61 protein-coding genes, 1 tRNA gene and 2 pseudogenes (2 of these 64 running past the window's edge) are annotated in these 57671 nt (G+C 41.5%); 24 read left to right on the top strand and 40 right to left on the bottom strand.

From position 1 onward, the window contains the following. A protein-coding gene (locus RMY00_RS13325; protein WP_322648002.1) for a M23 family metallopeptidase crosses the window boundary here: on the top strand, positions 1-236 show its final stretch. Its footprint begins 1333 nt before the window's first position; the window shows 236 of its 1569 coding nt (coding positions 1334-1569); its start codon lies off the left edge, out of view; its stop codon occupies positions 234-236. Between the two features lie 169 nt (positions 237-405). Here the strand turns inward: RMY00_RS13325 and RMY00_RS13320 are convergent, their stop codons facing one another. Then, positions 406-1083 carry a riboflavin synthase gene (locus RMY00_RS13320; RefSeq protein WP_322648001.1) on the bottom strand — a complete coding sequence of 226 codons (678 nt, stop codon included), beginning with the start codon at positions 1081-1083 and terminating at the stop codon, positions 406-408. A 340-nt stretch (positions 1084-1423) separates the two neighbouring features. Between RMY00_RS13320 and RMY00_RS13315 the strand changes: the two genes are divergently transcribed. Further along, positions 1424-1921 (top strand): bifunctional nuclease family protein, encoded by a 498-nt coding sequence (locus RMY00_RS13315; RefSeq protein ID WP_322648000.1) that lies wholly within the window; start codon positions 1424-1426, stop codon positions 1919-1921. A gap of 313 nt (positions 1922-2234) precedes the next feature. Continuing rightward, positions 2235-3365 carry an aldo/keto reductase gene (locus tag RMY00_RS13310; protein WP_322647999.1) on the top strand — a complete coding sequence of 377 codons (1131 nt, stop codon included), beginning with the start codon at positions 2235-2237 and terminating at the stop codon, positions 3363-3365. 302 nt (positions 3366-3667) lie between these two features. Here RMY00_RS13310 and RMY00_RS13305 read toward each other — a convergent pair whose 3' ends face one another. Together RMY00_RS13305 and RMY00_RS13300 are read right to left on the bottom strand one after the other, a co-directional pair. Next, positions 3668-3844: a hypothetical protein gene (locus RMY00_RS13305; protein ID WP_322647998.1), complete on the bottom strand. Its 177-nt coding sequence runs from the start codon at positions 3842-3844 to the stop codon at positions 3668-3670. A 95-nt stretch (positions 3845-3939) separates the two neighbouring features. Then, positions 3940-4113: a hypothetical protein gene (locus RMY00_RS13300; RefSeq protein WP_322647997.1), complete on the bottom strand. Its 174-nt coding sequence runs from the start codon at positions 4111-4113 to the stop codon at positions 3940-3942. 29 nt (positions 4114-4142) lie between these two features. Here RMY00_RS13300 and RMY00_RS13295 point away from each other — a divergent pair, with 29 nt between their 5' ends. Beyond that, a complete protein-coding gene (locus tag RMY00_RS13295; protein WP_322647996.1) occupies positions 4143-4406 on the top strand; it encodes a helix-turn-helix transcriptional regulator in 264 nt (87 codons plus the stop codon). Here the strand turns inward: RMY00_RS13295 and RMY00_RS13290 are convergent. Beyond that, entirely contained in the window at positions 4354-4755 is a 402-nt protein-coding gene (locus tag RMY00_RS13290; RefSeq protein WP_322647995.1) for a hypothetical protein, read from the bottom strand. The two genes, RMY00_RS13295 and RMY00_RS13290, sit on opposite strands and share 53 nt — an antisense overlap. 149 nt (positions 4756-4904) lie before the next feature. Next, positions 4905-6074, bottom strand: a complete 1170-nt coding sequence (locus RMY00_RS13285; RefSeq protein WP_322647994.1) for a cysteine desulfurase family protein — start codon at positions 6072-6074, stop codon at positions 4905-4907. Between the two features lie 210 nt (positions 6075-6284). On the opposite strand from RMY00_RS13285, the pseudogene RMY00_RS13280 reads away from it, so the two are divergent. Next, positions 6285-7913: pseudogene (locus RMY00_RS13280) on the top strand (phospholipase D-like domain-containing protein). A 45-nt stretch (positions 7914-7958) separates the two neighbouring features. On the opposite strand, the gene RMY00_RS13275 reads toward RMY00_RS13280, so the two are convergent. Further along, positions 7959-9044 (bottom strand): glycosyltransferase family 4 protein, encoded by a 1086-nt coding sequence (locus tag RMY00_RS13275; RefSeq protein WP_322647993.1) that lies wholly within the window; start codon positions 9042-9044, stop codon positions 7959-7961. Positions 9045-9645: 601 nt separating this feature from the next. Between RMY00_RS13275 and RMY00_RS13270 the strand changes: the two genes are divergently transcribed. From RMY00_RS13270 to RMY00_RS13260, 3 genes are all read left to right on the top strand, one after another. Then, positions 9646-10455 (top strand): ABC transporter permease, encoded by an 810-nt coding sequence (locus RMY00_RS13270; protein WP_322647992.1) that lies wholly within the window; start codon positions 9646-9648, stop codon positions 10453-10455. A gap of 871 nt (positions 10456-11326) precedes the next feature. After that, positions 11327-13726: a hypothetical protein gene (locus RMY00_RS13265; RefSeq protein WP_322647991.1), complete on the top strand. Its 2400-nt coding sequence runs from the start codon at positions 11327-11329 to the stop codon at positions 13724-13726. Between the two features lie 692 nt (positions 13727-14418). Then, a complete protein-coding gene (locus RMY00_RS13260; RefSeq protein ID WP_322647990.1) occupies positions 14419-16257 on the top strand; it encodes a bifunctional serine/threonine-protein kinase/formylglycine-generating enzyme family protein in 1839 nt (612 codons plus the stop codon). A 296-nt stretch (positions 16258-16553) separates the two neighbouring features. On the opposite strand, the gene dnaN is transcribed toward RMY00_RS13260, so the two are convergent. Beyond that, a complete protein-coding gene (gene dnaN / locus RMY00_RS13255) occupies positions 16554-17717 on the bottom strand; it encodes a DNA polymerase III subunit beta (protein WP_322647989.1) in 1164 nt (387 codons plus the stop codon). Positions 17718-17944: 227 nt separating this feature from the next. On the opposite strand from dnaN, the gene RMY00_RS13250 reads away from it, so the two are divergent. After that, positions 17945-19588: a metallophosphoesterase family protein gene (locus RMY00_RS13250; RefSeq protein WP_322647988.1), complete on the top strand. Its 1644-nt coding sequence runs from the start codon at positions 17945-17947 to the stop codon at positions 19586-19588. Between the two features lie 36 nt (positions 19589-19624). Here the strand turns inward: RMY00_RS13250 and RMY00_RS13245 are convergent, their stop codons facing one another. Continuing rightward, positions 19625-19996, bottom strand: coding sequence for a hypothetical protein (locus RMY00_RS13245; protein ID WP_322647987.1), 372 nt, complete (start codon positions 19994-19996; stop codon positions 19625-19627). Positions 19997-20015: 19 nt separating this feature from the next. After that, the gene (locus RMY00_RS13240; protein WP_322647986.1) at positions 20016-20948 is read right to left on the bottom strand and encodes a serine hydrolase; all 933 of its coding nucleotides are present in this window, start codon (positions 20946-20948) and stop codon (positions 20016-20018) included. Positions 20949-20957: 9 nt separating this feature from the next. On the opposite strand from RMY00_RS13240, the gene RMY00_RS13235 reads away from it, so the two are divergent. The 3 genes from RMY00_RS13235 to RMY00_RS13225 all read left to right on the top strand — a co-directional run bounded on the left by RMY00_RS13235 (position 20958) and on the right by RMY00_RS13225 (position 24076). Next, a complete protein-coding gene (locus tag RMY00_RS13235; RefSeq protein WP_322647985.1) occupies positions 20958-21680 on the top strand; it encodes a C40 family peptidase in 723 nt (240 codons plus the stop codon). After that, positions 21677-22690 (top strand): glycosyltransferase family 2 protein, encoded by a 1014-nt coding sequence (locus tag RMY00_RS13230; protein WP_322647984.1) that lies wholly within the window; start codon positions 21677-21679, stop codon positions 22688-22690. The genes RMY00_RS13235 and RMY00_RS13230 overlap by 4 nt, the downstream gene beginning before the upstream one ends. Before the next feature lie 132 nt (positions 22691-22822). After that, on the top strand, positions 22823-24076 hold the full coding sequence (locus tag RMY00_RS13225) for an MFS transporter (protein WP_322647983.1): 1254 nt from the start codon (positions 22823-22825) through the stop codon (positions 24074-24076). 31 nt (positions 24077-24107) lie between these two features. Here the strand turns inward: RMY00_RS13225 and RMY00_RS13220 are convergent. Next, positions 24108-24181: transfer RNA gene (locus tag RMY00_RS13220), tRNA-Arg, on the bottom strand. Between the two features lie 34 nt (positions 24182-24215). Here RMY00_RS13220 and moaC point away from each other — a divergent pair. Beyond that, on the top strand, positions 24216-24722 hold the full coding sequence (gene moaC, locus RMY00_RS13215) for a cyclic pyranopterin monophosphate synthase MoaC (protein ID WP_322647982.1): 507 nt from the start codon (positions 24216-24218) through the stop codon (positions 24720-24722). Between the two features lie 33 nt (positions 24723-24755). Here moaC and RMY00_RS13210 read toward each other — a convergent pair whose 3' ends face one another. Then, positions 24756-25427, bottom strand: coding sequence for a Uma2 family endonuclease (locus tag RMY00_RS13210; protein WP_322648108.1), 672 nt, complete (start codon positions 25425-25427; stop codon positions 24756-24758). A gap of 124 nt (positions 25428-25551) precedes the next feature. Between RMY00_RS13210 and RMY00_RS13205 the strand changes: the two genes are divergently transcribed. The 3 genes from RMY00_RS13205 to RMY00_RS13195 all read left to right on the top strand — a co-directional run bounded on the left by RMY00_RS13205 (position 25552) and on the right by RMY00_RS13195 (position 26734). After that, entirely contained in the window at positions 25552-25809 is a 258-nt protein-coding gene (locus RMY00_RS13205) for a 2TM domain-containing protein (RefSeq protein ID WP_322647981.1), read from the top strand. Between the two features lie 119 nt (positions 25810-25928). After that, on the top strand, positions 25929-26237 hold the full coding sequence (locus tag RMY00_RS13200; RefSeq protein ID WP_190728677.1) for a DUF3181 family protein: 309 nt from the start codon (positions 25929-25931) through the stop codon (positions 26235-26237). Positions 26238-26518: 281 nt separating this feature from the next. Then, a complete protein-coding gene (locus RMY00_RS13195) occupies positions 26519-26734 on the top strand; it encodes an acetyltransferase (RefSeq protein WP_322647980.1) in 216 nt (71 codons plus the stop codon). Between the two features lie 50 nt (positions 26735-26784). On the opposite strand, the gene RMY00_RS13190 is transcribed toward RMY00_RS13195, so the two are convergent. The 8 genes from RMY00_RS13190 to RMY00_RS13155 all read right to left on the bottom strand — a co-directional run bounded on the left by RMY00_RS13190 (position 26785) and on the right by RMY00_RS13155 (position 35668). Next, entirely contained in the window at positions 26785-27252 is a 468-nt protein-coding gene (locus RMY00_RS13190) for an ABA4-like family protein (protein WP_322647979.1), read from the bottom strand. A 121-nt stretch (positions 27253-27373) separates the two neighbouring features. Then, positions 27374-28414, bottom strand: coding sequence for a cobalamin biosynthesis protein CobW (cobW, locus tag RMY00_RS13185; RefSeq protein ID WP_322647978.1), 1041 nt, complete (start codon positions 28412-28414; stop codon positions 27374-27376). Between the two features lie 245 nt (positions 28415-28659). Next, the gene (locus RMY00_RS13180; protein ID WP_322647977.1) at positions 28660-31110 is read right to left on the bottom strand and encodes a hypothetical protein; all 2451 of its coding nucleotides are present in this window, start codon (positions 31108-31110) and stop codon (positions 28660-28662) included. Between the two features lie 259 nt (positions 31111-31369). Further along, on the bottom strand, positions 31370-32206 hold the full coding sequence (fghA, locus tag RMY00_RS13175) for an S-formylglutathione hydrolase (RefSeq protein ID WP_322647976.1): 837 nt from the start codon (positions 32204-32206) through the stop codon (positions 31370-31372). 74 nt (positions 32207-32280) lie between these two features. Then, positions 32281-32844: a hypothetical protein gene (locus RMY00_RS13170; RefSeq protein WP_322647975.1), complete on the bottom strand. Its 564-nt coding sequence runs from the start codon at positions 32842-32844 to the stop codon at positions 32281-32283. Next, positions 32835-33668, bottom strand: coding sequence for a DUF692 domain-containing protein (locus RMY00_RS13165; protein WP_322647974.1), 834 nt, complete (start codon positions 33666-33668; stop codon positions 32835-32837). The genes RMY00_RS13170 and RMY00_RS13165 overlap by 10 nt, the downstream gene beginning before the upstream one ends. 5 nt (positions 33669-33673) lie before the next feature. Next, entirely contained in the window at positions 33674-34708 is a 1035-nt protein-coding gene (locus RMY00_RS13160) for a TIGR04222 domain-containing membrane protein (RefSeq protein WP_322647973.1), read from the bottom strand. A 159-nt stretch (positions 34709-34867) separates the two neighbouring features. Further along, entirely contained in the window at positions 34868-35668 is an 801-nt protein-coding gene (locus tag RMY00_RS13155; RefSeq protein WP_322647972.1) for an ion transporter, read from the bottom strand. 87 nt (positions 35669-35755) lie between these two features. On the opposite strand from RMY00_RS13155, the gene RMY00_RS13150 reads away from it, so the two are divergent. Beyond that, positions 35756-36181, top strand: coding sequence for a nucleoside deaminase (locus RMY00_RS13150; RefSeq protein ID WP_322648107.1), 426 nt, complete (start codon positions 35756-35758; stop codon positions 36179-36181). 21 nt (positions 36182-36202) lie between these two features. On the opposite strand, the gene RMY00_RS13145 is transcribed toward RMY00_RS13150, so the two are convergent. Next, on the bottom strand, positions 36203-36865 hold the full coding sequence (locus RMY00_RS13145) for a response regulator transcription factor (RefSeq protein ID WP_322647971.1): 663 nt from the start codon (positions 36863-36865) through the stop codon (positions 36203-36205). Next, positions 36865-38130 carry a sensor histidine kinase gene (locus RMY00_RS13140; RefSeq protein ID WP_322647970.1) on the bottom strand — a complete coding sequence of 422 codons (1266 nt, stop codon included), beginning with the start codon at positions 38128-38130 and terminating at the stop codon, positions 36865-36867. The genes RMY00_RS13145 and RMY00_RS13140 overlap by 1 nt, the downstream gene beginning before the upstream one ends. A 371-nt stretch (positions 38131-38501) precedes the next feature. On the opposite strand from RMY00_RS13140, the gene RMY00_RS13135 reads away from it, so the two are divergent. The 4 genes from RMY00_RS13135 to RMY00_RS13120 all read left to right on the top strand — a co-directional run bounded on the left by RMY00_RS13135 (position 38502) and on the right by RMY00_RS13120 (position 40303). Beyond that, complete coding sequence (locus RMY00_RS13135) at positions 38502-39014, top strand: P pilus assembly/Cpx signaling pathway, periplasmic inhibitor/zinc-resistance associated protein (protein WP_322648106.1); 513 nt, start codon at positions 38502-38504, stop codon at positions 39012-39014. A 218-nt stretch (positions 39015-39232) separates the two neighbouring features. Beyond that, a complete protein-coding gene (sipA, locus tag RMY00_RS13130) occupies positions 39233-39475 on the top strand; it encodes a regulatory protein SipA (protein ID WP_322647969.1) in 243 nt (80 codons plus the stop codon). Between the two features lie 57 nt (positions 39476-39532). Continuing rightward, complete coding sequence (locus RMY00_RS13125; RefSeq protein ID WP_322647968.1) at positions 39533-40090, top strand: peroxiredoxin; 558 nt, start codon at positions 39533-39535, stop codon at positions 40088-40090. A gap of 15 nt (positions 40091-40105) precedes the next feature. Next, positions 40106-40303, top strand: a complete 198-nt coding sequence (locus tag RMY00_RS13120) for a hypothetical protein (protein WP_322647967.1) — start codon at positions 40106-40108, stop codon at positions 40301-40303. 28 nt (positions 40304-40331) lie between these two features. Here RMY00_RS13120 and RMY00_RS13115 read toward each other — a convergent pair whose 3' ends face one another. The 10 genes and pseudogenes from RMY00_RS13115 to RMY00_RS13075 form a co-directional block, all read right to left on the bottom strand. Continuing rightward, entirely contained in the window at positions 40332-40970 is a 639-nt protein-coding gene (locus RMY00_RS13115) for a nucleotidyltransferase family protein (protein ID WP_322647966.1), read from the bottom strand. A gap of 190 nt (positions 40971-41160) precedes the next feature. Next, positions 41161-42318 (bottom strand): XdhC family protein, encoded by a 1158-nt coding sequence (locus RMY00_RS13110; RefSeq protein WP_322647965.1) that lies wholly within the window; start codon positions 42316-42318, stop codon positions 41161-41163. A gap of 16 nt (positions 42319-42334) precedes the next feature. Beyond that, positions 42335-43402, bottom strand: coding sequence for an aldo/keto reductase (locus tag RMY00_RS13105; RefSeq protein ID WP_322647964.1), 1068 nt, complete (start codon positions 43400-43402; stop codon positions 42335-42337). 230 nt (positions 43403-43632) lie between these two features. Then, positions 43633-44538 (bottom strand): aromatic alcohol reductase, encoded by a 906-nt coding sequence (locus RMY00_RS13100; protein ID WP_322647963.1) that lies wholly within the window; start codon positions 44536-44538, stop codon positions 43633-43635. Beyond that, positions 44483-44722: a hypothetical protein gene (locus RMY00_RS13095; protein ID WP_322647962.1), complete on the bottom strand. Its 240-nt coding sequence runs from the start codon at positions 44720-44722 to the stop codon at positions 44483-44485. The genes RMY00_RS13100 and RMY00_RS13095 overlap by 56 nt, the downstream gene beginning before the upstream one ends. Before the next feature lie 9 nt (positions 44723-44731). Beyond that, a complete protein-coding gene (locus RMY00_RS13090; protein ID WP_322647961.1) occupies positions 44732-44884 on the bottom strand; it encodes a hypothetical protein in 153 nt (50 codons plus the stop codon). Positions 44885-44920: 36 nt separating this feature from the next. Then, on the bottom strand, positions 44921-45934 hold the full coding sequence (locus RMY00_RS13085; RefSeq protein WP_322647960.1) for an NAD(P)-dependent alcohol dehydrogenase: 1014 nt from the start codon (positions 45932-45934) through the stop codon (positions 44921-44923). Positions 45935-46021: 87 nt separating this feature from the next. Next, positions 46022-46315: a hypothetical protein gene (locus tag RMY00_RS13080; RefSeq protein WP_322647959.1), complete on the bottom strand. Its 294-nt coding sequence runs from the start codon at positions 46313-46315 to the stop codon at positions 46022-46024. Positions 46316-46336: 21 nt separating this feature from the next. After that, positions 46337-46495 (bottom strand): annotated as a pseudogene (locus tag RMY00_RS36160) (NmrA family NAD(P)-binding protein); the annotation flags it as partial. A 133-nt stretch (positions 46496-46628) separates the two neighbouring features. After that, on the bottom strand, positions 46629-47333 hold the full coding sequence (locus RMY00_RS13075) for an SDR family oxidoreductase (protein ID WP_322648105.1): 705 nt from the start codon (positions 47331-47333) through the stop codon (positions 46629-46631). On the opposite strand from RMY00_RS13075, the gene RMY00_RS13070 reads away from it, so the two are divergent. After that, positions 47221-47478, top strand: coding sequence for a hypothetical protein (locus tag RMY00_RS13070; protein ID WP_322648113.1), 258 nt, complete (start codon positions 47221-47223; stop codon positions 47476-47478). The two genes, RMY00_RS13075 and RMY00_RS13070, sit on opposite strands and share 113 nt — an antisense overlap. 154 nt (positions 47479-47632) lie before the next feature. Here the strand turns inward: RMY00_RS13070 and RMY00_RS13065 are convergent, their stop codons facing one another. The 3 genes from RMY00_RS13065 to RMY00_RS13055 all read right to left on the bottom strand — a co-directional run bounded on the left by RMY00_RS13065 (position 47633) and on the right by RMY00_RS13055 (position 49709). Beyond that, positions 47633-48145 carry a quercetin 2,3-dioxygenase gene (locus RMY00_RS13065; protein WP_322647958.1) on the bottom strand — a complete coding sequence of 171 codons (513 nt, stop codon included), beginning with the start codon at positions 48143-48145 and terminating at the stop codon, positions 47633-47635. A 146-nt stretch (positions 48146-48291) separates the two neighbouring features. Then, positions 48292-49188, bottom strand: a complete 897-nt coding sequence (locus tag RMY00_RS13060; RefSeq protein ID WP_322647957.1) for an AraC family transcriptional regulator — start codon at positions 49186-49188, stop codon at positions 48292-48294. 143 nt (positions 49189-49331) lie between these two features. Next, the gene (locus tag RMY00_RS13055; protein WP_322647956.1) at positions 49332-49709 is read right to left on the bottom strand and encodes a DUF6632 domain-containing protein; all 378 of its coding nucleotides are present in this window, start codon (positions 49707-49709) and stop codon (positions 49332-49334) included. 419 nt (positions 49710-50128) lie between these two features. On the opposite strand from RMY00_RS13055, the gene RMY00_RS13050 reads away from it, so the two are divergent. Further along, positions 50129-50500, top strand: a complete 372-nt coding sequence (locus tag RMY00_RS13050) for a hypothetical protein (protein WP_322647955.1) — start codon at positions 50129-50131, stop codon at positions 50498-50500. 232 nt (positions 50501-50732) lie between these two features. Here the strand turns inward: RMY00_RS13050 and RMY00_RS13045 are convergent, their stop codons facing one another. The 5 genes from RMY00_RS13045 to modA form a co-directional block, all read right to left on the bottom strand. Next, positions 50733-51662, bottom strand: coding sequence for a cation diffusion facilitator family transporter (locus RMY00_RS13045; protein WP_322647954.1), 930 nt, complete (start codon positions 51660-51662; stop codon positions 50733-50735). 160 nt (positions 51663-51822) lie between these two features. Continuing rightward, positions 51823-54036: a xanthine dehydrogenase family protein molybdopterin-binding subunit gene (locus tag RMY00_RS13040; protein WP_322647953.1), complete on the bottom strand. Its 2214-nt coding sequence runs from the start codon at positions 54034-54036 to the stop codon at positions 51823-51825. Beyond that, positions 54033-55016 (bottom strand): xanthine dehydrogenase family protein subunit M, encoded by a 984-nt coding sequence (locus tag RMY00_RS13035; RefSeq protein WP_322647952.1) that lies wholly within the window; start codon positions 55014-55016, stop codon positions 54033-54035. Before RMY00_RS13035 ends, RMY00_RS13040 begins: the two co-directional genes overlap by 4 nt. Next, on the bottom strand, positions 55003-55626 hold the full coding sequence (locus RMY00_RS13030) for a (2Fe-2S)-binding protein (protein ID WP_322647951.1): 624 nt from the start codon (positions 55624-55626) through the stop codon (positions 55003-55005). Before RMY00_RS13030 ends, RMY00_RS13035 begins: the two co-directional genes overlap by 14 nt. A gap of 383 nt (positions 55627-56009) precedes the next feature. Beyond that, positions 56010-56801, bottom strand: a complete 792-nt coding sequence (modA, locus tag RMY00_RS13025) for a molybdate ABC transporter substrate-binding protein (RefSeq protein WP_322647950.1) — start codon at positions 56799-56801, stop codon at positions 56010-56012. A gap of 382 nt (positions 56802-57183) precedes the next feature. Between modA and RMY00_RS13020 the strand changes: the two genes are divergently transcribed. After that, positions 57184-57309 carry a hypothetical protein gene (locus RMY00_RS13020; protein ID WP_322647949.1) on the top strand — a complete coding sequence of 42 codons (126 nt, stop codon included), beginning with the start codon at positions 57184-57186 and terminating at the stop codon, positions 57307-57309. Between the two features lie 297 nt (positions 57310-57606). On the opposite strand, the gene RMY00_RS13015 is transcribed toward RMY00_RS13020, so the two are convergent. Next, positions 57607-57671, bottom strand: partial view of a cupin domain-containing protein gene (locus RMY00_RS13015; protein ID WP_322647948.1) — the final stretch only. It continues 391 nt past the right edge of the window; only the last 65 of its 456 coding nucleotides appear in the window; its start codon lies off the right edge, out of view; the stop codon is at positions 57607-57609.

Below are 57671 nucleotides of genomic sequence, written 5' to 3'. Positions count from 1 at the left end.
ACGGTCACATGTCAGAAATCCTTGTTCAACCCGGTCAGTGGGTACAACCTGGAACTGTCATCGGGCTAGTTGGCAGCACCGGTAACTCTACAGGTCCTCACCTGCACTTTGAAGTTCGCCACCTGACACCGAACGGATGGATTGCTACTGACCCAGGCGTGGAATTACAAAGCGCCCTCAGCCAGTTAGTACGAGGCTTGCAAACTGCTCAGGTAAGCCAGGAACCAGGAAGCTAGAAGAAGCAGAGGGGCAGGGAGCAGGGAGCAGGGAGCAGGGGGAGCAGGGGGAGCAGGGGAGCAGAGGGGACAAGGGGACAAAAGTTTAGAACTCCAACAAGTCTTTCTCCTTGTCCCCCAAGTCTTCTTTCCCATGCCCAATGCCCAATGCCCAATGCCCAATGCCCAATTATAAATACCCGTGTTCTGCTAAGAATGCGGGTGTAATGCCATCCATGCTAGTTTCATCAGTGGTGGTGTGTGGGTTGCCAGGGTAAAGGAATTTTTCGACGTATTTGCCGAGAATATCCCCTTCTAGATTCACCCAACTCCCAGGAACCAAATAGCGAAGATTTGTCTCGGCGTATGTGAGGGGAATTACCGCAACTTTGAATTGAGAGAGTTCTGGCTCATAAGCCGCTACTGTGAGACTGATGCCATTGACAGCTATGCTACCTTTGGGGACAATATACCGTGCGATCGCCTCGGATGCGATAAAGGTCATTTCCCAAGAACTAGCCGTTTGTTCTACCACTAGCAATCGACCGATGCCGTCTACATGACCCATCACAAAATGACCGCCAACTTTACTGCCCACCCTTAGCGATGCTTCTAAATTGACATATTTCTGTTGCGTTTGCTCACCTCCCAACGTCGTGCGGCGTAGAGTTTCCGGTGAAGCCGTGGCAATAAAACCGTCTTTTAAAACTTTTTCAACTGTCAAGCAAACACCATCTACTGCAACACTGTCACCATAAGCCAAATCTTGCATAATTACTTCACACGAATGACTTACACAAGTAATTTGCCAAGAATCGCCCCCTAAGGGTTCCATCGTTCCTAATGCCTGGATTAATCCTGTAAACACGGCTTTTTTGTCAAACTAACTCTAGTTATTGCCTATTTTTGCTTGAAATCAATTGGTAATTCTCACAGAAATCTTGAACATTCAAGTATATTTTCTGACTTTTTTTCGTCTATGAATATTAACACATTAGCATCCTTCACAGGGCATACTTGGGTAAGAAGGTTATTGTCTAAGAAGACCAATTTGACTTACTCTGGTTTTCACCACAAGTTCGGAGTTTAATAGAAGCAATTATAGAGAACGAATGCTTATGTTTATTACTGTCGCTCAACCGCCTAAAAAGGGGTACTATTTGTTACACAGCATCCAAGGCTCTCGAAGCATTGTAGAGGCTTAGGCAATGATTGAAATGAAAGTCGCTGGCATAGCATTAGATGCCATAACCCGTAGCCCGATTGTCCTTTTGAAAGATTCTTCAGATCGGCGGGCTTTGCCAATTTACATTGGTCAGGAACAGGCTAGGGCAATTATGGGCGCACTGGAGAATCAAAAGCCTCCCAGACCCTTAACCCACGACCTGATTGTGAATCTTCTAGAGGCTTGGAATATGACTCTAGAAAAGGTGATCATTCATTCCCTGCAAAAGGATACATTTTATGCAGCTTTAATCGTCCAGCAAGGCGAGGTCAAAAAAGAAATTGATGCGCGTCCTAGCGATGCGATCGCCATTGCCCTCCGTACAAATACCCCCATTTGGGTAATGGAAGAAGTGATTGCCGATGCTTCTATCCCTGTCGATCGTGATGCAGATGAAGCCGAACAGCAAGCCTTCCGTGAATTTATTTCCAATCTCCGTCCTGAAGATTTGATCAAGCGTTTTGGTAATGGCGATAGCTAGGCAATTTTAAATTTTGAATTTTGGATTTTAGTGAAGCAGCACGATCTTGGGGAGCCAGTGCCTTGGGCGGTGCCGACTTGAAGCATCTGGCATGGTTTCCCCCATGAGTGACTGCTGTTAGCGCAGCGTAAAGCCTTCTCTACGAGAGGCTGCGCCAACGGCATGGCTTCGCTTAGAGCGAGTCTTGTCTACGACACGCCAAGGGCGAACGAGCGTCACCCGTTCGCGCAGCGTCTCCCCTTGGGAGAAGGGATTCAAGGAAAAATCTAAAATCTAAAATCTAAAATTGAATGACTCGTAACTTTTTTTAAAGATGCAATACCGACGGTTTGGGAAAACGAATCTGCGCCTCTCGGTTTTTTCTCTGGGAACAATGCGCTACCTGGCTGATTTTGAAAATGCTCACCAGACTATCGAACAAGCCTTAGCGCTAGGAATTAATCATCTAGAAACCGCCAGAGGTTACGGCAAAAGTGAGGAGTATCTTGGTAGGGCGTTAAAAGCTGGGTTATCAGTACCCCGAACGAAGCTTTATATCACTACCAAAATTTCAGCCACAGCAGATGCTGACACCATGCGTCGGTGCATCAACGAATCCCTAGAAAAATTACAGCTAGATTATTTAGATTGCTTAGGCGTTCATGGCTTGAACACCTGGCAACATTTAGAGTGGGTGCAAGCCAAAAATGGCTGTATGCAAGCCTTAGAAGAAGCTGTTGCTGATGGTCGAGTGCGACATGTTGGTTTTTCCAGCCACGGGTCATTAGAGCTAATTCAGGCAGCAATAGACACAGATTATTTTGAATTTGTCAATCTGCATTATTACTATTTTTTCCAACGGCACGCACCAGCGATTCAACTAGCTGCCGAAAAGGATATGGGCATTTTCATTATTTCCCCTGCTGATAAGGGAGGACGGCTCTATACACCACCCCAAACTCTAAAAGACCTATGCTCTCCGTATTTACCATTAGAACTAAACTATCGCTTTTTACTTGCTGATAGCCGTATTACTACTTTGAGTATCGGCCCAGCAAACCCAAATGAATTAAGGGAACCTTTGCGAATCGCTGACAATGATAGAGAGTTAACATCAGGCGAAAATTCTGCTTTTGAACGGTTAGAAAATCACCAAAAACTTGCTTTAGAAACTGATAAGTGTAGTCAATGTTATGCTTGTTTGCCCTGCCCAGAAAATATCAATATCCCAGAGGTGTTGCGGTTACGAAATCTTGCAGTGGCATACGATATGACTGACTATGGACAATATCGTTACGGAATGTTTGAAAATGCCGGTCACTGGTTCCCTGGCATGAAAGCTAACCGTTGTACAGAATGTGGTGACTGTTTGCCTCGGTGTCCAGAAAAGTTAGATATTCCAGCTTTGTTAGAAGATACTCACCAAAAATTAAGTGGGAAAGCAGGTAGAAGATTGTGGGGTTGAGGAGAAGGCAAGCAGGGTGGTTTCATACAAGCAGAGAAAAATCACAATACTTTTTAGAAGGCGATCGTAAATTGACAAAATGCACTTAAAAAAACAAATCATCGTCTACAAGTTGGTGATGTGATTTGCTATCAGTTAACGGTTGATAAAAATGGAATAGTTCATGCTTGCAAAACAAACTGCTCAGTTAAGATTCTCTAACTGGTTGCCCATTTATTGAAGAAGTGCGATCGCATAGAAGACACACTCAAAATTTTACTTATTGGTAAAAAACTCCTTTAAGGCTTTCAGCAACGCGCCGATCAGATAAAACCTAAATATTTTGATACGCGATACCCAAGCCAAATCCCTACAAGGCCACCAATGACGCTGAAAAGAATCGAGGTGAACGATAGCACACTTCCACCCCACAATGCAGGGATGTAACTACCAATTGTAGAGCCAACAAACATCCCAATTCCAATGATGAATTTATTCATTTAAAAAAAACCTCAAAAGTAATCAAAATAAGTCATGCTTGAACTCCTTTATGACTCAAAATATTACCTTTTGGGAAAAGATTTATTTAACCCTTTCAGCAGCCGTGACAGCAACTTAAGAAAATACCGCTACCAAGAAAATTTAAGGTTGCCATTCGCGCGATCGTAACCTGATAGTCATTCACAAGCAGTGGAATCGCCTCTAAATACTGCAAAATCTCTAAATATCCTATTTTGGGATTATCCTGAAATAGGTTTATTGTATTCAATGTATACATAGTGCTAAAGCCAAGGCACAATGAAATTTGTTTTCAGTCAGGACTATGAAATATTCCGTCGCTGTATGATTGCGGCTCGTAAGGAAGCAAAACTAACTCAACAGACGCTTGCTAAATCCTTGAATAAGCCACAATCTTTTGTAGCCAAATATGAAAATGGTGAACGGCGGTTAGATGTAATTGAGTTTCTGTTAGTTACTAGCGTAATCGGCGTAGATCCTTGCGATATTCTCAGAAAACTTGAACAAAAGATATCTGAAGCATCTTGTAAGGAGGAGGTATGAATACACAGCCAATTTCTGAATTCCAAAACCAGAGCGTTGTGCATGGTATGGCTGCTTTTGACCATGCTTCAATATGAGGTTCATACCAATTTGGTAAATCAATATGATCTGAAGTGTCTCCTTCAAAACCAAGAACACCGTAAGCTCCATCTGAAACGATGACTGTAGGCTGCTCCCAATTGTTGTAATGTTCGAGACTATCACCCAGATATAAAGCAACGCTTTCATCATTCCATGCAGAAAAATTTAAGTTGGTGTTGAGGTTGACTACTTTTCCCCGACCTACTGTGCTGGTAGCCTTGCGTTTTAAAGTCTTGAGGGAACTCGATTCTGGGTTAGATAGACTCATTTATTGGTTTACGTGGCTCTGAAACTTCAGTATCTTTGATTTTATCCTGTTTTGGGATATTTACATAGTAATAGACAGTAAAATTAACCAGAAACACGCTCAATATGCAATATTCCCTATCTCGCAGGTACGTAATTTATGATATTGATTTAATGTTTAACTAAAGATAAATCCGGTGTCAGTCTTTGTAAAACTTGCTTCAATACCATAACTGTCCAATCTATATCAGCTTCAGTGGTATCACGCCCCAAAGTTATGCGAATTCCACCCAAGGCAGCTTTTTCGGAATAACCCATCGCTAACAATATCGGACTAGGGCTAAGTTTACCACTATGACAGGCAGCACCAGCACTGATGCCGATACCAGCAAGGTTTAGCTGTCGTACCAAGGTTTTACCGCTAAGTTTTTCCCCATCGGCGTATTCTAAGCACATACTGATATGGTGAGGTAAACGATCGCAGTTATCCCCTGTAGGAATTAAACCAGGAATTTCAGCTAATTGGGCAAAGGCGCGATCGCGTAACTCAATTAACCGTGGTGTTTCTATAGCCAATTCTTCGGCTGCTAATTCTGCTGCTACACCAAATCCCGCTATTATCGGTACTGCTTGCGTACCAGAACGTAGTCCCATTTCTTGTCCACCACCACCCAGTAAGGGCATCAATTCCACACTAGGACGCACGTATAGCGCCCCTACACCTTGCGGGCCATATATTTTATGGCTGGAGAGGCTAAGTAAGTCTACGGGTAGTTGTTGCACATTTATAGGTAAACGTCCCGCAGCTTGCACCGCATCTGTATGGAACAAAGCGCCATGTGATCGCACAATTTTACCCAGTTCTGCGATCGGTTGCACTGTTCCAACTTCACTTTGTCCGTAAATTATAGAAACCAAAACTGTGTTATGTCGCAATGCTGCCTTTAAATCTAGGGGATTGACTCTGCCTTTGACATCTACAGATAGGCGTGAAACTTCCCAACCCCACATTTCTAGCAACCTTACTGTTTCAGAAATTGCTGAATGCTCCACGCTGGAGATAATAATATGTTGAGGAACAGCATACAACCGAGCCACACCCATAATCGCTAGATTATTTGCTTCGGTACCACCAGATGTAAAGATTATTGATGCTGGATCGATAGCGTTAATTAATCCAGCAACTTGGACTCTGGCTTCTTCTACAACCGTTGCCGCCCTTTGCCCCCACTCATGTAAGCTGGAAGGATTGCCCCACTGTTCGGTGAGGACTGTTTGCATAACTGCGATCGCTTCTTTTCGAGTCGGAGTAGTGGCGCTGTAATCTAGATAAATTTGCATATAACCGATAATGGTGAGAACACACGTTGGTAATAGCTGATCTTGTCAGCATATACAGTTTGAGTGGACAAATCCTGAAAAAATCTCTGTAATGCCTCTAGCAGTAGATTTTTCCCAATACTAAGAAAGTTATTTTTCTACTTAATTCAGAAGACAAAATTTTGGGAATGATAAATATGTCCACTCCTAATCCACTTTTAACAGATTACAGTGCAACTTATCTCTAGACGAAGATATTTTTTATATGTCTTTTTACTGATATTTCCCCTTGCTGCTTGTCAGCGAGTTCAGTCTTCTAATCAACGTCTACAACCTTTACCACAAGATCCGGTAGTTCAAGTTTACTTTAACCATTCTGAGTCTTCAGAATACAAAGAACCTTACCGTCAGCAAACTCGTCTTGGGGATGATTTAGAAAAACAGATTGTTAATGCTATTACCCAAGCTAAATCTACAGTAGATGTGGCAGTGCAAGAATTACGTTTACCTAAAGTTGCCCAAGCACTGGTTGATAGACAAAAAGCTGGGGTAAAAGTCAGGATAATTTTAGAAAATACCTATAGCCGACCTTGGAGCAGCTTAACATCTACTGAAGTAGGTAAGTTAGATAAAAGGGAACAGGAACGTTACAACGAATTTCGCAAATTTATCGATATTAACCAAGATAATCAACTCAGTCCAGCAGAAATAAATCAAAGAGATGCTTTGATAATTTTGCAAAATGCCAAAATTCCCTGGATAGACGATCAAGCAGATGGTTCAGCAGGTAGCAGTTTGATGCACCACAAATTTGTAATTGTGGATAATCGCATTCTAATTATAACTTCAGCTAATTTTACTTTAAGTGATACTTATGGTGATTTCACAAATTCTAGCAGTTTAGGCAATGCCAATAACTTATTGCAAATTGACAGCCCCGAATTAGCATCTTTATTTACACAAGAGTTTAACATTATGTGGGGAGATGGCCCAGGAGGTAAACCAGATAGTAAATTTGGTTTGCAAAAACCGATGCGATCGCCTCAACAAATAACTTTAGGGAACACCAAAATCACTGTGCAGTTTTCGCCTACTTCCCCAACTCAACCCTGGAATAATAGTAGTAATGGTTTAATTGGTAAAACTTTAGATTCAGCAACCAAATCTGTTGATATGGCGTTATTTGTATTTTCCGATCAGCGTCTTGCCAATATCTTAGAAAATCGCCATCAACAGAGTGTACAAATTCGCGCTTTAATTGAACCACAATTTGCCTATCGTCCTTATAGCGAAGCATTGGATATGATGGGGGTTGCTCTTAGTAACAAATGTAAATATGAAGTTGATAACCATCCTTGGTCAAATCCAATTACAACCGTAGGCGTACCTGTGTTACCCAAAGGCGATTTATTGCATCATAAATTTGGTGTTATTGATAGTAAAACAGTAATTACAGGTTCTCATAATTGGTCTGATGCTGCCAATAATGGTAACGATGAGACGCTTGTAGTGATTCAAAGTCCCATAGTTGCTGCCCATTACGCGCGCGAATTTACTCGTCTTTATACTAAAATTAAACCCGGCTTACCACCAGCAATTCAAACAAAGATTAAAGTAGAACAAACACGGTGTCCACAGATAAAAACTTCATAAAGTGAACTACAAGCAGTTAAACAAATAAACATTAACACTGCAAGTCTAGAAGAATTAGCAACTCTGCCTGGTGTAGGTAAGAAGTTAGCACAACGAATAATTATTAGCCGTCAACAGCAAAAATTTATATCTTTATAAGACTTAGAAAGAGTTCCAGGATTGAGTACTATAACTGTAGAAAAATGGAGCAATCGCGTAATTTGGTAGGGTCGCACAGCTGTGCCTCCCTACTTAGTTAAAAACATGCGATATTTAAGTGCGATCGCTACCTAAACTAATCAAACTACGGAAACGCCCATTTTGAGAAAATCGTTTTGCTAATATTTGTTGATAAACCGCCTCATAGCCATCAGTCATTTGCTCAACGCTGAAACAGTCTTGGACATACTGGCGACAAGCGTAGCGGTCTAATTCTATTACCCGATCAATGGCACTAATGCATTCTTGAGTATTATTGCAAAGGAAACCCGTCTTGCCGTGGGAAATTACCTCCTCAGTAGAACCCAATTTCATCGCAATCACTGGCGTACCCGAAGCCATTGACTCCACCATCACCAATCCAAAGGGTTCTCGCCAAGTGATGGGGAATAAAGTTGCGACTGCACCTCCCATAAGAGCATTTTTTTGAGCATGGTTAGCTTCACCCAAATACTCAATTTGCTTCCCGTCAATGTGCGGTTTGATTTCCTTCTCAAAGTATTCCGTATCAACGGCATCAATCTTACCCGCCATTTTCAAACGCCAACCAGCTTGTTTTGCAATTTCTATTGCTAAGTGTCCTCCCTTCTCAGGAGACATCCTACCCAAAAACGCTAAGTAGGGCGGATCTTCTGGTTGGGCGTGAAAATTATAACTGCTGACATCAATTCCGTTGTAAACCGTTGCTAGATAGTTCAACCCTAACCTTGGTTCTCGTTGTGAATTGGAAATACTAACGTAGGGTTGTTTTTTCCCAAAACTAAACATCTTTTCGTTGTCAGGCGTAAAAGTACCGTGCAATGTGTGAACTGTTGGGGTTGTGACGAGATTTGTGTAGGACAGTGCCCCACATCCGATATGCGAGTGAATAATGTCAAACTCTTCTGCACGTTCATAAACCGAAGCTAGATTCAGCATTTCGTAAACGTTGTAATCTTTAATAGTGCGATCGAGTCTGAGGGCACGCGGATGAACTGACACTAGTTTTGCCAGACTGATAGAATCTCCCGACGCAAATAAAGTTACTTCGTGTCCGCGTCGAACTAATTCATCGGTCAGTAACCCTACTACTAACTCTGTACCCCCATAAGCTGGAGGTGGAACTCTTTCCCATAGTGGGGCTACTTGAGCTATTCGCATCACAAACCTCCTAACAAATAAAATTTGAATTAAAAGTTTCTTCTTTCTGTTGTTCTAGTGCTTGTAATTAATTCACTTTGCATGCAAAAGTAATTTTAGATACCAAGCTGCTTAAAACTTCTCTCAAAATCTTATGCCCTTATTTCTATATCCTTTGTCTATCTTTGTATGGAAATTACCCTCTCCTAAAGAGGTAAATATATTTTAATTTATTGATTTTTGGTGATTTGGTAAAATTTGAAATACAGATTTTTTTACAAATAGCAATTTTCTAAAATTGTCAAAATCTAAGTTAAATGGTGAGAATGAACGAAAATAGTCTATTATCACCTGTCAATTATCTGATTTTAAAACGTTGTTTAAAGCATGAATTGCATAGGCACTTTTTGGACGACTTTCCGTACTCTAAAGAAGAACTCGTAGCCACCCAAAGGAAACATTTTCGTAAAGTAGGTACTTGAAATTAGAAGCGGTGAAGTTGTATTAGGAATTCTATCTAAGCTTTTAACAGCAGGCAAAAGGGAGAAAAAAGAGTTAATATATTGACTTATTACATTAAATATGATATTTTATATTGCTATCAATAAAATCAAATATAAACGTGAATATATCTCCATCGATCAATAAACCGCGTGTCTCATGGCAGGCGGTTTTCTCACTGCTGATGTTTGTGTTCATGTACCTGCCTATACTGGTACTTAGCTTTTATAGCTTTAATCAGTCACCCTATAGTGCAGGTTGGCAAGGATTCACTCTTGATTGGTATGGCAAGTTATTTAGTGACGATCGCATTTTATCAGCTTTGCAAAACAGTTTAATAGTTGGTGGTTGTGCCGTGGCTATATCAGCAGTACTGGGAACTTTAATGGCGGTTGGGTTGGCGCGTTACGAATTTCCTGGAAAAAAATTGTATCAGGGTATTGCTTATCTACCATTGATTATTCCCGATATTGCGATCGCAGTCGCTACCCTAGTATGTCTAGCAGCCTTTGCCATACCTTTGAGTTTGTGGACGATAGTTGCAGCCCATATCGTGTTTTGTCTGGCTTACGTAGGACTTGTGGTTGCTTCACGACTGAGCAATTTAGATCCTCACTTAGAAGAAGCAGCATTAGATTTAGGCGCTACACCAACGCAAGCTTTTATTAAAGTATTGTTACCTCAATTAATGCCTGGTATTGTAGCTGGTTGTCTCTTGGCCTTTGTTCTCAGTTTAGATGACTTTCTTATTGCCAGTTTTACTGCTGGTAGCGGTTATAACACTCTACCAATGGAAATTTTTAGCCGGATTAGATCGGGAGTCAAGCCTGATATTAACGCATTGAGTGTGATGTTGATTACAGTATCTGCGATCGCTGCTCTTGTAGCTGAATTAATCCGCATTTCTGGAGAGAATAAAAATTTCAAATAAGAGTCAAAGCAATCTTAACGATTTCGCCTCCTTAATGGCATCAAATGGCATCGCAGTTTCTCAGGCTTAGAGTACTTACCTAATTTAATCTCAGTACACTTCAGTAATAACCCTCAGTCTATCTAGTTTTTGTCTTAACCGAACTGTAGTGAGAGTTAAGGGTCAAAAATTTAGTATTTATAACAATTGCTTAACATCCAGCAATATTTTAAATTAAGTAAGTTTACGGTGGTGAAGTATCAAGCTCCACAAACACAATAGAGTATGTAAAGTTCAGTACCAAATCAGCCTAGCAGCGTTGGTTTTTTATAAAAAATAGACGAAGTTACTTGAAATCAAAGTTATCAGTAATAGGACTTTGCAAGTACAAGTCTAATGTTTAATTTGTTTTCATCCACTTATTTTTGTAATTTGTGGATTAATTGTCTGTACTAAATAAACAGTCCATAAAATATTATGGACATTTTGTTGTGATTTATTACACAATAATTGAAAACAAATTCATACATTTGTGGTTTGATTTAGCCATAATTTTTGCGTCGTTTTTTTCTATAACTACTACAGTTCGTTAAAAACAAGGCACCTTAATGAAATATCTCAAACCCCTAATTAATAGCAATTAAGAATTCTGTTAGCGAGTCTATGAGTAACATTTATTAACAGTTACACGGTCGTACAGCGTCTCGTAGATAAAGGTACTAGAAAAACATATCTTACACCATTCTCAATATTCGTAGAGTAAGCATTGCTTAGAGATCCAAAATCATGGGTTAAGCAAATATAAAGCAGTGTTTAACTACAAAAATATTTTAAAACAACTGGTGCAAGATGTTACACAACAACTCAAGGACTGAAAATCAGTTCATAAATCATGAAACCATTACGGAACTTTTTTGCTCATAATTTTCATCACTACCGTTTTTTACTAGTAGCAGCAATTTCTTTAGGAGGGTCATTTACAGTAGTAATGCCTTCTCTAGCAGATGGTACAACTGCTGGTACTACTATCGACAACACTGCAACTGCTGAATATAATTACGTGAATAATTTGGGAGTAAATGTTCTTAATAAAACTACTTCCAATACTGTAACAGTTTCTGTAGCAGAGACAGCAGGAATTACGGTGACTTCTCAAGGTATCACAGATACAACAGGTGGTAGTGTTGTATCTAACGATTTGCTGTACTACGATTTTTTGATTACTAATGTGGGGAATGATCCTACCCGTTTCTTCATTCCGGGTAAAGCTACTATTACAGGGTCAGCAACAGCTGGCACAATCACCGCAGATTTAGATGGTAACGGCACATTTGAAACTACTATTCCTAATACTGGTTTCACCACTAGTTCCATTCCTGTCAGTGGATTTGTCAAAGTACGTGTTCCTGTCACAGTTAATCTTTTAGCAACGCCAGGTTCAGTTATTACTGTATTATTAGGTGACACAGGCCCTAACGATAACAGTAATACTACCCAGAACCAACCTGATAGTTCTGATGGCTCAAACGCGACAGAAGTCCGTACCATTGATAATTTAGATGGAACAGCAGGAGAAACAGCAGGGATACCTCTGAATGGAGAACGAGAAGCTAGTGCTATACAAACAACTACTATCTCTGCAATTCCACAGGCTTTTGCTAAAGTCTTAAAAGTTCGTTCTGGGTATTCAGATTCCAGTACACCCAACAATTTGAGTGATGATAAGTTGACCTACGATTTGAGTCTAAAAATTGATTCCACAAGTCCCACTGGTAGTACAGGATTAACTCCTGCAAATTTGGTAGGTACGAACATCAACGTAGATGGTCTGATTGGTGCCAAAATTTTGGTGTCTGATGCTATTCCCGTAAATACTCGTTTAGCAAGCGTAGTTACTCCTCCTACGGGTTGGAGTGTTATTTACACTGTGACACCTACACTAGTGACAGCGAACAATGCCCTTTGGACTAGTATTGTACCAGTTGATTTAAGCTTAGTAACTCGTGTTGGATTTGTGAAATCTGGCAGTCTTACCGCAGGTACAACAGTGAATGGATTATCCTTTCAAGTAGTGACAAATGGAGTTCTAACTTCCACTGCCACAATTTCTAATATTGCTCAAAGCTTTGGTCAAACTCAAGGTGATGCACTCAATCAGCTAGTTTATGATGAGTCGGGCGACCAAAGCCCTAGCAACTTTAATGATGATAGTACTGTTGGTTCAAATGTTCCGAATCTTGGAGTAGCAAATGTTACTACTCAAGGGGCAGATACTAGTAATAACAACACAGGTCAAGGGCCTGGAGGTGAAGTTAACACCTTTACGATGACTGCCCAAACCTCGATTTTGAATGGGCCGCACCTGCACGCTAACGCTGTGGGAGCAACTGATAATAATAATGATTTTTCAAACCAATCAGCGATCGTTCCACTCTATCTACCGCCAGGATCTACCATTGATCCTGCTGCTGTGAGCTTCTTCAATACTATATTAAACCCCGATCCAACTCTGTTGAATAACGTCTTATTAGTACCAGTTACCCCAACCAATACCAGTGACCTACCATCAGGTACAACCGTAACCTTAATTTCTGGAGTCAGTGTTGCCACTTACACATATAATGGCACTGTGTTCACCTTGACTTCTGGCTTAGGAATTACCCTACCAACCCTCAATAATTTGCCAGTTGATTATACCGTAACTGTAGATTTACCAGCAGGAACGCCTCTATCAACAGATACGGGTAAAGCTTTTCCTGTGACAATTCGAGCTTTTGTGGATAGTAATAATGATGGAGCGTTTAACTCTGGAGAATCTTCCAATAATACAATTGACCAAGTTTACACAGGTTTCTTGAAACTTGTGAAAGAATCTCGGATTTTACAAGGAAGTGGCTCTGCTGTTGCTGCGAATGATAGCACTTTTAGTACAACAGTGAAAAAGCCTGGTGTAGGCAATATTATTGAGTATCGCATTACTTACACCAATATTTCGTCAGTTCCCATCGGCTCAAATAACGCTACTCTGAATGCAACTGGAATTATTATTACTGAAAATGGTAATTCCACTAATAATAACTGGGCTAAAGACAATGACAACAATGGGAAAGTAGATACTAGCCATGTATTTAGTACTGCAACCGATCCTGCCGGAATTGTAACTTATCTAAATGTGGGAGCAGCAGTAACGGATGCGATTGGCGTTGATATCACCACCTATCTAGACACAATTCCTGGGCCACTTCAACCTGGACAGTCTGGAACATTTACTTTCCAACGTAAGGTTAACTAAGTTATCTGATATTTAGAGTGAGGAGTAAAGACGCGATTAATAGCGTCTCTACAGGAGTTAGGAATTATTGTTTTCTTTCTTGTCTCTCCCACTCCTCCACGATTCGGTTAAAGGGAAAAGAGAAAAGGGTAATTTAAACCAGTACGCTTGTCAAAATTAGTTTTTTTAACGTAGACGCTGCATCGGCTTGCCGCAGGCTACCGCCAAAGACGCAAATAAAAGGAAAAAAAGCTTAATTGAACTGTATTGAATTATGCTTTATTTGAAACTCTTGTAAGAACGTTGAAATGCAACGCCTCTACATTCTTTTTCGGAGATATTTAAAAGATTTTATACGCCTAACTATACCAGTATTTTAAGTTTCATTGGGTTTGCAATCCACTTATGTAATTCTCTTAGATTTTGAGTTTTAAATTCTTCAATTGGTTATTTGTGAACTTTTTCTTATATTCAACAACAGCTATATTAAAATGTAGGGTGCGTTCCGGCAAGCCTAAAATACTAATATCAGTTCACTTTGGGGTTTCAATTCTGTGATGTATCTCTCTTAAATTTTTATGATCTATTTATCCTCAGATAAAAAATATTTTTTAAGCACATCAATAAAGTTCCGTGTTCGCTTCTCTACATAACTGTTTTCAATTAGATAATATTGGGGCTAACTTTGGAGAAGATGCTATTTCCCCCTCATTATGCAAATCTGCCAAAATCCCAATTGCTCAAATCCATTCAACTCTGATAGCAATAGATTTTGCGTGAGTTGCGGACAAAGCAACTTTGGCAAACTTCTAAGAAACCGTTACCGCGTATTGAGACTTTTAGGTGAAGGTGGATTTAGCAGAACCTATGCTACAGAAGATGTAGATAGACTAAACGCGCCCTGCGTCATCAAGCAATTTTTTCCACAATTTCAAGGAACAGGACAACGTACCAAAGCAGCAGAATTTTTTAAAGAAGAGGCTTTTCGGTTGTATGATCTGGGAGAAAATCATACTCAAATTCCTAGATTACTTGCTTATTTTGAACAAGGTGCTAGTTTGTATCTCGTACAAGAATTTATTCAAGGAAAGACTCTCTTACAAGAAGTTCAGCAACAAACTTATGGTGAATCAAAAATTTGGGAACTTTTAGCTGATTTATTACCAGTACTGCAATTTATTCATACTCATAATGTCATTCATCGGGATATTAAACCAGAAAACATTATCCGCCGTGCAAGCGATCAAAAACCCGTATTAATTGACTTTGGCGGTGCTAAACAGGTAACACAAACCAGCATAGGAAGACAAGCGACAGTAATTTATACCCTTGGTTATGCCCCAACCGAACAAATGGCTGGATTTGCTTGTCACGGCAGTGATTTGTATGCTTTGGGTGTAACTTGTGTGCGTCTTTTAACTCGATGTTTGCCGTTGCAGGATGCTTCTGGACAGATTAATGACCCTATTTATGATGCCATGAACGCTAAGTGGTTATGGCGCGATCGCTTACAACAAAAAGGTATTACTATCAGCGACGACTTAGGGAAAATTTTAGATAAATTACTAAAACATTTACCAAGTGAAAGGTATCAAACAGCAGCAGAAGTTCTCAACGATTTGAAATTTGCAACATTGAATATTCAACCTGTTGCCCTAAAAATTGTTTCGATGCCTCAGCCCATTTTATCGCCGCCGCCACAAAAAGTAATTGTACCATTACCCCCCTTAGAAACCTTTGAATTTGATGTAGTGACAGTAGACACAAGTGGTAGAGAAGTAAACCGCGTGAGTTGTAATGCAAACTTTTTTGCCGAAGAATTGGGTAAATCTGTCACATTAGAAATGGTATCGATTCCTGGCGATACTTATATGATGGGTTCACCGGAGTGTGAAGGAGATGCTGACGAACGTCCTCGACATAAAGTTAGCGTTGAACCATTTTTTATGGGGAAATTTCCCGTTACTCAAGCACAGTGGAGAGTTGTAGCAGCTTTACCAAAAGTCAAACAAGATTTAAATCCCAATCCGTCGAAATTCAAAGGTTTAGATAGACCAGTGGAAAATGTATCTTGGTATGAGGCTGTAGAATTTTGTCTCAGACTATCAGAAAAAACTGGACGCGACTATCGTTTACCGAGTGAAGCTGAATGGGAATATGCTTGTCGGGCTGGAACTACAACATCCTTTCACTTTGGCGAAACTATTACCTCTGAGTTAGTCAGTTGCACTATCGAACCAAACAGCAAATTCCGTAAAGAAACAACAAACGTTGGTAGTTTTGAAGTCGCCAACGCCTTCGGATTGTATGATATGCACGGGCTAGTTTGGGAATGGTGCGCTGATTCGTGGCACAACAATTACAGCGACGCACCTTCAGATGGAACACCTTGGGAAGTTGGTGGTGATATTAATCGCCGAGTACTACGCGGTGGTTCTTGGAGTTTCAACGCCGAACTATGTCGCAGCGCTAGTCGTAGCTGGAATGAGTCAGACGGTGGACTGAGGGTTTGTGGCTTTAGAGTAGTATTTTCCGTAGAGGAGATTATTTAGCAATTTAATTCAAAGGCTGTAGAAATTATGAAAAACTCCACGCCACTTGCTACGGTGTACACACAAGTCAAAAAAAGCTCGATGCAATAAAGGTGTAGGTCAATGCAATAAAAGTGTAGCTCGATGCAACAAAGGTGCAGGTCAATGCAATAAAAGTGCAGCTCGATGCAACAAAGGTGCAGGTCAATGCAATAAAAGTGCAGGTCAAGAGACTTGTGTCTACACCGTAGACGCCACAAGTCTCTGGGTTTCCCGCCGCTTTCAATGTACAATCTAGACGCGCATCAGCTTCTAACTTAACTTCTAAGTTGCACCGGCATAGCTAAATAGGTCATTTTTAAACCACCCAATGGGGTAAAAATTACTGGAGTTAGGCTTTGATTTAAATGCATTTGAATTTCCGAAGATGGTAACTCTTTCAAGCCTTCCATCAAATATTTAATGTTAAAAGCAATCTCAATATTTTCCCCAGAAATTTGTGCTGGCATTGACTCTTTACCACTGCCCACATCTTGAGCTTCACAAGATAGGGTAATTTCTTGGGCTTCGCTATCAATACTAAGCTTGACAATATTATTTTTTTGATCGGCTAGTACAGCAATTCGCTCTAAGGTACTGACAAATTGTCGGCGTTCAATTGTGACTTGTCGCTCAAATTGGCGCGGAATTAGTTGTCGATAAGCAGGATATTGCCCTTCTAATGTACGACTAGTCAAACGTTGATTTTGCCATGCAAACACTACTTGACCTTGATCGAAATATAAAGCTACAGGTTCATCTGATGAGGCGCTATGAGCTAGCATTCGTTGTAGTTCGCGTAATGCTCTAGCTGGTACTGTTACTTCTAATTGACTAGTTCCACTTAAAGGACGCTCGTTGCTAGTTTCTACAACTGCTAGGCGATGTCCGTCGGTAGCTGCAAATTCTAGAGTATCTTGTTTAACTGTTAAATGCACTCCTGTAAGTACTTGCTTGGTTTCATCTCCACTAGTAGCAAATAATGAGCCACGTAACCCCTCAATTAATGCGGTGGTAGTGAGATGGATTACTTCTGTATTTTCAATTACAGGTAGTTCCGGAAATTCTTCAGGCCCCATTGCTCGGACTTGGTAATGTCCACTCTTGGGTGTGAGTGTGACAATTAATCCTTCTCCACCAGGTGTAACACCTGTGAGGGCTGATTCATCGTCTAGAGTGATTTCGCCTTCTGGAAGACGCGAGGTGATGTCTACAAGTAACTTAGCAGGAAGTGCGATCGCACCACTTTGCCATACCTCTGCGTTAAAGCTGGTGCGGATTCCCAAGCTGAGATCAAAGGCGGTTAAGCTTACCTGGTTAGTTTGGGCATCCGCTTGTAACAGCACATTGGCAAGGACTGGATGAGTTGGTCGTGAAGGTACTGCACGACTGACGAGTGAGAGGTTTGTACTGAGATCGCTTTGGGAGCAAACTAATTTCATAAGTCAGATTCAGCTGGTGAAAGATATCCTAACACCCTTATTGTTCATGGGCGAGTAACGGAAAGGGAGTAATAATAAAATTGCGTTTAGTCGGTGAACTCGCTAAAAAATTTGGGATGTTACTCATGCTCAGACGCAAAAGCCGCCGTAAAATTTTCTCGGTAGCTATGCTTGTGCTTGTTATATGCTTTACTCTGTTAACTGTGCGTTCATTTGGGCAAAGAATTATGACATCAGCACCCCAATTGCTCACCGATCCATTTTTGCAACTACCAACTGAAACCTCAGTGCAAGTAGTTTGGTTTACTGAGTTTGCTGGTGTTAATCATACAGTAACCTACGGCGAAAATCTTCAACAAACTGCTAAGGCAAATACTACCAAACTCACTCGCATTCGTGAAGACCAACACTCAAGAGTTGCAAACCAAATCAAAGATGGACAAGTTTATCAAAAACCTATCCAACGCGACATTTGGCGGCATGAGGCTGAGGTGATTGGGTTAACTCCTGGTTTGCGGGTAAACTATCGCATTACGAGTATGCGAGAAGATGGCGAAACTGTTAGCAGTGATGTTTTTAGCCTCGCAGCTACTCCCAAACCGGATATACCACTAAAAATTTTACTTACCTCTGACCATCAGTTAAAGCCAATGACGGCGGCAAATCTACAAAAAGTAGTGGAAACAGTTGGACGGGTTGATGGGGTGTGGTTTGCTGGTGATTTAGTGAATGTTAGCGATCGCGCCTCAGAATGGTTTGATGATAATGGTGGTGGTGCGTTATTTCCTGGTTTACAAGGTCGTGCTAAATATGAAATGACACACGATGGTGTTAAAACAACCTACACCGGTGGACAAATAATTCAACACGCACCCATCTTTACTTGCATTGGCAATCATGAGGTAATGGGACGCTTTGCCAGAACGGGAAGTTTAGATGATGAATTTGATGATACAATTCCCCGTGCAATTGCTCAAAAAATCTACGGTGACAAATCTTTAATAGATAATTCTTTTAATACTGATACTTATGAAGAGATTTTCTCTTTACCAAAAAGTAAAGAAGGTGGAAAAAAATATTATGCAGTCAGCTTTGGCGATGCGCGTTTGATAGTACTCTACGTTACGAATATGTGGCGGACTCCTAGCTTAGGTGGAAAGTATAAGGGTAGATATCGAGAAGCGGAAAAGGATTTAAATAATCCTGAAGATTGGGGTTATGGACAAGTAATTTATGAGCCAATTGCTAAAGACAGCAAGCAGTACAATTGGCTAGAAGCAGAACTCAACAGCCCTGAGTTTCAACAAGCAAAATACAAAGTTGTGATGTTCCATCATCCGCCTCACACTCTGGGCGATAATATAGTTCCTGCTTATACAGAACCAGTTCAAATAATTGAACGGGATGATAATAATATTAAAGCAGTGCGTTATGAGTACCCAAAAGACGCAGATTATATTATCCACGATGTTGTCCCTTTACTTGAAGCAGCTAATGTGCAACTGGTATTCTATGGGCATTCCCATTTGTGGAACCGCTTTGTTAGTCAGACTGGAATGCACTTTCTAGAAACATCTAATGTAGGTAATACTTACGGCGCTGCTTGGGGTGATAGAAAGCGAGAAGTGCCAATTGGATATCAAGAGGATTATGTTAAGCTTGGCGATCCCAATGGGTTAGAACCGATAGTGCCAACAATTTCCCCTTTGTTGGGTGAAGATGGAAAGCCAATGCCTTATATTTCGAGTAATGATATTACAGTTTTTAGTATCTTTGATACGGGGACAGGTACGATAAGTAGTTATCGTTTTGATACTCGCAAGCCTGATTCGGAAGTATTGAAGTTTGATGAATTTAAGTTAAATAGCTAAGGCAATGGAATTTACAGCTACACAAACAAAGTCCGCCTACGCGGACGAAGTACAGCATTTCATTAATTCGTAGCGAATTAAATTTGACAATGCCAACGCATCGACTGACAATGCCAATGCATCGACTGACAATACCAATGCATCGGCTGACAATGCCAACGCATCGACTAACAATGCCAATGCATCGGCTGACAATGCTAACGCATCAACTAACAATGCCAACGTATCGACTAACAATGCCAATGTATCGACTAACAATGCCAATGCATCGACTAACAATGCTAATGTATCCCCTTGCATTAAAAACGCTACAATTTTACGCAAAGCTGTACTAAAAAAAATTGAGGGTTTGAACCCACGGATGTGGGTTTTGCCTGTGTAGACGAGGTTTCTAACCGCCGATTTCACTTAAGTTCACAGGAGTGGATTATAGACTAGCGATCGCATCGGCAACTAGTTTAGAAACAAAGGGCAAAATTGCCTGATTCTTAGCGTGCGCTTTACCTTCAGTAAATACCACTAAGAGGTAAGGGCGCTGTTCTGGTATTTCAATATACGCAGCATCATGGCGAACTTGACTTGTCCAACCTGCTTTTGACCAAATTTGAGCATTTTCAGGCAGTCCACTACCTAAGAAACCTGTTACCTGATTTTCCTCGGTGTCAGTAGGTAAATCGTTGAGATTACGTTTGAGCAAAGCCATCATTGCTTGCGAGCGCACACTTGAAACCGCCACCCCACCTACAATACTATGCAGTAACCTAGCGATCGCGTTTGTTGTCAACATATTGCGATTTTCCAGTAACTCTCCCGCAAATGCCCGTTCTCGTCCATAAGGGCCATCACCCCAAGTTTTTTGACAGACGTTAATCGTATCCATTTCTTCCCAACCCAAAGATTGGTAATAGCGGTTAACAATATTACGTTGATATTTCCAGGTTTCAAAAGGCCCGGTTGGCAATTCTGGCCCTGATGTGGTACCACTCAGAATATCTACAACCAAGCTGGTAGCATCATTACTAGAATCTACAATCATATCCCGCAAGGCGCGTTCCAACTCTTTGGAAGTGTTAGTCATCCCTTTTTCTAGCCATTCGTTTACCGCCACTAGGTAAAATAGCTTGACTACGCTGGCGGGATAAATCCGTTCAACACCACGATAAGTAAAACCACGAACTGGATGATCCCAAAAAGCGTTGGGAGTCAGTGCCCCACCAGTATTTACTAGCACCGGTGGATCGTAAACAACCCAAGTCAAGGCAATTTGATTCCGGGCTAAGGTCGGAAATTCTGCCCAACTTGCATCTAAAATGCCATTACCAAGATTTTCGAGTTGTTCGTCTTTATTAAAAAAAATCATTCTCCAGTAATGTCCTTTAATCTAAAATCCAAAATTCAAAATCTAAAATCAGGGGAGTATCAGTGTATTGCTGACCTTAATTTATATGATTCTCCTGAATGTACGCGTTTAGCAACTCAAGCTGCATCTGGGAGACATTTATGGGTAACATCAAATCATCAAAATTCAGCGATTGAGGTGTATTTGTGTGAAGATGACTATCCTGGATGGGTATCCCTTTCAGATTTTGATTCATTACAATCTGCTACTGTACATTATCAAGCTGCAACATTTTCTGAATCTGAAATTAAAAAACTGCTAGCAGAGGTCATCGCCTTTACCCAAAAAGCGATGCAACAATCCAATTATTACCTTTGGGGCGGTACGGTTGGGCCAAATTATGACTGTTCTGGGTTGATGCAGGCGGCGTTTGCTTCGGTGGGTATTTGGCTACCTAGAGATGCCTATCAGCAGGAAGGATTCACTCAACCAATTACTATTGCAGAATTAGCAGCCGGGGATCTGGTATTTTTTGGAACTAGCCAAAAAGCAACCCATGTCGGGCTTTATTTGGCAGATGGTTATTACATTCATAGTTCTGGGAAAGATCAGGGACGGGATGGGATTGGGATTGATATTCTCTCGGAACAGGGAGATGTTGTTAGTCAGTCGTACTATCAGCAGCTGCGAGGTGCTGGTAGAGTTATCAAGAGTTACGAACCACGAAGACGCGAAGGGCGCGAAGAAATATGAGGAGTGGGTTGGTTGAACAAGGGGTGATGGGGGAAAATGGGGCGATTTCAGCAGTTGCTCCAGATGTTTCGGTGGTGCTGCCGATACATGACGAGGTGGAAAGTTTGCCGCTTTTATTAGAAGCGATCGCATCTACTTTATCTTCTAGTCAGATAAATTATGAAATCATTTGTGTAGATGATGGTTCTACAGATGGTTCTGGGGATTTTCTCAAAGAACAGGCGCAAATCCGTACAGATTTAAAAGCGGTGATTTTGCGTCGCAACTACGGACAAACTGCGGCGATGGCTGCTGGATTTTATTATGCAGTCGGTAAAGCGATCGTTACTTTAGATGCTGATCTCCAGAATGATCCGGCTGATATTCCCATGTTATTAGCAAAGCTGGATGAGGGTTACGATTTGGTGAGTGGTTGGCGGCAAAAACGCCAAGATGGCGCTGTAAATCGCTTACTTCCTTCCAAAATTGCTAATTGGCTAATTCGCCGTACTACTAGCGTGAATATTCATGACTATGGCTGTTCGCTGAAAGCATATCGTGCAGAACTGCTAGCAGATATGAACCTCTACGGAGAATTACACCGATTTTTACCAGCTTTGGCGTACATCGAAGGAGCTAGAATTACTGAAGTACCAGTGCGCCATCACGCCCGTCGCTTTGGTCGCAGTAAATATGGAATTTGGCGGACATTCCGCGTTCTGATGGATTTGTTAACCATCCTATTTATGAAAAGATTCCTTACCCGCCCAATGCACGTTTTTGGGCTGTTGGGCTTGATGTCAATGGTTTCGGGAACTGCGATCGGAATTTACTTGACTTTTGTTAAATTGGCTTTAGGTGAGATGATTGGTAATCGCCCTTTGCTGATTTTAGCAGTTCTCCTCCTAGTAACCGGAGTGCAGTTATTTTGCTTCGGTCTTTTAGCAGAATTACTCATGCGTACATACCATGAATCCCAAGGGCGGCCTATCTATCGCGTGCGAGAGGTAGTAGCAAAAAATGTTAAGTAAGGTAACAATAGTAGTCATTAGTCATTGGTCATTGGTCATTAGTCATTAGTAAATAGTTAATGGTAAATATTGGTTGACTCTAGAACAAAGGACAAATGACAAATGACAAAAAACCATTAAATTGCATCTACCTTGAAAGCATTTAGTACCTTTGATACCGAACTGCGGCGCAACCTGCTGATTTTATTTACGGCAGGTTTATTATTCTGGTCAAGCATATCTTCGCTCTTACCAACTCTACCGCTTTACATCGATGATGTGGGCGCAAGTAAGCAAGAAATTGGGATTGTGATGGGCAGTTTCGCCATTGGCTTATTGCTATCTCGTCCAATGCTGGGACGGTTAGCTGATGAACGTGGTCGAAAAATTACCTTATTGATTGGTACGATAGTAGCTGCGATCGCACCTTTTGGTTACTTGGCAACCCAATCTCTTGGGTTATTAATCCTAGTGCGGATTTTTCACGGTCTTAGTGTTGCGGCTTTCACCACTGGTTACAGCGCCTTAGTCGCAGATTTAGCTCCCACTGAAACTCGTGGCGAAATCATTGGTTACATGACCTTAGCAACTCCCCTTGGTTTAGCAATTGGCCCTGCCTTGGGTGGATATTTGGAAGCTACAAGTAGTTACGGGATATTATTTCTCTTCTGTGCCGAATTGGGTTTTGTCGCTCTCTTGGAGATTGTACAAGTCACAAATCCGCCAGTGCAGATACAACAGCAAACTGAAGAAAACGCTCGCAACTTTTGGCAAATTTTGAGCAGCCCACGGGTAAAAGTTCCAACGATAGTTATGTTATTGGTTGGTTTATCTATCGGTGCTGTACATACTTTTGTGTCGTTATACCTCAAATCCAGCGATGTGGACTTTAATGGCGGACTGTTTTTTACAGCCTCGGCAATTTCTAGTTTTAGTATCAGAGTATTTGCTGGTAAGGCAAGCGATCGCTTTGGCCGTGGTTTGTTTATAACTTTTGGTATTTTTTGCTATATTTTAGCCTTAATACTGCTGTGGCAGGCTCACAGCGTGATGTTTTTCTTACTGGCTGCGATCACTGAAGGTGCTGGTGGTGGTACACTCATCTCAATGATGATCACAATGATGGCAGACCGCTCACAGCCGCAAGAACGGGGGCAAATTTTTGCTATATGCGTAGCTGGACTTGATATGGGAATTGCGATCGCTGCTCCTCTTCTGGGTATCATCGCCGAACGGGTAGGCTACCGCGATATGTTTGGCTACGGTGCTGGGATCACTTCTATTGCACTTGTCCTTTTCCTCACCCAGTCGAGCAAAAACCTATCGAACTCCCTGCGCTTTGCACTAGGTCTAGCTCCAGATGCCTATGCCTTGAACAACCTAAAACTTAGGAGTGAGGAACTTTAAATCCTCACTCCTAACTTTCAACTTTTAAAAACGGGCGAGGAGGGATTCGAACCCCCGACACCGTGGTCCGTAGCCACGTGCTCTAGTCCACTGAGCTACACGCCCTCACCGACAATCTATATTAACACGTTCTAACTAAATGGCGCAAGATAATTTTCCATCCAATTTTGCTAACTTAACCCATCTAGATCGCCAAGGACAGGCGCAGATGGTAGATGTATCTGATAAAGCACCCACCATCCGCCAAGCAGTAGCCGCAGCCAATGTGCGGATGCTACCAGCCACCTTCGCTGCCATTCAAGCCGGAAATGTCCCAAAAGGGGATGTGTTGGCAACTGCAAGATTGGCTGGGATTATGGCAGCCAAGCAAACAGCCAATTTAATTCCTCTGTGTCATCCGTTGCCTTTGCAAAAAATTGCAGTTGAAATCATACCCGATCCCCAACTACCCGGTTATCAAATTCAAGCCACAGTCAAAACCAAAGCTGAAACTGGTGTAGAAATGGAAGCCTTAACTGCCGTTTCTGTGGCTGCCTTGACTTTATACGATATGGCAAAAGCTTTAGAAAAATCGATTCAAATTGAATCAATTCGTTTGATTAGTAAGAGTGGCGGGAAATCAGGAGATTATTCACCGCCAGAGTAAGTAAGTTACTCTATTTCACTGCCCACCCCCCAGTTACGGAAGATTATCAGGATCAATGCCGAGATTACGCAAATATGCTGCCAACTGTTCAGCGCGTTGGCGTTCTTGTTCTAGCAATAACTCAGCGTGTTCCGCCCGTTGATTAAGTTCCAAGGAATTCAAAAATCTTTGTCCATCTGGACGGTAAATTACCAACTCCCCAAGCCCCGTTTGAAATTTAATTCCTAAGCGGGGGCTGACCCAACCATCCATTTGCCATAGCTTATTCAAATGGTTATTTTGCCGCAACCAGCCATCTAGTTGAAAACTTTCAGGGTCATATAAATAGTATTCTTCAACACCGTAAGTATCGTAAAACTCCAACTTACGCTCCATTTCCTTAGTATCATTACTATAAGAAAGAATCTCAAAAACTACTTGCGGTGGAATATTATCTTCTTGCCACTGACGATAAGAACGACGTTTTCCCTTTGATCTACTGAAGACAACCATTACATCAGGTGCAGTCGGTGTAATTAGCTGAGAACGGACGGGATACCAAAGTAAATCTCCCGCAATTAAAACATTCTCATTATTAGCAAACAGAATCTCTAAATTCTCCTTAATCAGGACAATCCAACGATATTGCTCTGTATTGTCTGCCATTGGTTTGCCGTCGCTATCTGGATAGAGGAGATCGGGGTCTATTTGCTCAAAGATCGTCATCTGATTTAACCCATCGGCTCTTGGCTTCCAGTTCAATTATGACTGGTTGTAAGGGTCAAATAGCAACCAATGCCACAAAAACCTTAGAATAAATAGGGTGTATTTAAATCTGTAACAAATATTTATGCCTCCTCGTTGGCCTCGCAAACCCGATCGCAAAGACCCTGATTACCGCAAGATCGATGACAGAATGAATTTTGCTGTGCATGTAGCGATCGCTGCTACGATTAATTCTGGCTTGTGGTTTTTCCACATATTGAAAGGCACTACTTGGGAGTGGCTGCCTTGGGTAACTTTAAGTTGGACAGGAATATTGTTGGTGCATCTGATTTATATTAGTGTGATCGCTAACTACACCGAAACTCCGCCAAAATCCACCTGAAGATGGATTACTCATGCTGGGGCGATTGTAACCTCTGGTAGTAGGATTAGACTGTTAATTGAGCCATAATATAAAAAAGCATGAGATTTCGCACTTTTTCTTAATGTAGGGTTATTTTTATGGCTAAGACTAACACCACAGAATTACTAGAAGCCCTAGCAGCTGAAATTGGCGAAAACGTCTACATAGACGTTGCCAAATGGCATCTTTATTTATCTAATGCCAAACTGCATACAGTTGTTGCCGAGCAACTGTATCCCTTAATTACTTCCAACGCTGTCAATGAAGACCGGGTTTTACAAGTCTTGGGATCGATTCCAGTAAAAATTGGCGGCGGTAAACGTGAAGTTCCTTTAATCGATTTACTACCCCTGCAATGCCAAGTAAATTTAGTAGATATTTTGGAAAAATATCAACGTGATTTTTAATGGCTAAAACCAAGATTATCTTAGCTGGATAATTTTATTAATCAGCATTCCCCGATTCGATTTTAGGTTCTGGATTAGGTATAAATCTGCTGTATTTATTTTATAAAAATGAACTCTACAGATACACACAAATTCATTTCGTGTAATTTTATGTGTGTATATCTGATAAAAATTTCCTTTAACAATTAAGGAATCTCCGCGTTCAAAATCGGTTGATATTTGAGCGAGTTTATTTTGAGACTCGCTTTGAACTTCCATGCAAACTCATTGAGGCAATTTCTATGCTTTTACAAGTCAAAGATAGTGGCGAATTGGTAAAGATTGTTGAGATTCAGGAATTAATTGACCCGAATAATGATGTTGTTCACGCAAAAGACCAAGAAGGTCAAGAAGAACAGCAACCTGAAAGTTTTAAAAAAGAAAATCTTGTTTTTCCTTCAGGTGAAGTTTTACCACGCTGTTGGTTAGATGCCGACTATAGACACGACAACGCTTAGTGATTAATATAGTAGGGTAACATAGTTGTGCTACCCTACTATATGCAACATTATGACGCAGCTTTTTCTTCTACTGTCACCGTTTCATTCTGCTGAGACTTTGGGAAAAATGTCTTAGTAATCCAGTCAGTTAAGATGTGAGACAATAATCCCATAGGGCCAGCAAACAAACACAGTGCAAGGGAGTGAATTGTCCAAATACCTGTTTTTTGTCCTTCCCAATAAATCCAACGCCCGACGAACAAATCCATCACTAAAAAATGAATCCAACCTGTTGCAGCAGCCGTTTCATCTGTAAAAAACCGCGCAATATCGGCTAATTGGGGATTTGATAACGCTTGGGCATTTTCTGGCGTAATGCTGTTAATAAACAAATACACATACGCCCCAGCTAACAGCACAAAGGGCAAATATGATGACATAATCTGCCGTGTCACTTTCCAATTTGGCAATAAAATCATCAATGCCCAAAAAGGCAATACAAAAAGATTGGCAATGTTAAATAGTTGGGACGTCATATTTTTGTAAGGTGAAGAATTTTCAGTTATTATTTGTTCTGAATTAACTAGTTATTCATAACTTGTAACTCTCAGGGTATAGATACCCGACTTATCAAAAAAGTCGGGTATCTGGGTAGCTTTATAAAGCTACAAGTTGTGATTCGATTTCTGAAGACTTCAAATCACGTCCGATAAAAACTAAACGCGTTTGCCTAGCTTCTTCTGGTTTCCAGGGGCGATCGTAAAATTTATCAAATCGGGTTCCTACACCTTGCATCACTAGGCGCATGGCTTTATTAGGCACTGCAACAAAACCTTTAATCCGGTAAATTTCTTGTTGTTGCACTAATGTTTGCAACTGCTGTTGCAACTTTTCGGGGTCAAAGGTACGATCCAAAATTAAATTAGTTGAGATAATTTCTTCGTCGTGATTGTGGTCTTCTTCGGTATCGTGATGACTAGGACGAGAATCTAAATTATCTTCCACTGCGGCTTGGAATCCTAATAATATAGATGCGTCTAGTTGAGAACCATTGCTTTCGACAATCTTCACCACTCTGGGCAATTCTTGCTTAATCAATTCCTCAACTCTGGCTTTTGCCTCAGCATCTACCAAGTCAATTTTATTTAATACTACCAAGTCTGCACAAGCAAGTTGGTCTTCAAACAGTTCTTGCAAGGGTGTTTCGTGTTCTAGACTATCATCTGCTTGGCGCTGGGCTGCGATCGCATCTAGATCGCTAGCAAATGTCCCCGCCGCTACAGCCGCACAATCTACTACAGTAATCACCGCATCCACAGTGGCGGCGTTACGAATTTCTTGCCAGCGAAAAGCCTTCACCAGTGGTTTTGGCAAGGCTAAACCAGAGGTTTCAATCAAAATGCAGTCGATGCTATCTCGCCGCTTGATTAACTCTTGCATCATCGGATAAAACTCTTCTTGCACGGTGCAGCATAAGCAGCCATTAGTTAATTCAAAGATATTAGTGTCGCCCTCACCATCTTCTGGGCAAACTTGACAGGATTTTAACAATTCGCCATCAATACCCAGTTCGCCAAATTCATTGACTAAAACCGCAATGCGGCGTCCTTGATTGTTTTGTAGCAGATGGCGAATTAGGCTGGTTTTTCCACTACCTAAGAAGCCTGTAATTACTGTGACAGGAATTTTTGTAGCCATATTTTTGCCTGATGTCCTCAGTATGGTAAGTTTTACGCATTACAAACTTAAATACTGAGATTAAGCTTGGTGTGAAGATTGACTTAGTTATTTTAAGCTGAAAGTCTATGGTAAGCCTGAAAATATTGCCGTTTTTGTTGAGTTTAGTTTTTTTGCAGTTTCACTCATGCTTTGGAGTCTCCCCAACAATTTTAATTATAGGCTCAGTTATCCGCTTGTAACACCAAGGTTGCCCTCCCTTTCTCCTATTCCTTGGTAGAAAACCATTGTAGGGGCAAAAATTTCATAATATTTGTTACAGTTTTTAAGGTTTTTAATTCTGGTATATCTGGTTTTAATTGTTCTGCGATCGCTAAATTTGGTTCAGCTTGTGCAGGTTGAAAATTATATAAATAAACAAAAGCTAAATAAATCCATGTGTAAGGATTCTGAGCATCATATTTAGTTAATTCTTTTAAATTTTGGATTAATTCTGGGACTTGGCGCTGTAAAAGTTGTGATAAGACTAAGGTGTAACGCCAATTTAAGTTATTTGGTTCTGTTTGCAGATAATAATTAGCCGCAAAATCAATTTGTTTTAAATAATCTTGAGTAGGATCGTATTGATTGAAATGAGCTACTTGCACAAATATATTATTTATTTTACCCTGTTGTAACTCTTGGGCTAGCTGCGAAGTTCGGGTAACTAAATCTAAAGCTGGCGATTTTTCTACTGTTCCGACATCTGTTAAATCTACCGTAATATCTGGAATATTTAAAGATGTGGTTTTGTTGTTTCTTCTATCTAAATATAGTGCTGATAGCTGATATCTTCCTAATGGTAGTGTTTTAGGAATAAATGTCGCCAAGGCTTCTTTTACTCGGAAAGTTCCTTCGGGATGACATTTGATACCACAGTATAAATTACCCAAACCAATAGCATGATCATGATACCAAGATGATTGGGTATTTTGCCATCTTAACAGTAATATACCGTTTTGCAAATCATCCCATGAACCTGTGATTTCATAATTTACAGGGTTACTTTTATCTAAAATTAATTGCTGAGAAATCGCTACTTTTTCTAGACTAATTACAGACTGACTATTATTTATTTTTTCAACAGTTACAGGAGGATTTTTGCAATTATATAAATGCATTTTATCTCCATGAGGTAATATCCAATTGCCCTGTAATTTTAAATCAGTAGAAGATTCGACTAAAGATTTTAATTTTCGTTTAGTCTCTCCACTTTCTCCAGGGTTATATGGTTCATTATCTCTAGTAATATACCAACAAAAATATTGTAAATCTTGTTCTACCTGAGATAATTTGGTTGTTAATTTTCTACCAGATACGCGAAAATCTGCTAATGCCCCAAAATAATTTAAAGTATACTCATTTATTTGTGGTGTAGAAACAGGAATTACCCCTAAATTCGACCTTAAATATAAATTGATTTCGGTGATTTTGTTTATCAGTTTCTCCAGCGGATATTCCTTAGCATCATTATTAGGTAAATGTCTACCACCCCATGCTTGAATTAGAGGTAATGGAAACAAATTATTTAGTAAAAATATGGTACTTACTAGTAGAGTGACTAATCTCAATCTATCAAAATATATATTTTCAATTAAATTGAATAAATCCGCCAATATTAAACTAATTATCGGAAAACATGGCAGAATAAATCTAATGTCTTTATTTGTGCCCAAAGTACAAATTATATAGCTACTTACTAACGTAACTAATAACCAAATTCGAGCCGACTTATGGAGATTTACTGAAATTAAATTAGTAGTAAATTTAGATTTAATCAGATAAACCAATAAAATGCCAATACTCACACATAATATTGGTAAACCAACGCTTTCTGGAATCATTTGTGGATAGTATAACCATCCAGCAATAGTTGTGGCAGAAGGATCGCCCTCTCTTTTTCCGACTTCGTTAGCGTTTAATGCTGATGTAATAATTGTTAACCAATTTAAGCCATACCAAAAACTACAAATTAACCAAGCTATCATTAAAGATAAGCAAGCTTGAATTAGCTTGACAAATCTACGTTTTCTAATAAAACTAATTAATGCCCAAATACTAGGAACTAAAATAAAAATAAAACCTGTAGGTTTAGATAATAATATTAAACCTATTCCTACGCCCAAAAGGATAGTTAACGCCCATGATACAAACCCAATACAACTATCTTTCCAAATTGTTAAAACGGTAAAAGTTACTGTAACAATTGCTGTCAAACCATAATCTATTAAATAATCTGTCCTAGTAACTCCCAAAATAGGAAATAACACACAAAATATGCTGGCAGTTATGCTAATTTTTCGGTTCTTAAATAAAAAATTACCTAAATGATATACTGAAACTATAATCATCGCAGTATATAATAAGTTGACCAAACTTGCTTGGTCATATCCACGTCCAAATAACATCAAAAATGGAACAGTGCAAATATATACAAAAGGAGCGCGATAACTTGGAGTTAATTCCCACAGAGATAACCACCAATCTCCTGAGAAAATATTGAAGTTTTGAAAAATTCTATAATGATGTAATGCTGTAGCTAAATGTGCGCTTTGATCGAAGGCTGGAATCGAGTCATCCATGAAAAACCAAGCTCTATCTATAGCTAATGCTATCAGCCAAATTACTAACAGGATAATATAATCTTTTCGATGTTGAGACTGGTCAAAATCACTCATATTTATTTGCTTAGAAACAAAGTTGAACCAATTATATATCTGTCATGTATCGCCATTTCATCAAAGATCGCTTGGCTTTTAAGACAGTCGCTACATTGATAGATTTTATTAAAAGTTATCACCCAAAGCTGATATTACATTATTTTTGTTAGACTTTTCCACCATCATTTTTGGTAGTCTTGTTCAAAAATAAAAATGGAAATGCAGGGTTTAAATATATGAAAACTGCTGTAATTAATAATGCGATACCTACGGTAAGCTACGCTAATGCATGGTGGCGGATATGATCTTCAATAAAACTGGCAATGAAATAATAACTGTGGTCATAGCCTTCTTGGTAACGCAAGTTTAGCGGTTGGCTAACATCTGCACAAGCTTGCTCAAACACTTCAGGCATTAATTGTTCAGCTAAAAATTTATCAGCAGTCCCTTGGTCAATGAGAATCGAACTGTGATATCCTACTTTTTTGACTAATTCACTAGCATCATAATCACGCCAACTTTCTTGATTGTTGCCAAGATAACCACCCAAAGCCTTTTGACCCCAAGGACAACGCATAGGTGCAGTGATAGGTGCAAAAGCTGATACTGATTTGTAAAGTTCTGGGTTTCTCATTGCACAGACAAGCGCCCCATGTCCCCCCATTGAATGACCGAAAATGCCTTGTTTTTCAGGTTGCGTAGGGAAATTTGCAGTAATTAAAGCAGGTAGTTCCTGGACAACATAACTATACATTTGGTAGTTTTTACGCCACGGTTCCTCTGTAGCATCAACATAAAAGCCCGCACCTGTGCCAAAGTCCCAGTCATCATCCTCACCTGCAATGCCAGTATTACGCGGACTTGTATCTGGTGCAACCAATATCAAACCGTACTCAGCTGCAAAACGCTGCACTCCTGCTTTCACCATAAAATTTTCTTCTGTGGAACTTAACCCAGAGAGGAAATAGAGAATCGGCACAGGTTTTTGAGTTGCTTGTGGTGGTTGATAGACAGCGAAACGCATTTCACCGTTACAGGTTGAGGAGGGATGGCTGTAAAAGCCGAGTTTGCCACCAAAGCTTTTATATTCGGAAATGAGGTTGAGGTTAGACATTGGTTATATTTTCTTTCTTTGAGCGATCGCCAGAGAAAGATTATTTTAGCGTGAACTACCTGGTAATTAACACGCTATAGTGAGCGTACAATATGCCGCAGTTGCGATCGCTTTGAGAACCGAAACCAAATTGCGATCGTTGGTTGGCGCTTCATCCCCTCTGCACTCGCTATGCCAACAGGATAACGAAACCAACACACAATTAAGCGGCTAGTAGGTTCATAAGCCAATAGCCATGTTTTTTCGTAGCGCACCAAATCACTGATCCAAGGTGGATCTGGGTTTTCCTTTTCAACAATGGCGATAAAATTAGCAAAAGCGATCGCATCTTCCCTATGTTTTTTGATTCCTTTTGGTACATGGGTTTGGGCATATCGCCAAAACAAAGCAGTAAAATTTTTACCTAACGCCCGCGCAGTGCGTGGAAGTAGTTCGCGTACTTCTCCCAACCGTTTCCACTTCAGAGAATTGGCAAAGATATTTACCTCTTTTGCTGAGAGTTGAGCTAACTTTTGTGCTTCATCGCAACTTAGCCCCAACTCTGCACAAACAGCTTCTGGATTAGCAAAGAAACGCTCTCTGAAATCGGTATTGGTGTAAAGTTGGGCTAAAACTTGTTGGGTTTGTGCTAACCCCATCTCCCATTACTCCTGCTAATCTCCCGTGCTTTTTGCAGTTCTTTTGTCAATTCTGCAAAAGGTGGCAAGTTTTCATCTCGTTCTAGGATAATCCCTTTAACTGGAACACGGGCAACAACTTCCTCCATAAGTTGCCATACTTCCTGTGGTGTGGATTGCGAATGGCTATCAATTAATATACCATCATGCCAATGTCCACCAACAAAATGTAATTGTACGATGCGATCGCACGGTAACTGTTGCAAAAAGTCATGGACATCATACCCATAGTTCACAGCATTAGTGTGGAGATTCGTTACATCTAATAACAGTCCACAATCAGAACGTTCTACCACCTCGGCTAAAAATTGGGCTTCAGTCATTTCTGCACCTGGAAGCGTCACCATGTAAGTGATATTTTCCAGAATCAGTGGTACATCAACCCAGCGACGAACTTCGGCAATGTTGCGACAGACTACTTCCACAGCTTCTTGAGTATAAGGTAGGGGCGACAAATGCCCGATATCGACTCCACCCGCTTTTGTAAAGCAGATATGCTCACTCCACCAAGGCGGGTTGAGTTGCTTAATTAATGCTGCAAGTTTGCGTAAATAATCTGTATCCAAGCCTTCAGCACTACCTAACGAAAGATTAATCGCGTGGGGAATTATTGGGAAATGAGCAGCAAGCAATTCTAACTCCTGCTGTTTTTGCCAAGATGCATCTAAATAGTGTTCAGCAACAATTTCTAAAAAGTCAACCTGCTGACGGTTAAGAAACAGATCACTTTTAAACGGTTCTCGAAAACCCAACCCCACGCCTAAACTAGGGAGATGAGAAAGCATTGCTGTTAACCTCCTCCACAGCCACCACCGCAACCACCACCGCAACCACCACCACAGCCACCACCGCATGAAGAGCCACTGTCAGAACCACTACTGCATGAGAAACCACTGTCAGAACTACTACTGCATGAGGAGCTAGTGCCAGAACTACTACTGCATGAGGAGCTAGTGCCAGAACTATTACTGCGAGAACTACTATTACCAGAACTACTAGAGTAGCTAGCTGTTCTAGAATATGTTGGTGGAAAAAACGCTTTGTAATATGAGTCGTAGGAGGTTCTAGCCAGTGCTTCAACTCCAAATAGTGCTACTAGCAAATTGTAGTCAAATACAGAAGGGATATCGAATTTTGCTTTCTGCTGCAATCGAGTAAATGTTTCTTGCAGTTGTTCCAGATACATTTTTCCCCGATGACTGAGATGTGTACGTCTACTGACAAACCACAGCAAAAAGATAATGGATAATACACCAATTGTGATTAATAAACTTGCGTTATAGCGTCCCTTACCCAAGGCGATGAGCAGCTTATAGCCTCCCAAGCTGAAAATAATCATCGCCCCAATCAAGCCAACTTTGATATTCCGTTCTTGCCACTGGAAAGCATACAACAATTGCTCATTTTGGAGTTTTTCTTTATAGGCATTGCTGTATGACTGGATACTCTGCGTTGCCAACCAAACAGATGTTTTAGCTGTGGAAGAAGAAGAGAATTTATCAAATACCTCACGCTCTATAGGCTCTAGGTGAGATAAATCAGGATGATTTGGTGCTTGGCTGATGGATTGTTCATTGACTTGCAAATAATCCCGAACAATCAAGTCAAATAACGCTACATTGGCGATTCCTGTTTCTTGAGAACGCAAATACGCGATTTCGTAGGGATCTGGTTCAGCAGGAATTAACGGCAGAGGCTGGTTTTTGGTTGGATCTTGCACTAGCTGTCGGCAAACTACCAAAGTTATCCCAATGACAAAGCAATAAAACAGTAAAAAATCTGGCCCATACATATCTGCAATTTGATTATGCAGTAATGCATTCATTGCCTTTACTCCTTGTTAGGAAATTACTGAAAGTAAGAGAAATTAAATGACTCAATGTTTGCAGCGTTTTTTAGAACATTTGGCTTTCTCAGGTTTGTCATCTACTTTACCACAAGATTGTAGCACACCCTAAAATTTATCCTCCGTCAGTACCACAACTTAACTCTCTGAATCAACCCTGCGACTAGGTAACTTAGTCCCGCACCTTTTACAAAAACCAGCATCTACATCATGAAAAGCCAAACCACAACCTGAACAAGCTGTTTCTACCTGATTAGCAGTTTTCACAACTTGCTTAATTAAATCTCCCACTTGCCAAGGAATCAGCGCAATTCCCGTAAAAATCATCAGGACTGTTAGCAAGCGCCCTAATCCCGAAATTGGAATAACATCGCCAAACCCTACAGTTGTCATTGTGACAACAGAGAAATAAAAAGCATCTAAAAACGTACCATAATTTTGAGGATTAACCGGATGCTCTACTTGATAAATTAAGCCAGAATAAATAAAAACAATTGTAAATAATGTAAATAATATTCGCGCAAAGATGACTCCATCTTCGGTGCTGATAGTGGCGAATAAAAATTTCCTATCTATCAATCTGATTAATCGTAAAATCCGAAACCATCGCAGTAAGCGGATAAAGCTAATATCCACCAGTCCTAGAAAGAAAGGCAAAATTGCTATTAAGTCAATAATTGAATAAAAGCTAAAAATATACTTAATCTTATTTTCAGAACTCCAGAGACGAAGCGAATATTCCACCGCAAAGATGATAACGATCGCACAATCGACTAAATGCAACTGAAACCGTACAGAATCAGGAATATTATAAGTCTCTGCTACAAAAATCCCCGATGATATTAACACCATAACGGCAAGTGTTAAATTAATCGCTTTACCTATTGGTGTTTCTAGGTCTTTTAAGTAGAATTCTGTTTCTTGTCTGCTCAGTAACATATTCGATCATTAATAATCTTAATTCCCATTTATAGCATTAGAAATACGATATTATTAATCATTATCCTTATGTTAACCTCAGCTTATATGAACCCAGAATATTTTATGCGTTTAGCTTTGGCAGAAGCAAAAAAAGGAGATGCGCCTTATGGTGCTGTGATTGTTAAAGATAACGAAGTCGTTGCCGTAGCTCATAACACCGTTAATAGAGACAACGATCCATCAGCCCATGCGGAAATTAACGTTATTCGTAGTTTAACAGCTAAACTTAAAAACCCTTCTTTAGAAGGTTATAGCATATATACAACTGGTGAACCCTGTCCCATGTGTGCAACTGCTTGTGTTTGGAGTGGTTTATCAGAAATCGTATATGGTGCTTCAATTCAAGATTTGATTACCCTAAATCAATCACAAGTTAATATATCTTGCGAAGAAGTGATTGCTAAGTCATTTAAAAACATCAAGCTCACAAAAGACGTTTTAAAAAATGAATGTTTGGATTTATTTAAATAAGCATGATGAATTAGGAAATATTTAACTTGATTCATTCAAATAAGATAAATAAGTATTTGCCCAAATCGCAGCTTGAGTGCGATCGCGCAAATTTAATCTGTTTAAAATATTCGTAACATGATTTTTTACTGTCCCCTCAGAAATGTAGAGTTCCTGAGCAATTTCTCGGTTACTAGCGCCTGTAGCTATTAGCCGCAAAACCTCCTTTTCTCTCGGAGTGAGTTCAGCTAAAGTAGACGGTACAGGGGGTGATTGGGTTGGTGTACCATTAGAAAACTGAGTTAACAGCTTTTTAACTATACCTGGGCCTAATTGAGTATATCCTTTATAAACGGCACGAATAGCAACAGCTAATTCTTCTGAGGGTGTATCTTTCAATAGATAACCCATTGCCCCATTTTGCAACGCTGCTGATACATATTCATCATCATCAAAAGTCGTCAGTACTAAAATTTTAGTTTTGCCAAAGCGTTTTTGAATTTCTCGCGTAGCTGCAACTCCATCCATAATGGGCATTCTGATATCTAGCAATACTACATCGGGCTGAAATTCAGCAACTAAATTAATCGCCTGTTGCCCGTTTTCTGCTTCTCCTACTATGTCTAAATCTGGTTCTAATTCTAATAACGCTCTTAATCCTTGACGAATTAAACCTTGGTCATCTACCAACAGCACTTTAATCATTATGTCAACCTCATTAAGGGAATATTAACTGTAACTTTGCAACCAGAACCAGGAGTGCTATTAATATTAAACTCACCTCCAAGTGCTAAAGTGCGATCGCGCATACTATGAAGTCCAAAACCTGTAGTATTTTGTCCTAAATCAAAACCTCTACCATTATCTTGAATTATCAATCGCAAATTACCTCTATTCGTAGCCAGTTCCAGTTTAACCTCTGTGGCATAAGCATATTTAGATATATTTGTCAAAGATTCTTGAGTAATTCGGTAAATAGCGGTGTTTATTTCAGGTGGTAGAGGATATTGCAGGTTAATTTGATAAATTGGTAAAATACCATTTGAGCGATGAAAATTTTCTGAAAGACTAGCGATCGCCCGTTCTAAAGATTGTTCTTGTAAGGGATTCAAGCGCATAGTAGAAACAGATTCACGGACATCTTTTAGGGCTTTTGAACCTAATTCTTTTGCTGTTGCTAGAAATGTTTCAGCCTTACCCGGGTTAGCTTGCCATAGTTTTAAAGCAGTTTCTAATTGCAGATTTAAAGCAGTTAGAGAATGTCCTAATGAATCATGAATTTCACGAGCAATGCGGTTGCGTTCTTCTAAGGTAGCTTGATTTTCAATTTGCATGGCATATTGGCGCAGTTTTTCATTAGCGATCGCTAGCTTTTCTCGACTTTGCCGTTCAGACAATACTGCATTCATCATTAACAACACAAAAACTAAACTTAAGCCAAATACCAGCGACGAATTCAAAATCAAAAATCGATATCGCTCTTGTGCTTGTGGCGATGTTTGAAAATTGAATAATTGATATTTTAGTTGTGTAGTAAGTAAAAATAAGGAAAATGATAAACCTGTAACGAATAAACGCCCATTTAACTGAAAAATTAAACAACTTCGAGTCACTAAAATTATGTAAAGAAACGGAAATAATCGAGCAAATCTTTCTCCAAAAAGTCCAATTATTAAAATTAACAGAATTTCAATAGTTGTGTAGATTACTTTATTCTTCTGGTTATTTCTGGGTAATCTTAAACCCATCGCTGCAAAAATAATCAGACTATAAATTGATAGTTCTGGTAATATGCTACAAACTGACAAGTCTGGAAATGCACCACAAATTGAGATTTCTGGAGGCTTAGGACGAAAATGCTTTAACGGAGGTGGTATAAAGGCTGTCAATGCGGTGATCGCCAGTAATGTCCACTCTAGATAAAGTAGAGACGGAAAAGGATGTTTCTTAATTTGAATTGGAGGATTCATTAGCCACGTTTCTCCAGTCATAAATGAGTTAAAAGTTAGGATTTAGTAGTTAAAATTTAAGAGTTAAAAGTTAGGATTATAGATTGTTTTAACGATAGCATCCGTCATTTAAAATTTTCGCTTTTTGAAAAATTAAGAGTGAATGTAGAGTATAAGAACATTATGTAATAAACTAAACAAAGATTTATAAATTCATCATAATCAAAAAAATTATTATTTATAGCTACTAACTCTTTATTATCAATTATGTTTGTCTAAATTCAATCATGACTAAAGTCATGGGTAAAACCATGACTTTCTCCTCATGTGATTACTAAAGAGAAATTCTTATGATAGTGGCATCCAACCAGGAAAAACCTACAAAACAAGCAATGAAACTAAAAGCATTATCGCTAGTCGCTGGAGCGATCGCTCTAACTTTAAGTGCAACCTCCTTTGCTGTTAACGCCCAAACAGCCTCTCCTTCACCCGTGTTACTTGCACAAACTCCGCAGAAAGAAAGGGGCCCTTGGAAAGAATTGGGTCTAACAGATACTCAAAAAACCCAAATTCAGGCAATTCGTCGTGATAGCCGCACCAAAATGGAGGCTGTTTTCACCCCAGAACAAAAGGCCAAGTTAGACGCAGCAAAACAAGCACGTCGAGCTGAATGGCAAGCGCGTAAGGCTCAGGGGCAAACAGGTCAACGCCAACCAGGTCAACGTCGAGGAAAGGGTGGTTATGCTGACTTAAATCTGAGTGAAGTACAAAAAACCCAACTCCGACAAATCCGGGAGTCTGAAAAACAACAGATTCAAGCAGTCTTGACCGCCGAACAGCGCCAAAAATTAGAGCAATTCCGTCAAAATGCTCCTTCGCGCCGTCAACAAGGCAATCCTCAATAATAATTTTTCAAAAAATAGCTAACTTGACTAATGCCTAAGCATTATTTTTCATAGTCAAAAATTAATAGACTTCTTGCAGAAGACGCGGAAAGGGGATGAAATTTTTCCCCTTTCCCTTTCCCTATTTATTCCCATGCCCAATTCCCAATGCCCCATTTAGTAGACTTTTAAGCTAGTTATGAGTTATGAGTTAATTCAAAACTCCTAGCTTGATTAAAATGTCTAAAGAATTTGCAATTGGTAGTAAAGTGCGGGTTGTGGCACTACCGCCTTACGTAAAAACTGCTGAACCTATGCCCATGCTGCGCCCACCCGACGTAATTCACCTTGGCGAAGAGGGTATAGTCATTGACCGCAGACCTGGTGGATATTGGGGTATTCGCTTTACTAGGGGAGCCTTTCTCTTAGATAGCCAATACATCGAAAGCACAGATACCCCAACCGAATCTGATTTAAAGTGAGATTAGCAGCAACGAAGAATTGTAAACTTGTGTAAAGTTGTAATTCTGGTTTTCACCATGATTTCCCGCCGCACTTTTTTAAGCATATTATTTGCCAGTTGTATTTCTCTCATCAGCTGGCTGAATTTTACCCCTGCTGCTGACGCTCTTGGTGGTAAACTTCCTGCAATTAATCAACCCGCACCAGAGTTTACTTTGCCAACCAATACAGGTAATGGCAAAATTTCTCTCTCTGACTTGCGCGGTAAGTGGCTAGTTCTCTACTTTTATCCCAAAGACTTCACCTCTGGTTGTACTATAGAGGCTCGCCGTTTTCAGCAAGATTTACCCCAATACGTCAAAAAAAATGCTCAGATTATTGGTGTAAGTGCTGATGATATTGATTCTCACGCCGAATTTTGTGATTCAGAGGGGCTAAAATTTCCTCTGTTGGCTGACACTGATGGTTCAGTGAGTAAAGCTTACGGTTCGTGGCTGGGCTTTTTATCTATGCGGCACAGTTTTATCATCGACCCTCAAGGCATATTGCGCGAGACTTTCGTCAAAGTCAACCCAAACATTCATAGTTCAGAAGTGCTGGCACGATTAGAAAAATTACAATCTACAGCTTCTTAGACAATTAGTTTCAAATTGCGAATTGCGAATTGGTTTAATTGCTCTCTTCTCTACAAGACACTGCGCGATCGCCCCGCTACGTTCGCGCAGCGTCTCCATAAAGAAGCCCATTGCCTAGCTTGCTTCTCGCCTTTGGCGAGTATTACGATTGGTATGAGCAAAGCTAACGAAAAAGTCTACGGCTTTGCTTCTGAATTCTTAAACTGGCGATAAGCCGGGGACATCATCGCAGTAGAATAAGTTAATTCTGTGCTTTGGTAATTGATATCAATTGTTCGTAATCCTTTGGTGTATCAATATCGATATCCCCTAGTGGAAACGGAATGGAAAATACTTCATTAAGGTTTTTATTAATAACTCTTTTTGCTCCTGAATTTTCTTTCAAAGCGGCAAGTTCTGAAAAAAATATCTGACTAAATAGAGCAGGTACACCTAATGTTCCTGCATATTCACAAGCTATAATCGGTTTTTTTGTGGAATAATATGCATCAACAAGTTGATTAATAATTTGGTGAGAAACAAATGGCTGGTCGCAAAGTGTAATAACTACTGCTTCTATTTTTTGAGGAAGATTATTTAACAATTCAATACCGCTTTTGATTGAAGCACTCATTCCATAAGCCCAATCCAAGTTTTTAACTACTGTAACGGGAAGTTGCTTAATTTGGGGATAAATCTGTTCTGCATTTGCTCCAAGTACTACTACTATAGGTTGACAAACTGAAGCGATCGCCATTTCTGTAATGTATTGCAAAAAACTACGTCCTTGATAAAGCAATAGTTGTTTAGGTGTACCCATCCGAGTAGATGCACCAGCAGCAAGAATCATAATGGCTATAGTTGATTTCTCATTGTCTATTTGCTCAGTGTTAAATACCATAACAGATAAACCAGGAGTCAGAATACAGAATTCAGAATACTCTACCCATAAAGGGATAGAGTTCTAAGGCAAGAATATTTTAATTTTTTTCGCTTAACTTCGGGCGAGGTTTTAACCAATATTCGTCACCCACTCGTACAGAATTAATACTGAATGCTGACTCCTGAGTTCTGAATTCTTCTTATAAAAACTATGTGGTAAGTAGCAAGTTTGAATTGCTTTCATAGGATTGATGAATTGGTTGATTGCGATTTTTTAAAAAACTACCACTGCGATTTGTTAGCACAGCTTGAATTTCAGCAATAATGGCGATCGCTATTCCTTCAGGTGTATCCGCTCCGATGTCAATCCCAATAGGGCCATGCAATCTTTTTAATTGTTCAGTAGTATAAACTATTCCTTGCGAACGTAAATCTTCAAGTAATCTTTCAGTACGCGGCTTTGGGCCTAAAACTCCTATGTAGCGTGCAGGAGATGCCAGCAACATTTTTAAAATTTCCAGGTCGTCAAGGTAATTATGCGTCATGACCACAGCAACCGTGTAGGCATCTATAAATATCTGTTTTTGTACAGTTTCTCGCCGAGTCAGAATCACATCACAAGGCATAGTAAATCGCGCTTTAGTTGCTTCATTAGCTCGACAATCTACTACAGTAACGTCCCAACCTAATGATTGAGCAAACTGTGCTACAGGTACAGCATCGTAACCTGCACCAAATATTATTAAAGGTGTTGGTGGTTGGATGACTTCGATGAAAACTTCTACACTACCTAAAGGTAAATGATAGTTATTTACCTTTGACTTTTGATGAACAAAAGCTGCTTGACTATCTGCCAGCAGAGATTGAATTAAATTTGCATCTTTGATGTCGGTGATAATTTTACCATTTGGATATAGCAGTAAGCGCGACCCAAGTTTGACTTTTACTGCGCCTTCAAATGCAAAAACTGTAGCAATAATACCCAAATGTTTTTTATTAAAGCACTCCTGTATAAAAGCGATCGCATTCGGCGTGTTTTCTCTCTCAAGACGTTCGATGAGAACTTGCACTATTCCATTGCATCCCAGACCAAAGCCCCAAAGAATATCTTCAGAGGCGGTGTTATCGTAAGTAACAACAATTGGTTCGCCATCTGACATTCGCTGTTGAGTATGCTCAAATACGTCATTCTCCAAACAACCAGCACTGATTGTTCCAATCATCTCACCTGTATTTGTCATCAACATTTTGGCACCTGGTCGGCGATAGGTTGAACCTTGAGTTTTGACTACAGTGGCAAGGAAAGTGATTTTACCAATTTTTTGACTTGACTCGAAGCTTTCTAAAATTGCTTTTAGTTCATTCATTTGATTGCATTAATATTTATCCCAGCCAAGCTGGATTCATCGCTGTACTATCATTTTGGGTTGTGGTCTTATATCGTTCGTACTGCCCTTTAGTTGCTGCCTCACGGGTACGTGCTAACAGTGTTGCTACTCGTGCGCGATCCATTGGCTCAAAGGTGCGGACTGCCTCGAAGGCTTGGTCTAAAATTCTCATGCTATCAATGCCTGTAATTACAACTGAGGTAGGCAAATTCATTGCGTAGTGTAAGCACTCTATCGCACTAACCGTGTTGCTTCTGAGAATGTAAGACTCTCCAATTGATTTCATTCCCAGGACACCAATATTGTTTTTCACTAGCACAGGTAGTACCTGATTTTCAAAACTTCTAAAATGAGCATCCATAACATTTAATGGCATCTGCACAGTGTCGAAGCGGAAATTATTTTGTGCAGCAGTTTCTAGCATCTGGAGGTGAATCTGGGGATTCTTATGTCCTGTAAAACCGATATAGCGAATTTTGCCTGCTTTCTGCGCCTCTACCACTGCTTCCATTGCGCCGCCAGGAGCAAAGACGCGATCGGGGTCTTCAAAGCGCAGTATTTCATGATGCTGCAATAAATCAATGTGATCGACTTGTAAATCTTTGAGCGATTCATCAATCTGCATTTTGGCAGCAGCTTTGGTGCGACCATCGATTTTTGTCATTAAGAAGACCTTTTGGCGATAACCATTCTTGAGAGCATTTCCCATCCAACGGTGGCTTCGTCCGTTGTGATAGTCCCAAGAGTTATCCATAAAGTTGATGCCGCGATCGATGGCACTGCGGATCAACTTGATACTTTCTTGTTCTTCTTCAATTTTTCCAATGTGATACCCTCCCAAGCCAATCACAGATACTTGTTCTTTGGTGCGTCCGAGATTGCGATACAACATTTCGCCGCGTCGAGTTGAAGCGGGTGTTTGGGCTAGGAGTTGGGTATTTTCATCAACAGGTTTTGTTTCGGCGAGGGTCGGTTGCAAAAATCCTTCCGAAACTGCAAGTCCTGCTGCCACTAATCCCGAAGCAGAAGCAGTTTTTAACAAGCTGCGTCTACTGATTTCCATAATTATCTCCTACAAGCAACAACAGGAATGAGCCGTATAGTATCACGGCAATCTGGCACAGAAACTCTAGCTAAGGTGTGTTTTGAAACATAGTCCGCAAGATGCATTCACAATGCAAGTCGATGCATTGTTAAAACTCTCATTTGGCTGCTCTGTTTTATGCTTCGTAACGAACTCACTCGCAAGCAAGACACAAAGGCACCATCAGTTTTTTCACTAAAGCTGCCGTTTTAGGAATTTTCTTTGCTCAGAAATTGCTTAACCGTCTTAGGTTTAATGTGGGGATAGCGATCGCTCCCAATCCGATCGAGTTTGCCTTTACCCGATACCATCGCGTACATATACTGGTCGTAAACGTACTCTTCAAGTGAACTGGCTGACGCTTTTTTATTAGCAATCCAAGCTTTCATCTCGGCAATACTGCCCAATGATTTTTCGGTTAATTTGCTGCCCATTGCCTCTTCATAAATGGCTTTCAACTGCTTCGCGGTTAGAGTGTCACCTGCGACTTCTAATGCCATGTTTCCTAAGCCTGGATCGCTCACCGCTTCAGCCACATACTTGGCGGTATCATCAGTAGTGGTAAGATCGAGCGGCGTTTCACCATCGCCCCAGAATTGAAATATCTGATGTTCTAAGTCAAACAGTGGCATATAGGTAATAAATTCCATAAATACCCCGTTGAGAACTAAGGTATATTCCAAACCGCTTTGCTGGAGATACTCAAACACTTCCTTCCGCATATCCAAGTTATCATTGTCGCCATAGTCCAGCTTGCGATAGTCTACCGAGTAATCGGAGGGAATGAACCGCTTCACGTTCTGCTGTTTTGCCGCATCAATCAGGTTTTTCTGTCCTGGCACGGTTACTTCATTATTGCCGATCGCAGAGACGACAACATCAACTCCTGCACACGCTGGCAGTAGGGTTTCAGGCTGCATCACGTTGCCTTCGACTATCGTTGCGCCCAAAGCTTTCATTGCGTCGATCTTTTTACGATTTTCTGGATTGCTGTCGTTAACTGAACGCACCATTGCTTGCACATTCACATCGCCTTTGTCAAGTAGAGCCGAAACAATCTTAGAACCCAGCATCCCAGTAGCACCAGCGACTAGAACCGTCAATTTTGTCGTCATGATTTTTTTTGTGAAGTTTACAAAATCTGTTTCTTAATGAGGCGGATTCGCTACCTAAAAAGCAACTGCACATCAGCGATCGCCTGCCAGCTCTTGCGAGCCACTTATTCATCGTCAGCAACTCAGGAAATTGCGATCGCAGCAAAGCGAGATCGGTGCCTTTGTGTCCGAGTTGTTGCATCACCTGCCGCAATTAGATATCTTCTAATTCGATAACATCGAAGACTAATCCCACCAATCCCAACGCTTGTTTTTCTGCTTCCGTTAAGGCTGTAGATTTATTTAAGGAAGGGTCTTGAAGTAGTTCGATGCCACGCTTGCCGTTGAGATTAGGGGTGATAATCAAGGTTTCACTTTGTAATTAGTTAAGGTTTGAATTGAGTTAAATCTTGATCGCGATTTTGCCGAAATGTTTCCCTTGCTCCAGGTCGGTAAATGCCGCTCTTACCTCGTCGAAAGTAAAAGTGCGATCAATGACTGGATGAATGTCGTGCTGTTTGATCGCCTGATTCATGTCCTGAAAATCCTGCGTATTGCCAACTTCCATGCCGCGAATCGTCGCATGTCGTTCCATCAGGGACAGCGCATTGATCGTCATTTCCGAACCGCCAAGTAGACCCATAATCGAGATGCTTCCGCCCGTTCGCAATACGTTGAGCGATCGGACGAGATTTTTGCCGCCGACGGTTTCGAGCACTGCGTCAACACCAACGCCATCAGTGAATGAGAGCACTGTTTCTTCCCAGTTAGGTGTAGTGTGGTAATTAATGAGATAGTCGGCTCCTAAATCTTTGGCTCGTCGGAGTTTAGTATCACTGCTCGATGTAATAATGACATGGGCACCGAGTGCTTTGGCAAACTGAAGGGCAAAAATCGAAACACCGCCCGTGCCGTGTAGTAATACCGTCTCGCCTGCTGTGACACTGGCATAGTGCAGCGCGTTCCAAGCAGTCAACCCAGCCACGGGTAAAGTACACGCTTCTAAAGCCGAGAGATTGGCAGGAGCCTTTGTCAATCGATCTACCTTAAAGACTTTATATTCGCTTAATTGTCCGGGAGAGCCGACCCCTTGGCGTGTCGCATAGTCTACGGCTTGCTTGGTCGGTTCGCCGCTAGTCCATTTGGGAATGAAGGTCGTGACTACTGCATCGCCAGGTTTGAAAGCAGTCACATCATTGCCCACTTGTTCAACGGTGCCTGCCCCATCCGCCCCTGGTATAAATGGCAGGGGTAGGTTAGGATTCAGCTTGCCAGTGACTACCATCAAATCGACGTAGTTGAGTGAAACGGCTTGGATTTTGACCAGGACTTCATCAGTAGCAGGTTGCGGCTTAGGCACTTCAATCGATTCGAGATGGTGGATGCCGAAACCGTTTTGGATCGCAATAGCTTTCATTGTTGTTCTGTGATAATTTTGACAGCAGCGATTGGAAATTACTTCGTTAACATTCATGTTGAAGTGTAGGCTAGTAAATCGAGCCTGTTAAAGCTGATATAGCGATCGCCTACCAATTTCACCGCAGTGCGACTTCGCCGCCCTCAGATTGAAGGCAGCCAGTAGCACGAGTTTACCAGCTCCCGCAAGCCACTTATCCATCGTCAGCAACCCAGGAAATTGCGATCGCAGCAACGCGATATCGGCATTGCCAGCTAATCGCCCCAGATCGACCAGCCTAGCTAGACCGCCAAGGAAAGCATTTTTGTCCTCCACTGCGATGAATTGCATCGGTCGATCGAGTTTCATAAAGAAGGCAAACTCGCCTTTTTCGAGACCCATGCCAGGTAGCGTCAGGATTTCCATGAACGCGCTCGGATGGATGATAGTGCTGACGATATTCAGACCGCGAATATACTCCTCGATCTCACTTTTGGTATCAAAATGCCCCATTCCAGTTTTGGTCGCTCCCGCAGCATTTGCCGAACTATAGACGAGGTGGCGAAGGCATTTGCCACAGATCCGCCTTGTTGTCCTGTCGCACCGAAAACGAGGACTGTTTTATCTCGGTATTTCATGTCTATTGCCAAATAGTAAAGTAAGTTTTACTCCGACTACCAATACCCGATGCATCGTAAAAATTTGTTGATCTCGATCAGGTCGCTGTGTATCCGCCATCGATAACCAACGGTTGTCCGGTGATGTAGCTAGCAGCATCAGAACAGAGAAACACCACGGTTTGAGCAATCTCTTCCGGTGTTCCCATGCGTCCCATTGGCACAGTCGGCGCTGCGTCAGGCGATCGAGTGGTGGTTGGGTCGAGACGATCCATCATAGCCGTCACAATCAAGCCAGGATTGACTGCGTTGATCCGAATGCCCTGTTTGGCATAGTCCAGTGCTGCTGATCGAGTCAGCCCCATGACGGCATGTTTACTCGCAATGTAGGGAGAAATGCCTGGAAACGCAATCAAACCTCCCATTGAGGAGTTGTTGACAATCACACCTGCGCCTTGACTCAACATCTGGTCAATCTCGTACTTCATGCATAGAAAGACACCCCGTACATTAATTGACATCAGCTTGTCAAACTCTTCGATCGATTGTTCATGCAGCGGTTTAACTGAGGGATCGATCCCGGCATTGTTAAAGGCACAGTCAAGCTTTCCAAACTTCTCGACGGTGGTTTGCACCAAGGTTTGAACCTCGGCTTCGTTTGAGACATCCGATCGGACAAACAAACAGTCAATGCCAGCATCACGAAGTTCAGCTTCGGTGGCTCTACCCTCTGCCTCACGTCGTCCTGAGAAGACCACCTTTGCTCCGGCAATACCGAGCGCAAGTGCCGTGGCTTTGCCAATTCCTGATGTTGCTCCTGTGACTAGCGCAACTTTGTCTTTGAGCATCATAGATTTCCTTTACCAAGATATTGGTTTACCTGCACATGTCTACAAATTCGGCTTTATTAACTCGTTTACCTGTAATAGCCACAACTCAGCTCAATAGACAACGTGACTAGCCTGGAAATTGATCTTAACAATCTCTTCAGCCAGTTTTTCTCGTTAGACGCGACGCTTCCCTTGTCAGATCAGGGATTGAAGTTGCAAAAAGAGAACTTTAACTTGAACAGCCAAACTTAGATCGTCCGGTGTCCGATAATTTAGCTTGCAAAACCTTGTAAGAATTTGGTTTTAGCCGCAGGATACTGCTGGATGACTTGCTCAAGCGCTTGATTAGCTTGTTCTTGATTGGGAAAAGGTATTGAAGCAGGAGGCAATGTGCGCGCTTGGGCGGGTACAGTCGTTGCTATAATCGTGTACTCAAAACCTGCGGGTACATAGGTGTTGAGTAGTCGAGCCGTTTCAGAATCAATTTGAAAAGCGTGCTTTGTACCCCGTGGAATTGACACAAACGATCCAGCAGTTGCTTTAATCGGCTGGTCTTCGACAAAGAAGGTGGCTTCGCCTTCCATAATGTAGAAGGTTTCATCTGCCGCCTCATGGATATGAGGCCCTGCTGCTGGGCCGTGCGGCACCAACTGTTCTATACAAGAATACTGTCCATCCGTATCTTCAGCAGTTGCCAGCATAATCCAGAGAATGCCCATACCCCAGTAAGCGCGACCTTCGGCACTATTAACTTGAAAAGCTTGTGGCTTGTTTTGTGCGTTCATGTATAAATCCTTTATTTCAATTAGTTGTAATTTATGGTGAAAAAAGCTTAATTTTTATTCCTTGATTGACCAATCTTTAGAAATCGTAGGAAAAATGAAGCCTGACTGTCTTGGATAATCTTGCTTTTTGACAGTACATTCTTGCTCTAAGCGCGGAACTGGCTGGGTGAAACACCAAAATGGCGCTTGAAGTGGCGGTTAAGGTGACTTTGATCGACAAAGCCTACTTGAATTGCAATGTTAGCTATCGAGAGATTTGTAGTCTTGAGTAGCCGTTTTGCCTCTTTTGTGCGGCATTTGAGCAAATACTGGTGTGGTGTTAACCCAGTCGATTGTTTAAACAAACGGCTAAAGTAATAAGGACTGATCTGCACCATTTCAGCCATGCTCATCAGGCTAGGATTCTGCGTCGAATGCTGGTGAATATATTCAGTCACTTGTCGTAATCGAGCTTGTGATAATCCATCAGAATAGCTTGCAATTTTGGGCTTTTGGGTTGAGTAGTGCCGTAGTAAATGAGCAGAAAGTGCGGTTGCCATTGACTCGGTGTAGAGGCGATCGCAGGCATTCTCAGATTCAAGATTTACTTTTAGAGCAATCCCAATTTGATAAATTAAGGGGTCATTTAATTTGAATTGGGGTACAATCTCAAGTCGATCTGGATCGGCTACTTCCGCCGCGATCTGCTCGATAAACTTGGGTTCAAGGTGTAGAGCAATCCACTCACTTGAATGCTGTAAACGGACTGATACGGGAGCAGTTGCAGGGGTTAAACAAATATCGCCGTTTCTGAAGCTCGCGCATCGTAGATGACCATTGAGCAATTGCTCTTTGATCGCGTCGGCATGATTGAGATGAATTGTGATCAGATGCTGTGAGAAACAATGCTCAGGAGTTTCAACGGCATTGTGGTATTTGTAATAGCTAACTCTGACTCCATTCCAGAATCCTTTTTGACTAGCAAGAACAGGCGCACTTGAACCAATTTTTGAAATGAATTCGTCGCTGGCAGCGTCAAGTATTAACGGCTGTTCTGTAGTCATGCTTCTTCTATTAGCTGAACTAACTGCATACCAATTTTTAAGAGTTGAATAGTTCAATCAGCAACCCTGTAATTCTTATTTAGATAGGTCGGCAGATGCTTATCTATTCAATTGTGGGAAATACACAGACATTTTACGCTCGTTCATGTACTTGATACCACTTTGCGGGGCGCTAAGAAGCCAAGGACAATTGCTACCAAGAACAATGCTGGAACATCACCAAACAAGTGTCCCTGTTCAACAGGGTCAATTACTGCATGTACCGCCATGATCAGCCCGTGGACTGCACTTGATATTACGGTGAACCAGATTAAACTGAGGTGAGCTTCTGGTTGCCTTGAAGCTAACAGTAAAAAGACACCAAGTGTTGCATAAACACCAATGATCATCTGTTCGTATTCGTGCTGACCTGGTTGCCATAACCAGCCTGATGCCCATACCTGAGTTAGCGGATAGATAAGTAGAAAAGCTATGCCAACAAGAACCAGAGCGATTCGTAAGTAGCGATCGCGCTCATCCATTGCTTTAACCTCCGCTATTTTCTAGTGCAGTCTCTACTAACAAAACTGTATAATTTTTTGATTGTATTCCCAATAGTTACACTTCAGCTTGGAGTGTTAGAAATTTTAATGCTCCTCATGGTTTTTAGTGTCGTCTTACAGTTTTGTAATTGCATCGGTCTGTTATGCCAATACATCGACCTGTTATGTTAATACATCGGTCTGTTATGCCAATACATCAGTCTGTTATGCCAATACATCGACTTGTTATGCCAATACATCGACTTGTTATGCCAATACATTGACTTGTTATGCCAATACATCGACCTGTTATCTGAAACTATCCTTTCTAACCTTTCCCTATCTAAAAATTTCATGTTACTGATATTTTTTTTGTTGTAATGGGTACATTAAATATATAAATTACTAAGTATGCATGTATGCCTCCCCAAAATACAACAAACCGTTTGCGCCCTCAAACCATTAGTCAAGATATTGACTCATTCCACGGTTTACAAACCGTCAGCACCTACAACACAACTCGTGCTGATGCCTCAACTGCAAAATTACAGGAAGTTTATCAGGCAATGTTGATTTCTCAACAAACCGAAACCGAGAAACTAGCTTTATACCGTGCTGCTGCTGATGCTGCTCGATTAGCAGAATGGGAATTTCATAATGCTGTATTAGCGATGAAAGAAGTTGTGCGCGGGCAATATGGCTCAGATAGCGATCAAGCTCAAGCAGTGGGACTAAAGAAAAAATCAGACCGCAAGCGTCCTTCGCGTAAAAAGATAGTCGCGATGGCGTAACTGCCTGCTGGAAGCGATCGCAAGTTATACCAATTCTCCAAAAGGAGACAACAGATATAAATCACGAAAGTCTTACTGCATCTAAGTTTCTTAATTGCGTACAGCCCTGCGGGCATGAAAACAGCAAAGCGGGGCGTTCGCTTTTAGCGTCTCCAAGAGTTGCGAATTGCGTTAGCGTTCGCGTAGCGTCTCGTAGAGAGGAACGAGCGTCATTGCGAATTGCGAATTGGTATTATTTCATATCTTGCATTTGCTGATTGCTCGGACGCTCCAACTCCAAATCGTCCCAAGAAACTGGATCTTCTACAGGTTCTAAATGAGTTGTAACGTGGGTTGAAGGCAGCACTCGAACAATAGCAAGCTCAATTGCCTCACATAAATCATGCCCTTGTTGCACTGTCCAAGATCCAGGCACAAGAACATGAAAGGAAACAAAGCGACGGGTTCCAGCAGTACGGGTTCGCAAGGCATGAAACTGGATGTCTGGACGTTTGTACTCGTTAAGGATGCTTTTAATTGCGTCAATTTCTTTTTTAGGCAAAGCTGCATCCAGTAAGGCGCTACTGGTTTCCCGCAGCAAACGAAATCCTGTCCAAGTAATATTTGCTGCTACTATCAGCGCGACAATTGGATCGAGGACGAGAGTGCCTGTTAGCTTGACGAGTAAGATTCCAACTACTACACCACCCGAAGTTACTACATCGGTAAACAGGTGATGAGCATCAGCCCTTAGTGTAATGGAACGCAACCGTCGCCCTGCTCGTAGCAAAATAAAGGCAACAACGCCGTTGATTGCGGTTGCAAATAGGGAGAGCGCCAACCCTAATCCCAGTTGTGTTAATGGTTCTGGATGCAGCAAGCGTCCCCAAGCTTCAACAGCAATGCTAATGGCTGCCGCTATAATCAAAGCACCTTCTGCACCACTGGAGAAGTATTCAGCTTTAGAATGCCCAAAGGCATGTTCGGCATCGGCTGGTTTATCAGCATAGGTCAATGCCCATAGAGCAACCAATGCTGCTAGAAGATTTACAATTGATTCAATAGCATCTGAAAGCAAACCTACTGAGCCGGTTAGCAGGTAAGCGCCAAATTTTAAGGCAATAGTGATGATTGCTGCTGCAATGGATAAGAAAGCGTAGGAGCGGGCTGTTGGACTACTCATCTCGGTCACGGACGTAATACAGTGATTCCGAGCTAAGAGTACCAAATTTTACTTGAGTGGTCATCAGTCTTGAGTATTTTAAGACGCGATGATAAATGATGATAAATTAAGACGCGATTCATCGCGTCTCTACAGGGTATTATTGCCGCGTATGAATTATCTACAGCAGTTTGTCTAATGTAATTGGCAAATCGCGGACGCGCTTACCTGTGGCATGATAGACAGCATTAGCGATCGCCGCCGCAGTGCCGGTAATGCCAATTTCACCAATTCCTTTGACACCAAGCGGGTTGATATGTGGATCGTTTTCATCGACAAACAACACCTGAATATCAGGAACATCTGCATTCACTGGTACGTGATACTCAGCTAAATCATGGTTGACAACGCGTCCTAGATTCGGGTCTATTACCGTATGTTCCATTAGCGCCATGCCAATGCCATAGATAATCCCACCGATCAGCTGACTGTTGGCTGTTTTAGCATTGAGGATGCGTCCCGCGCCAAAAGTTCCCACCCAGCGCGTTACTCGCACTTCACCCAAATCAGGCTCAACGCGAACTTCGGCAAACTGCGCTCCAAATGAGTGCATTGAGAACTTCTTCTGTTCTTCTCCCAGCTTGGCATCTCCACGCGCTTCGATCATTTTCATGCCATGCCGTGCCAAGATTGCTTGATATGTTTCAGTTGCAGAGGATTTATTTTTTAAGAAAAAGCTGCCATTTTCGGCAATCACATCCTCAGCCTTTGAACTATAAAGGGGCGATTTTTGATCGGCAAGTGCTAGTTGCAAAAGCTGACTGCGAGCTTGATTTCCTGCTAAATGTACGGCTGAACTGACACTGGCGGCAGTTTGTGAACCACCAGAAACGGGGGTTTGTGGCATCTTGGTATCGCCTAGTTCAAAGCGGACTTTGTTAACAGGTAAACCAAGTGCCTCAGCTGCAACTTGAGTCATGACAGTATAAGTCCCTGTACCAATATCTTGGGAACCGCTTAATACAACGGCTGTACCGTCTGCCATAATTCGGGCGATCGCTGATGCTGGGGAACGGTTGGTAGGATAAGTAGCTGTCGCCATCCCCCAACCAATTAAATAGTTGCCATCGCGCATTGAACGAGGCTTGGGATTGCGCTTTTGCCAGCCAAATTTTTCTGCTCCTAATTTGTAACACTCTCTGAGTGATTTGCTCGACCAGGGCAGTCCTTTACTAGGATCGACTTCAGCATAGTTACGCAAACGCAGTTCGACGGGATCGATATTGAGCGCATAAGCTAGTTCATCCATTGCCGATTCTAAGGCAAAGGAACCAGAAGCTTCGCCTGGGGCCCGCATATAGGTTGGTGTTCCTTGATCGAGTTGAACCAGACGGTGGCTAGTTTCGATATGGGGGCTAGCGTAAAGCATTCGGGCGCTTTTACCAACAGGTTCGATAAATTCATCGAAAGTTGAAGTTTGGGAAGTGCCGGAGTGTCGCAAAGCAGTCAATTTGCCATCGCGGGTTGCACCGAGAGCCACCTGTTGAATTGTCTCCGGTCGAAAGCCCACAGGCCCATACATCTGTATTCGTCCCAGAACTAATTTTACTGGGCGATTAACTTGCTTTGCGGCGATCGCAGCTAGCGGTACATGCGACCAAGCCGACCCTTTGCAACCGAAGCCACCGCCCACATAGTAAGACATAATGCGGACTTTCTCAGGCTCAATTCCTAATACCTCCGCAACTTTTTTTTGAGTCGAAAAAATTCCCTGAGTTGCGTCATACAGCAGCAGTTCATCGCCTTGCCAAACTGCTGTTGTGGCATGAGGCTCCATTGGATTGTGATTTTCTACTGGGGTGGTATAGGTTTGCTCGACGCGGACAGCCGCCGCCGCTAGTCCCTGGTTGACATTGCCATGCGCTAAATCGGGTGGTTCCTCTCTAGGGATTTTACCTTTAGGTAAGTATGCCTTTGTGAGATTCTCCCGCATATTAATGGTTGGTTTCTCTTCGTCATAGCGAACTTGTACGAGTGAGGCAGCATACATCGCTCGTTCAAAGGTATCGGCAACGACGACACCAATATGCTGACCGCTATACAGCACAATGTTATCTTGCAAGACTTGCACTTTATGACCGCCGCCCTTTTCTCCAAAAGCTTTGGGCGCGTTGAGGTGGGTAATTACTGCTAATACACCCGGTACTTTTTCCGCCGCCTTGGTATCGATTTGGGCTATTTTACCTTTGGCGATCGCACTTTGAATTGTCACGCCATAAGTCATTTTGGCGATGGGAAACTCAGCCGCGTAACGTGCGCCACCAGTCACCTTCAGGTATCCATCAACTCGATTTAGCGGTTTGCCGACAACTGTATTTGTGTCCTTTGTATTCATGCCATCCCTCCCACCGTGAAGAGCGCCTTAACAATTGTGCGTTTAGTCAGTTCGACTTTAAAGCCGTTGTATTTTTGAGGTTTAGCTCCGGCGATCGCAGCGTCGGCAGCTGCTTGAAATGTTGCCTGGTTTGCGGGCTTGTTCAAAAGTATTTTTTCTGCTTCGGTGGCACGCCAGGGCTTTGTTCCTACGCCGCCAAGGGCAATGCGTGCCGAGCGAATAATCCCATTTTGAATATCTAATGCTGCTGCAACCGATGTCATCGCAAAAGCATAGGAAGCGCGATCCCGGACTTTTAAATAGTGCGATCGCTTCCCAAAGGTTGAAGCAGGTAAATCAACGGCAACAATTAACTCTCCATGCTCTAAAACTGTTTCCCTTTCTGGCGTTTCGCCAGGTAGAAGATGAAAATCTACAAGGGGAATACTCCGCTCTCCCCTTGGCCCGCGTGTCTGCACAACGGCATCGAGTGCCACCATTGCCACCGCCATATCAGAGGGATGGGTGGCAATACAGCGATCGCTACCGCCAAGAATCGCATGAATGCGGTTGTAGCCCTCAATTGCCGCACAACCTGAACCGGGAACACGCTTGTTACAGGGCATCGAAGTATCGCGGAAGTAGTAACACCGGGTACGTTGCAGTAAATTTCCGCCCACTGTCGCCATGTTTCGCAGTTGCGGTGATGCCCCAGACAGCAACGCCTCTGATAGCACAGGATAACGCTCTTGAATGATCGGATTATATGCAACATCACTATTGCTTGCCGTTGCTCCAATCCGCACACCGTTACCCTGTACTTCTATCTTGCTCAGTGGGAGTGGGTTAATGTCAACCAACTCTCTTGGAGTCTGGACATTCAGCTTCATCAAATCGATGAGGCTAGTACCACCAGCGATATACGAAGCTTGAGCATCTGGAGTAACCAACGCCACAGCATTTTCTGCTTGTCCTGCTTTCTTATAGCTAAACGGCTGCATCTTTTTTTCCCTCTAAGACATCGCGGACAGCAGCCACGATATTTGGATAAGCCCCACAACGGCAGATATTGCCGCTCATCAGTTCTCGAATGTCGGCATCCGATTTAGCGTGTCCTTCGTTGACTAAACCCACTGCCGAACAAATCTGTCCTGGTGTGCAGTAGCCACACTGAAAGGCATCGCGGGACAGAAACGCGGCTTGCATCGGGTGCAGATTGTTTCCTTGTTCTAGTCCTTCAATAGTTGTGATTTTTGCGTCGGTGTGCATAATTGCAAATGTCAGGCACGAATTAATCCGTTGCCCATCAACCAGCACCGTGCAAGCACCACACTGACCATGATCGCAACCTTTTTTAGTACCAATTAATCCTATGTATTCTCGAAGTGCATCAAGTAAGGTAACACGCGGTTCAATTTGCAAACTATGTGATGTTCCGTTCACTTGTAGCGTCACCTTCACAGTTTCAGAAGTGGAAGTTGGCAGCATTGGGGTTGTTTTTTTTACTTGATTTTGTGCTACAGCCTTCTCTACAAAATTAGCGATCGTAGCTCCTACTGTGCTAATAATCATCAATTGACCCAACTTGCGGCGTCTTAGGGCAAACCTCATCTATTTACTCCATTCTGTTTTTGTTGGTAATAATATTGAGTAATTCTTTTGATTTCAATTCTTTATAAAAATGACATTCTTAACAGAATACAATTTCATCTTGTTACCGTCTCTCTATCAGAAGATTTACGCCATAAGTATCATATATAGGACTTACGCAAAAATTGCTAAAAAGCTTAATTTATCGAACCACCAAGACGCCAAGAGCACCGAGAATTCGTAGAGTGTGCGTAAGTCCTAATATATATAGGACTATAGCAGCCGTGAATAATAAGAAAGATCCCCGACTTCTCAAAGGAAGTCGGGGATCTTTGTCTCTCTCACGGAGGAATAGCTACTGATAGATGTTTTTTCAGCTTACTTGCAAACAACTAATTAGACACTCAAACAATAAACCCATATTTTCTCAATACAGTTTTAGCTTGACTGCCAGATAAAAACTGGACAAATTGTTTAGCGGCAGAAATATTTTTACTGCTTTTAATTACTGCCACTGGATAGACAATCGGTGAGTGAAGCTTTTCGTCAGCAGTGACTACGACTTTTACCTTGTTGGAAGTTTTGGCATCAGTGGCATAAACTATGCCCGCTTGAGCATTACCACTTTCTACTGCTGCCAAAACTTGACGTACATTGTTACCAAAGACAAATTTTGATTTAAGCTGATCGTAAAGTTTCAAATTCTTTAAGACTTCTTCTCCATATTGCCCTGCCGGTACACTCCTGGGTTCACCAATCGCAATTTTCTTAATCTTGCTATTTGTTAAATTGGAGAAACTACTGATACCAACAACATCCTGAGCCACAATCAAGACTAGACTGTTATTTGCCAGGTTAGTACGGCTACCTGGTAGCAACAATCCTTTTTGTTCTAAGGCATCCACCTGCTTTTTACCAGCAGAAATAAAAATATCCGCAGGCGCACCTTGCTCAATCTGTTGCTGCAAAGCACCAGAAGCCCCAAAGTTATAACTAATGTTGATATTTGATTTACTTCGTTGGTACAAAGGCTTAATTTCTTCCAGCGCATCTTTTAAGCTAGAAGCTGCGGACACAGTTATGCTGGTGCTTGATTGTGCTATTCCAGGAGAAGGAGTAACCAATGGTAAACCAATTGCCAAGAGCAAGCCTGCAACTGCTATACCCAGAAAGCCAAGAATTTGTTTTCTTTTCATAGAAAAGGTGCGATATAAGTTGTTTCCAAAATTGATGCTAGGTAAAATCGTACCAGCAATACCAACTTTTAACCAACTTTACCGGTAAAATTTCTAAAAAAGAACAAGGTAAGTTTTCTATCTTGCAGTTAAAAACTTCTGAAATATCACGGTAAGCTAGTTGCGATTACAACTAATTGTGTCAATAAATTGTCACATTAGCTGCTCAGTTGCCTTTAACACATTTCCCCACTCCAGCTTATCATTTGCTGCATATCAATGATTATTTCCTGACAAGCAGTTTTCTAGTGGTTGCTCTTATCGCTGCGAGTTTTGTGATATTCCAGATTCTATGGCAACAGTCCCCGGATAAACACCAGAGCAAGTAATCGCATTAGATGCAATGCGACAATCTGGCAATCTGAGGGCAGTGTATTTTGATGATAACTTTGTTAGCGATCGCCGCGCCGCCATGAAGTTGGTTTTTCATCTGATTGACTGGCAAAAACGCAATGGCTACCCCATCTAGTTTGCCTGTGAAGCAACGCTCAACTTAGCTCAAAGTCCAAAACTGCTGGAAATAATGTGATTAAGTTTGCCTAAGATTGTGCCAAAAACGAAGCTGATTCTTCGTTTTATTCCCAAAGAATCCTGACTAAAGTTCGTAGTTAATAAGCTAAAATTTTTTAACAATAAATTATTCGTAATTCATAATATTTCCTCGTTACCGTGTTTCACATGGAAACGAGGAATCCCGCATAAGTTAAATTACGAATTACGAATTAAGTAGCTTGCTTCTCGCCGGAGGCGAGTATTACGAATTATTTTAACAGGGCATCAAAGCATCGAATCTCCCTAATACTGCCATGTCTTCTGCATCTAACTCCGCCG

Origin of the sequence: Nostoc sp. ChiVER01 (assembly GCF_034531155.1) — a bacterium.
Taxonomy (GTDB): domain Bacteria; phylum Cyanobacteriota; class Cyanobacteriia; order Cyanobacteriales; family Nostocaceae; genus Nostoc.
The sequence above is the reverse complement of the archived record's forward strand: the minus strand, read 5'-3'. Positions and strand labels throughout refer to the sequence as shown.

Coding starts and splice junctions, on each gene's coding strand:
- RMY00_RS13045 (WP_322647954.1), bottom strand. CDS start 51,662: ATGAGTAGTCCAACAGCCCGCTCCTACGCTTTCTTATCCATTGCAGCA.
- RMY00_RS13135 (WP_322648106.1), top strand. CDS start 38,502: ATGAAACTAAAAGCATTATCGCTAGTCGCTGGAGCGATCGCTCTAACT.
- RMY00_RS13050 (WP_322647955.1), top strand. CDS start 50,129: ATGCCTCCCCAAAATACAACAAACCGTTTGCGCCCTCAAACCATTAGT.
- cobW (WP_322647978.1), bottom strand. CDS start 28,414: ATGGCTACAAAAATTCCTGTCACAGTAATTACAGGCTTCTTAGGTAGT.
- RMY00_RS13100 (WP_322647963.1), bottom strand. CDS start 44,538: ATGACGACAAAATTGACGGTTCTAGTCGCTGGTGCTACTGGGATGCTG.
- moaC (WP_322647982.1), top strand. CDS start 24,216: ATGGCGCAAGATAATTTTCCATCCAATTTTGCTAACTTAACCCATCTA.
- RMY00_RS13140 (WP_322647970.1), bottom strand. CDS start 38,130: ATGAATCCTCCAATTCAAATTAAGAAACATCCTTTTCCGTCTCTACTT.
- RMY00_RS13305 (WP_322647998.1), bottom strand. CDS start 3,844: ATGAATAAATTCATCATTGGAATTGGGATGTTTGTTGGCTCTACAATT.
- RMY00_RS13155 (WP_322647972.1), bottom strand. CDS start 35,668: ATGTTACTGAGCAGACAAGAAACAGAATTCTACTTAAAAGACCTAGAA.
- RMY00_RS13230 (WP_322647984.1), top strand. CDS start 21,677: ATGAGGAGTGGGTTGGTTGAACAAGGGGTGATGGGGGAAAATGGGGCG.
- RMY00_RS13210 (WP_322648108.1), bottom strand. CDS start 25,427: ATGACGATCTTTGAGCAAATAGACCCCGATCTCCTCTATCCAGATAGC.
- RMY00_RS13195 (WP_322647980.1), top strand. CDS start 26,519: ATGCTTTTACAAGTCAAAGATAGTGGCGAATTGGTAAAGATTGTTGAG.
- RMY00_RS13035 (WP_322647952.1), bottom strand. CDS start 55,016: ATGCAGCCGTTTAGCTATAAGAAAGCAGGACAAGCAGAAAATGCTGTG.
- RMY00_RS13125 (WP_322647968.1), top strand. CDS start 39,533: ATGATTTCCCGCCGCACTTTTTTAAGCATATTATTTGCCAGTTGTATT.
- RMY00_RS13190 (WP_322647979.1), bottom strand. CDS start 27,252: ATGACGTCCCAACTATTTAACATTGCCAATCTTTTTGTATTGCCTTTT.
- RMY00_RS13165 (WP_322647974.1), bottom strand. CDS start 33,668: ATGCTTTCTCATCTCCCTAGTTTAGGCGTGGGGTTGGGTTTTCGAGAA.
- RMY00_RS13180 (WP_322647977.1), bottom strand. CDS start 31,110: ATGAGTGATTTTGACCAGTCTCAACATCGAAAAGATTATATTATCCTG.
- RMY00_RS13060 (WP_322647957.1), bottom strand. CDS start 49,188: ATGACTACAGAACAGCCGTTAATACTTGACGCTGCCAGCGACGAATTC.
- RMY00_RS13250 (WP_322647988.1), top strand. CDS start 17,945: ATGACATCAGCACCCCAATTGCTCACCGATCCATTTTTGCAACTACCA.
- RMY00_RS13265 (WP_322647991.1), top strand. CDS start 11,327: ATGAAACCATTACGGAACTTTTTTGCTCATAATTTTCATCACTACCGT.
- RMY00_RS13080 (WP_322647959.1), bottom strand. CDS start 46,315: ATGGGTCTCGAAAAAGGCGAGTTTGCCTTCTTTATGAAACTCGATCGA.
- RMY00_RS13040 (WP_322647953.1), bottom strand. CDS start 54,036: ATGAATACAAAGGACACAAATACAGTTGTCGGCAAACCGCTAAATCGA.
- RMY00_RS13205 (WP_322647981.1), top strand. CDS start 25,552: ATGCCTCCTCGTTGGCCTCGCAAACCCGATCGCAAAGACCCTGATTAC.
- fghA (WP_322647976.1), bottom strand. CDS start 32,206: ATGTCTAACCTCAACCTCATTTCCGAATATAAAAGCTTTGGTGGCAAA.
- RMY00_RS13260 (WP_322647990.1), top strand. CDS start 14,419: ATGCAAATCTGCCAAAATCCCAATTGCTCAAATCCATTCAACTCTGAT.
- sipA (WP_322647969.1), top strand. CDS start 39,233: ATGTCTAAAGAATTTGCAATTGGTAGTAAAGTGCGGGTTGTGGCACTA.
- RMY00_RS13070 (WP_322648113.1), top strand. CDS start 47,221: ATGCCAGCATCACGAAGTTCAGCTTCGGTGGCTCTACCCTCTGCCTCA.
- RMY00_RS13170 (WP_322647975.1), bottom strand. CDS start 32,844: ATGGGGTTAGCACAAACCCAACAAGTTTTAGCCCAACTTTACACCAAT.
- dnaN (WP_322647989.1), bottom strand. CDS start 17,717: ATGAAATTAGTTTGCTCCCAAAGCGATCTCAGTACAAACCTCTCACTC.
- RMY00_RS13020 (WP_322647949.1), top strand. CDS start 57,184: ATGCGACAATCTGGCAATCTGAGGGCAGTGTATTTTGATGATAACTTT.
- RMY00_RS13065 (WP_322647958.1), bottom strand. CDS start 48,145: ATGAACGCACAAAACAAGCCACAAGCTTTTCAAGTTAATAGTGCCGAA.
- RMY00_RS13310 (WP_322647999.1), top strand. CDS start 2,235: ATGCAATACCGACGGTTTGGGAAAACGAATCTGCGCCTCTCGGTTTTT.
- RMY00_RS13315 (WP_322648000.1), top strand. CDS start 1,424: ATGATTGAAATGAAAGTCGCTGGCATAGCATTAGATGCCATAACCCGT.
- RMY00_RS13145 (WP_322647971.1), bottom strand. CDS start 36,865: ATGATTAAAGTGCTGTTGGTAGATGACCAAGGTTTAATTCGTCAAGGA.
- RMY00_RS13275 (WP_322647993.1), bottom strand. CDS start 9,044: ATGCGAATAGCTCAAGTAGCCCCACTATGGGAAAGAGTTCCACCTCCA.
- RMY00_RS13240 (WP_322647986.1), bottom strand. CDS start 20,948: ATGATTTTTTTTAATAAAGACGAACAACTCGAAAATCTTGGTAATGGC.
- RMY00_RS13030 (WP_322647951.1), bottom strand. CDS start 55,626: ATGAGGTTTGCCCTAAGACGCCGCAAGTTGGGTCAATTGATGATTATT.
- RMY00_RS13055 (WP_322647956.1), bottom strand. CDS start 49,709: ATGGATGAGCGCGATCGCTACTTACGAATCGCTCTGGTTCTTGTTGGC.
- RMY00_RS13295 (WP_322647996.1), top strand. CDS start 4,143: ATGAAATTTGTTTTCAGTCAGGACTATGAAATATTCCGTCGCTGTATG.
- RMY00_RS13110 (WP_322647965.1), bottom strand. CDS start 42,318: ATGAATGAACTAAAAGCAATTTTAGAAAGCTTCGAGTCAAGTCAAAAA.
- RMY00_RS13200 (WP_190728677.1), top strand. CDS start 25,929: ATGGCTAAGACTAACACCACAGAATTACTAGAAGCCCTAGCAGCTGAA.
- RMY00_RS13150 (WP_322648107.1), top strand. CDS start 35,756: ATGAACCCAGAATATTTTATGCGTTTAGCTTTGGCAGAAGCAAAAAAA.
- modA (WP_322647950.1), bottom strand. CDS start 56,801: ATGAAAAGAAAACAAATTCTTGGCTTTCTGGGTATAGCAGTTGCAGGC.
- RMY00_RS13085 (WP_322647960.1), bottom strand. CDS start 45,934: ATGAAAGCTATTGCGATCCAAAACGGTTTCGGCATCCACCATCTCGAA.
- RMY00_RS13290 (WP_322647995.1), bottom strand. CDS start 4,755: ATGAGTCTATCTAACCCAGAATCGAGTTCCCTCAAGACTTTAAAACGC.
- RMY00_RS13285 (WP_322647994.1), bottom strand. CDS start 6,074: ATGCAAATTTATCTAGATTACAGCGCCACTACTCCGACTCGAAAAGAA.
- RMY00_RS13105 (WP_322647964.1), bottom strand. CDS start 43,402: ATGGAAATCAGTAGACGCAGCTTGTTAAAAACTGCTTCTGCTTCGGGA.
- RMY00_RS13115 (WP_322647966.1), bottom strand. CDS start 40,970: ATGGTATTTAACACTGAGCAAATAGACAATGAGAAATCAACTATAGCC.
- RMY00_RS13235 (WP_322647985.1), top strand. CDS start 20,958: ATGTCCTTTAATCTAAAATCCAAAATTCAAAATCTAAAATCAGGGGAG.
- RMY00_RS13160 (WP_322647973.1), bottom strand. CDS start 34,708: ATGAATGCATTACTGCATAATCAAATTGCAGATATGTATGGGCCAGAT.